This is a genomic window from Flaviflexus salsibiostraticola (assembly GCF_003952265.1).
GTDB classification, from domain to species: Bacteria; Actinomycetota; Actinomycetes; order Actinomycetales; family Actinomycetaceae; genus Flaviflexus; species Flaviflexus salsibiostraticola.
Window position 1 is genome coordinate 1145388 of sequence record NZ_CP034438.1, and the last position, 57671, is coordinate 1203058.

40 protein-coding genes, 2 tRNA genes, 3 rRNA genes and 1 pseudogene are annotated in these 57671 nt (G+C 64.9%); 15 read left to right on the forward strand and 31 right to left on the reverse strand.

All coding sequences use genetic code 11. The features are described from left to right. Window positions 1-15 precede the first annotated feature (15 nt). Window positions 16-519, reverse strand: a complete 504-nt coding sequence (locus tag EJO69_RS05360) for a MarR family winged helix-turn-helix transcriptional regulator (protein ID WP_126039993.1) — start codon at window positions 517-519, stop codon at window positions 16-18. A gap of 90 nt (window positions 520-609) precedes the next feature. On the opposite strand from EJO69_RS05360, the gene EJO69_RS05365 reads away from it, so the two are divergent. The 11 genes from EJO69_RS05365 to EJO69_RS05415 all read left to right on the forward strand — a co-directional run bounded on the left by EJO69_RS05365 (window position 610) and on the right by EJO69_RS05415 (window position 12154). Next, window positions 610-1182, forward strand: a complete 573-nt coding sequence (locus EJO69_RS05365; RefSeq protein ID WP_126039995.1) for an NADPH-dependent F420 reductase — start codon at window positions 610-612, stop codon at window positions 1180-1182. A 78-nt stretch (window positions 1183-1260) separates the two neighbouring features. Beyond that, window positions 1261-1704: a DoxX family protein gene (locus tag EJO69_RS05370; protein ID WP_211331512.1), complete on the forward strand. Its 444-nt coding sequence runs from the start codon at window positions 1261-1263 to the stop codon at window positions 1702-1704. A gap of 306 nt (window positions 1705-2010) precedes the next feature. Next, complete coding sequence (locus EJO69_RS05375; protein WP_126039997.1) at window positions 2011-2532, forward strand: dihydrofolate reductase family protein; 522 nt, start codon at window positions 2011-2013, stop codon at window positions 2530-2532. A gap of 54 nt (window positions 2533-2586) precedes the next feature. Next, window positions 2587-3477 (forward strand): ABC transporter ATP-binding protein, encoded by an 891-nt coding sequence (locus tag EJO69_RS05380; protein ID WP_126039999.1) that lies wholly within the window; start codon window positions 2587-2589, stop codon window positions 3475-3477. After that, the gene (locus tag EJO69_RS05385; protein ID WP_126040001.1) at window positions 3474-5063 is read left to right on the forward strand and encodes an ABC transporter permease; all 1590 of its coding nucleotides are present in this window, start codon (window positions 3474-3476) and stop codon (window positions 5061-5063) included. The genes EJO69_RS05380 and EJO69_RS05385 overlap by 4 nt, the downstream gene beginning before the upstream one ends. 293 nt (window positions 5064-5356) lie before the next feature. After that, window positions 5357-6622 (forward strand): phosphopyruvate hydratase, encoded by a 1266-nt coding sequence (eno, locus tag EJO69_RS05390; protein ID WP_126040003.1) that lies wholly within the window; start codon window positions 5357-5359, stop codon window positions 6620-6622. Between the two features lie 244 nt (window positions 6623-6866). Further along, entirely contained in the window at window positions 6867-8960 is a 2094-nt protein-coding gene (locus EJO69_RS05395; protein ID WP_126040005.1) for an MMPL family transporter, read from the forward strand. Further along, window positions 8926-10182, forward strand: coding sequence for a sensor histidine kinase (locus tag EJO69_RS05400; RefSeq protein ID WP_126040007.1), 1257 nt, complete (start codon window positions 8926-8928; stop codon window positions 10180-10182). Before EJO69_RS05395 ends, EJO69_RS05400 begins: the two co-directional genes overlap by 35 nt. After that, window positions 10179-10799: a response regulator gene (locus EJO69_RS05405; protein WP_126040009.1), complete on the forward strand. Its 621-nt coding sequence runs from the start codon at window positions 10179-10181 to the stop codon at window positions 10797-10799. The genes EJO69_RS05400 and EJO69_RS05405 overlap by 4 nt, the downstream gene beginning before the upstream one ends. Before the next feature lie 38 nt (window positions 10800-10837). Continuing rightward, window positions 10838-11305 (forward strand): DUF2871 domain-containing protein, encoded by a 468-nt coding sequence (locus EJO69_RS05410; RefSeq protein WP_126040011.1) that lies wholly within the window; start codon window positions 10838-10840, stop codon window positions 11303-11305. Window positions 11306-11659: 354 nt separating this feature from the next. After that, window positions 11660-12154: a cupin domain-containing protein gene (locus tag EJO69_RS05415; protein ID WP_211331514.1), complete on the forward strand. Its 495-nt coding sequence runs from the start codon at window positions 11660-11662 to the stop codon at window positions 12152-12154. A 74-nt stretch (window positions 12155-12228) separates the two neighbouring features. Here EJO69_RS05415 and EJO69_RS05420 read toward each other — a convergent pair whose 3' ends face one another. The 9 genes and pseudogenes from EJO69_RS05420 to EJO69_RS05455 form a co-directional block, all read right to left on the reverse strand. Beyond that, window positions 12229-13554 (reverse strand): glycoside hydrolase family 15 protein, encoded by a 1326-nt coding sequence (locus EJO69_RS05420; protein ID WP_281272851.1) that lies wholly within the window; start codon window positions 13552-13554, stop codon window positions 12229-12231. Beyond that, window positions 13537-14055, reverse strand: a pseudogene (locus EJO69_RS12675) (trehalase-like domain-containing protein); the annotation flags it as partial. The gene EJO69_RS05420 and the pseudogene EJO69_RS12675, both read right to left, overlap by 18 nt. Window positions 14056-14167: 112 nt before the next feature. Beyond that, the gene (locus EJO69_RS05425; RefSeq protein ID WP_126040015.1) at window positions 14168-14941 is read right to left on the reverse strand and encodes an NYN domain-containing protein; all 774 of its coding nucleotides are present in this window, start codon (window positions 14939-14941) and stop codon (window positions 14168-14170) included. Window positions 14942-15160: 219 nt separating this feature from the next. Beyond that, a tRNA-His gene (locus EJO69_RS05430) sits at window positions 15161-15233 on the reverse strand. Between the two features lie 71 nt (window positions 15234-15304). Then, window positions 15305-15637 carry a hypothetical protein gene (locus tag EJO69_RS05435; RefSeq protein WP_126040017.1) on the reverse strand — a complete coding sequence of 111 codons (333 nt, stop codon included), beginning with the start codon at window positions 15635-15637 and terminating at the stop codon, window positions 15305-15307. Beyond that, window positions 15634-16557, reverse strand: coding sequence for an ATP-grasp domain-containing protein (locus EJO69_RS05440; protein WP_126040019.1), 924 nt, complete (start codon window positions 16555-16557; stop codon window positions 15634-15636). The genes EJO69_RS05435 and EJO69_RS05440 overlap by 4 nt, the downstream gene beginning before the upstream one ends. 110 nt (window positions 16558-16667) lie before the next feature. Next, a complete protein-coding gene (locus EJO69_RS05445) occupies window positions 16668-18341 on the reverse strand; it encodes a glycerol-3-phosphate dehydrogenase/oxidase (RefSeq protein WP_211331536.1) in 1674 nt (557 codons plus the stop codon). A gap of 317 nt (window positions 18342-18658) precedes the next feature. Next, window positions 18659-20890, reverse strand: coding sequence for a heavy metal translocating P-type ATPase (locus tag EJO69_RS05450; protein ID WP_126040023.1), 2232 nt, complete (start codon window positions 20888-20890; stop codon window positions 18659-18661). A 299-nt stretch (window positions 20891-21189) separates the two neighbouring features. Then, a tRNA-Lys gene (locus EJO69_RS05455) sits at window positions 21190-21261 on the reverse strand. A 126-nt stretch (window positions 21262-21387) separates the two neighbouring features. Here EJO69_RS05455 and EJO69_RS05460 point away from each other — a divergent pair. Together EJO69_RS05460 and EJO69_RS05465 are read left to right on the forward strand one after the other, a co-directional pair. Next, window positions 21388-24054 carry a DEAD/DEAH box helicase gene (locus tag EJO69_RS05460; RefSeq protein WP_211331515.1) on the forward strand — a complete coding sequence of 889 codons (2667 nt, stop codon included), beginning with the start codon at window positions 21388-21390 and terminating at the stop codon, window positions 24052-24054. A 10-nt stretch (window positions 24055-24064) separates the two neighbouring features. Next, a complete protein-coding gene (locus EJO69_RS05465) occupies window positions 24065-24736 on the forward strand; it encodes a YggS family pyridoxal phosphate-dependent enzyme (protein WP_126040025.1) in 672 nt (223 codons plus the stop codon). 159 nt (window positions 24737-24895) lie between these two features. Here EJO69_RS05465 and cimA read toward each other — a convergent pair whose 3' ends face one another. The 9 genes from cimA to ilvD form a co-directional block, all read right to left on the reverse strand. Beyond that, entirely contained in the window at window positions 24896-26494 is a 1599-nt protein-coding gene (gene cimA, locus EJO69_RS05470; protein ID WP_126040027.1) for a citramalate synthase, read from the reverse strand. Beyond that, a complete protein-coding gene (locus tag EJO69_RS05475; protein WP_211331516.1) occupies window positions 26491-27627 on the reverse strand; it encodes a branched-chain amino acid aminotransferase in 1137 nt (378 codons plus the stop codon). The genes cimA and EJO69_RS05475 overlap by 4 nt, the downstream gene beginning before the upstream one ends. Before the next feature lie 11 nt (window positions 27628-27638). Then, a complete protein-coding gene (locus EJO69_RS05480; protein ID WP_126040029.1) occupies window positions 27639-28694 on the reverse strand; it encodes a 3-isopropylmalate dehydrogenase in 1056 nt (351 codons plus the stop codon). A gap of 114 nt (window positions 28695-28808) precedes the next feature. Further along, window positions 28809-29834: a ketol-acid reductoisomerase gene (gene ilvC, locus EJO69_RS05485; RefSeq protein ID WP_126040031.1), complete on the reverse strand. Its 1026-nt coding sequence runs from the start codon at window positions 29832-29834 to the stop codon at window positions 28809-28811. A 14-nt stretch (window positions 29835-29848) separates the two neighbouring features. Further along, the gene (gene ilvN / locus EJO69_RS05490; RefSeq protein ID WP_126040033.1) at window positions 29849-30379 is read right to left on the reverse strand and encodes an acetolactate synthase small subunit; all 531 of its coding nucleotides are present in this window, start codon (window positions 30377-30379) and stop codon (window positions 29849-29851) included. An 8-nt stretch (window positions 30380-30387) separates the two neighbouring features. Further along, window positions 30388-32160, reverse strand: coding sequence for an acetolactate synthase large subunit (locus EJO69_RS05495; protein WP_211331538.1), 1773 nt, complete (start codon window positions 32158-32160; stop codon window positions 30388-30390). 66 nt (window positions 32161-32226) lie between these two features. After that, window positions 32227-33369 (reverse strand): IS1249 family transposase, encoded by a 1143-nt coding sequence (locus EJO69_RS05500; protein ID WP_281272833.1) that lies wholly within the window; start codon window positions 33367-33369, stop codon window positions 32227-32229. Window positions 33370-33960: 591 nt separating this feature from the next. Next, on the reverse strand, window positions 33961-35562 hold the full coding sequence (locus tag EJO69_RS05505) for an aspartate:alanine exchanger family transporter (protein WP_126040039.1): 1602 nt from the start codon (window positions 35560-35562) through the stop codon (window positions 33961-33963). Window positions 35563-35725: 163 nt separating this feature from the next. Continuing rightward, on the reverse strand, window positions 35726-37567 hold the full coding sequence (ilvD, locus tag EJO69_RS05510) for a dihydroxy-acid dehydratase (protein ID WP_126040041.1): 1842 nt from the start codon (window positions 37565-37567) through the stop codon (window positions 35726-35728). Between the two features lie 199 nt (window positions 37568-37766). Here ilvD and EJO69_RS05515 point away from each other — a divergent pair, with 199 nt between their 5' ends. Continuing rightward, window positions 37767-40187: a phosphoketolase family protein gene (locus tag EJO69_RS05515; protein ID WP_126040043.1), complete on the forward strand. Its 2421-nt coding sequence runs from the start codon at window positions 37767-37769 to the stop codon at window positions 40185-40187. A 113-nt stretch (window positions 40188-40300) separates the two neighbouring features. Here the strand turns inward: EJO69_RS05515 and EJO69_RS05520 are convergent, their stop codons facing one another. The 4 genes from EJO69_RS05520 to EJO69_RS05535 form a co-directional block, all read right to left on the reverse strand. After that, a complete protein-coding gene (locus EJO69_RS05520; protein ID WP_126040045.1) occupies window positions 40301-41071 on the reverse strand; it encodes a heme ABC transporter ATP-binding protein in 771 nt (256 codons plus the stop codon). Further along, entirely contained in the window at window positions 41068-42162 is a 1095-nt protein-coding gene (locus EJO69_RS05525; RefSeq protein WP_126040047.1) for a FecCD family ABC transporter permease, read from the reverse strand. The genes EJO69_RS05520 and EJO69_RS05525 overlap by 4 nt, the downstream gene beginning before the upstream one ends. Beyond that, window positions 42159-43259, reverse strand: a complete 1101-nt coding sequence (locus EJO69_RS05530; RefSeq protein ID WP_126040049.1) for a heme/hemin ABC transporter substrate-binding protein — start codon at window positions 43257-43259, stop codon at window positions 42159-42161. Before EJO69_RS05530 ends, EJO69_RS05525 begins: the two co-directional genes overlap by 4 nt. 61 nt (window positions 43260-43320) lie before the next feature. Then, window positions 43321-45960 carry an HtaA domain-containing protein gene (locus tag EJO69_RS05535; protein ID WP_126040051.1) on the reverse strand — a complete coding sequence of 880 codons (2640 nt, stop codon included), beginning with the start codon at window positions 45958-45960 and terminating at the stop codon, window positions 43321-43323. Between the two features lie 346 nt (window positions 45961-46306). Here EJO69_RS05535 and EJO69_RS05540 point away from each other — a divergent pair, with 346 nt between their 5' ends. Further along, entirely contained in the window at window positions 46307-46951 is a 645-nt protein-coding gene (locus tag EJO69_RS05540) for an FMN-binding negative transcriptional regulator (RefSeq protein WP_126040053.1), read from the forward strand. 109 nt (window positions 46952-47060) lie between these two features. On the opposite strand, the gene rrf is transcribed toward EJO69_RS05540, so the two are convergent. From rrf to istA, 8 genes are all read right to left on the reverse strand, one after another. Next, window positions 47061-47177 (reverse strand): 5S ribosomal RNA (gene rrf, locus EJO69_RS05545). Beyond that, the gene (locus EJO69_RS05550) at window positions 47164-48150 is read right to left on the reverse strand and encodes an IS481 family transposase (RefSeq protein WP_126039484.1); all 987 of its coding nucleotides are present in this window, start codon (window positions 48148-48150) and stop codon (window positions 47164-47166) included. Before EJO69_RS05550 ends, rrf begins: the two co-directional genes overlap by 14 nt. A 267-nt stretch (window positions 48151-48417) precedes the next feature. Beyond that, a 23S ribosomal RNA gene (locus tag EJO69_RS05555) occupies window positions 48418-51504 on the reverse strand. 305 nt (window positions 51505-51809) lie between these two features. Next, a 16S ribosomal RNA gene (locus EJO69_RS05560) occupies window positions 51810-53342 on the reverse strand. The 16S, 23S and 5S rRNA genes sit together here, the layout of an rRNA operon. A gap of 1006 nt (window positions 53343-54348) precedes the next feature. Then, a complete protein-coding gene (locus EJO69_RS12305) occupies window positions 54349-54495 on the reverse strand; it encodes a hypothetical protein (RefSeq protein WP_164519880.1) in 147 nt (48 codons plus the stop codon). 252 nt (window positions 54496-54747) lie between these two features. Then, window positions 54748-55614, reverse strand: a complete 867-nt coding sequence (locus EJO69_RS05565; RefSeq protein ID WP_126040054.1) for an IS3 family transposase — start codon at window positions 55612-55614, stop codon at window positions 54748-54750. Between the two features lie 16 nt (window positions 55615-55630). Beyond that, complete coding sequence (gene istB, locus EJO69_RS05570; protein ID WP_126038216.1) at window positions 55631-56380, reverse strand: IS21-like element helper ATPase IstB; 750 nt, start codon at window positions 56378-56380, stop codon at window positions 55631-55633. Then, entirely contained in the window at window positions 56381-57586 is a 1206-nt protein-coding gene (gene istA, locus EJO69_RS05575) for an IS21 family transposase (protein WP_126038218.1), read from the reverse strand. Between the last annotated feature and the right edge of the window lie 85 nt (window positions 57587-57671).

A 57671-nucleotide genomic window follows, 5' to 3' on the forward strand; every position in this document is an offset into this window, starting at 1 on the left:
CGGCAGCGCGCTGATTCAGGCGTCGGCCGTCAGCCCGCGCTGCTTCCCGAGTGCGGCAAACATCCGATTATCCGGGTCCAGTTTCTCCAGGAGTCTCGTCGTAATCTCGGACAGCTCGCGCACCTGCTGCTCTGTGAGCTGGTCGAAGATCATGCTGCGGACATAGTCGACGTGGCCGGGGGCGGCTCCGACCAGTTTGGACCAGCCGGCCTCCGTCAGGGTGACATTCTTGGCGCGCCGGTCCTCCGGGCATTCGCTCCGCTCGACCAGACCCTTCTTCTCGAGCCCGGTGAGGACGCGGGAGAGGCGCGGCAGCGTCGCGTTCGTCTGTGAGGCGAGGGCGGTGATCCGCATCGTCCGGTCCGGCGCCTCGGAGAGGGAGGCGAGCGCGAAGTACTCGAAGTGCGTGAGATCCTCATCGCGACCGAGCTGGCCGTCAAGGGCCGATGGAAGCAGCTCCAGCACCGCCGCCATCCGCTTCCACACGTCCTGCTCGTACTCGCTCAGCCATTTCGTCATACATCCATCTTACCAGATACTTGCACTTACAACCATCCCCTGCTAGCGTATTGGTTGTACCAACAAGTAATTTCTGTAGAGGAGCTCGATATGACGTCATTCACCATCTTCGGCACGGGCAACATGGGCAGCGCGATCGCAGGGGTCGTCGCAGCCGGCGGCGCCTCGGTTGAGCACATCGACTCATCCGCTACCAAGGCCGTCAACGGCGACATCGTCGTCCTCGCGGTCCCCTACCCCGCCCTCTCGGACATTGCCGCCACGTACGGTGACCAGCTCGCGGGGAAGATCGTCGTCGACATCACCAACCCGCTCAACTTCGAGACCTTCGATTCCCTCGTCGTCGCCCCCGACAGCTCCGCTGCCGCCGAGCTGGCAGCCGCGCTTCCGAACTCGACGGTCCTCAAGGCCTTCAACACCACCTTCGCCGCGACCCTCGCATCCACGACCGTCGGACAGAACCAGACCACGGTCCTCATCGCGGGCGATGATGCGGAGGCGAAGAGCACCCTCGCCAACGCCATCAAGGCCGGCGGCGTCGACGCCGTCGACGCAGGCTCCCTCGCCCGCGCACGCGAGCTCGAGGCCCTCGGCTTCCTCCAGCTGACCCTCGCCGCTGGCGAGAAGATCCAGTGGACCGGCGGCTTCGCCCTCGTCCGCTGACGCACTGACCACGGTGTCCCTCTGGCACCGGAGCACACGGGCCGCGCCCACTGCACGGCCGAACCACACACCCAAGAAATGGACACAATGAACAACCCCGCACTGAACACCGCTGCCCGCACGATCCTTCGCGTCGTCGTTGGATTCCTCTTCGTCGCACACGGGTGGCAGAAGTTCAACGAATGGACGATCGCCGGCACCACGGCTGCCTTCGGTGACATGGGCGTTCCGCTCGCCGACGTCACCGCACCCGTTGTCGCAGGGCTTGAGCTCGTCGGCGGCATTGCCCTCATCCTCGGCTTCCTCACCCGCCCCGTCGCACTCCTGCTGACCCTCAACATGCTCGGTGCGATGTTCCTCGTGCACCTATCCGCCGGCGTGTTCGTCGCCAACAACGGCTACGAGCTCGTCCTCCTGCTCGGCGCTGCCGCGCTGGCACTCGCACTCGTCGGCCCCGGCCGCGTCTCGCTCGACCACGCGCTCTTCGCCAACCGGGACTCCCGCGTCACCGTCCTCGCGTAAGCACCCGCGCAGAGGGAGGTGAACCGATACGGTTCACCTCCCTCTCGTCGTTCACGGGATCCCACCTGGTCGAGTCGACGTGGTTCTGGCTTTCAGCTCGGTTGCTCAGTCTCGGCTCTCGCTTCCGGGCCTCGGTTCCGGACCGCGCTTCCGACCGTCGACCGCCACCCTCGACCGCCACCCTCGACCGGCGCCCTCGACCGGCGCCCTCGACGGAGGCTCTCTCCCCCATTCAATCCACCGACAGCTCTCGGCAGTCCCAGCGCGACCCTTGGCTGGGTGCCCGCAGGTTCGTAGACTCTCGCCATGGCCACGCACTTCTACACCGCCGCCTCCCTCGACGGATTCATCGCCACAGCTGATCACTTGCTCGACTGGCTGTTCGCACAGGACTTCGATATGGCAGGGCCGATGGCGTATCCCGCCTTCATCGAGCGCATCAGCGCCCTCGTCATGGGGGCGTCGACGTACGCGTGGCTGCTCCGCCACCAGGACGCGTGGGAGTACAGCCAGCCCGCCTGGGTGTTCACCCACCGCAAGTTCAGCGTGCCCGAGGGTGCCGACGTGCGGTTCGTCCAGGGCAGCCCGAGTGAACACATCGACCTCATCAATGCCTCGGCCGAGGGGAAGGATGTGTGGGTCATGGGCGGAGGCGATCTCGCCTCCCAATTCGCTCGCGACGGACTGCTCGACGAGCTGTGGATCCAGATCGCACCCGTCACCCTCGGTTCAGGCCAGCCGCTCTTTACGCGAGCGCTTCAGCTCGACCTGCTCGAGGTGGCTCGCACTAGGGATTTCGTCTGCACGCGGTATCGAGTACCCAGGTAGGGGTCCCGGCCACGGGGTTATGCTGGCCGCAGGATTCTGCGGAAGGGCAAGACAATGTCAGACGCGGTCATCGATGTTCAGGGGCTGACGAAGTCGTTCGGCAGGTTTCGGGCGCTCGACGGTCTCGACCTCACGGTCGAGCGGGGGCAGGTGCACGGCTTCGTCGGGCCGAACGGGTCAGGCAAGTCCACGACGATCCGCATCCTCCTCGGCCTGCTCAAGGCGGACGGTGGAACCGCGACGGTTCTCGGCCGTGACCCCTGGCGGGACGTCGTCGACCTGCACCGCCGGCTCGCGTACGTCCCGGGCGAGGTCTCGCTGTGGCCGCGGATGTCGGGCGGCGAGGCCATCGACCTACTCGGGACACTGCGGGGCGGACTCGATGAGCGCCGGCGCGCCGAGCTGATCGAGCGATTCGAGCTCGACCCGACGAAGCGCGGCCGGCAATACTCGAAGGGCAACCGGCAGAAGGTCGCGATCATCGCCGCCCTCTCCTCGAACGTCGAGCTGCTCATCCTCGATGAGCCCACGAACGGGCTGGATCCACTGATGGAGCAGGTGTTCCAGGAGGTCGTCGGCGAGGCCAAGGGCCGCGGCACCTCTGTCCTCCTGTCGAGCCACATCCTCGCCGAGGTCGAGAGCCTCGCGGACCGGCTCTCGATCATCCGCGACGGGACGATCGTCGAGACGGGGACTCTGGCCGAGCTGCAGAGCCATGCACGCACGTGGATCCACGCGACACTCGAGCGCGTCCCGGACGCGGCCGCACTGTCGATGCTCCACGACGTTCACGTCGACGGGAACCGGTTGACGGCCTCGGCTGATGCCGACCGGATCGGTGAGGCGATGACGGCGCTCGTCCCCTATGGGTTGGCCGCCCTGACTGTCGATCCCCCGTCGCTCGAGTCGCTCTTCCTCCGACTCTACGAAACTGATGCCTCGTGAGCGCGCTGACGGGGGCGGGCCCCCTCCTCCACACCTCGCTCAGGCACGAACGCCGATCCTTCGCGCCCTGGATCGCGCTCGCCACCCTGCTCTCAACCTCCTCCGTGCTCTTCTACCCGGTGATCTTCCCCAACCTCGTTGACCGCCTGGCCCTCGCCGTCGCCGTCGGATCGAACCCTGCGCTCGGACTGCTCTTCGGACCCGCCTTCGATCTGTCGACCGCTGACGGCTTCAATGCTTGGCGCTCACTGGCACTCGCGGGCTTCCTCACAGCGATCGGCGCGATCTTCACGGTCGTTCGAACGACCCGCGGCCAAGAGGACTCCGGCCAGGCGGAGCTCCTCGCCTCTGGCGTCATGGGCCGCGGGACACGCCTCGCCACCGGCGTTGGCCTCGGCCTCCTCGGTGCACTCGCCGTCGGCCTCATCGCCGGCATTGCGACAGGCCTGTGCGGCGGTGGGTGGGAGTCATCGATGCTGCTCGCTGCGACCTTCACGGCGACCGGATGGATGTTCACCGGCATCGCCGCCATCACCGCCCAACTCGGCGCCGACTCCCGCACGGCGAGCTCCCTCGCCGTCGGGACCCTCGCTGTCCTTTTCCTCCTGCGCGGCTTCGCATACTCGCACAGCGCCCCGTCGTGGACGATCTGGGCTAATCCGCTCGGCTGGATGACGGAGACTCGGCCAGCGAGCGGCGATCACTGGTGGCCGCTGCTCCTGGCCCTCGCTCTCACGGTCGTCACGCTCACCATCGCCTTCGCACTGCAGGCGCGCCGCGACTTCGGGCAGGGCGCGATCCCGTCCCGGCCCGGGCCCGCCCGCGGCCGGGTGCGATCGACATGGCGGCTCGCACTCCGCATCAACACCGGCCCTCTTCTCACGTGGACGATCGCGTTCATCGCCCTCGGCACCGTTTTCGGCTACTTCACGACCTCCATCCACGACATCCTTCGTGAGGACAGTGCCGTCGCCCGGGTCCTTGCGGCCGGAGCGACGACGCCCGAGGAGCTCACGGCCGCTTTCATCGTCACGATCCTCAGCCTCGTCGGCATCCTCGCCGCCATCCCCGGCGTGCAGACCATGCTGCGAGTCCGCACGGAGGAGATCGAGGACCGGGTCGAGCCGCTCCTCGCGGGCGCCATCAGCCGCCCGCGCTATTACGCCGGCAATGTCCTCATCGCCCTCATCGCACCCACGGCCTACACCCTCATTGCCGGCACGGCGATCGCGTGGCTCGCCTCGGGCGCCGATATCGGCGTCGGTTTCGCCGACACCCTGCTGCAGGCTGTCGTCACCGTGCCGGCCGTGTGGACGGTCGTCGCCATCTCGATCGCCGTCATCGGCGCCCACCCATCAGCCCCGATCGCGGCGTGGGCGGGCGTGCTGCTGTCCTACGTCCTCACCATTCTCGGGCCGACCTTCAAGCTGTGGGACTCGATCCTCGCCATCAGCCCTTTCTGGCACGTCCCCCGCGTCACTGAGACGGACCCCGCGTGGTGGGGGCTGGTGTGGATCAGCATTCCCACATTTCTCTTCATCACGATCGGATTCGTGGGGTTCCGTCGTCGCGACCTGGCACGCTGACGAGAATCCGTTCTGGGGGTGAAGGGCTCCCCGTCGGGCACTCCTGAGTGTCGTTGTTGTCGACAGCCGTGCTCCGAAAGTCCCGTACCGCAATAATCGGGTGCATTAGAGTATCGGTAGGCGGAGGGGCTCGCCTTTACACAAACTGTCGCTTCGGCGACCAACGGTCCCTACCTCACGCGCAGTCCGACTGGCGGGGGTGGGACTCTCTCACTCCTGACAAATTTCCCAGCCGGATTGGGCAGATCCCGGGTTCCAAAGAGGAATCCGGGCGACCGGAAGGACTGAGAGCGATGAATTTCGAAATCAAGGACATCCAGGCAATCGAGATCTTGGATTCCCGCGGGCGTCCCACGCTGAGCGTCGCCGTTGAACTGACGGACGGAACTCGTCAAGAGGCGGGAGTTCCGTCGGGTGCATCCACCGGCACTCGCGAGGCGGTCGAGCTGCGCGACGGTGACTCCTCCCGGTTCGGCGGTGCCGGAGTGCTCACTGCCGTCGCCAACGTCAACGGTGAACTCCGCGAGACTCTCGCCGGACGGACATGGAGCAGCCTCGACGAAGTCGATGAGGCGATGCGCGACCTGGATGCCACCGAGAACAAGTCGCGATTGGGCGCCAATGCGCTCATCGGCACCTCCATGGCGCTGGCTCGAGCTCTGGCCGCCGCGCAGGGCAAGCCGCTGTACGAGTGGCTGACCGGCTTCGGAGAACCAGCCCGAATGCCGGTTCCCTGCTTCAACGTCCTCAACGGGGGCGCGCACGCGCCGAACGATCTGGATTTTCAGGAGTTCATGGTCTGCCCGCTCGGCGCGCCGAGCATGGCTGAGGCTGTCAGGGCCGGAGCCGAGGTGTACCAAGCTCTCCGCAAACGGCTCGTCGCCGGCAGCCATGCGACCGGACTGGGGGACGAGGGCGGCTTCGCACCGAACCTGGCAGAACCCGAGGAGGTTCTCGACCTGATCGTCGCGGCGATCTCCGATGCGGGCTACCCGCTCGGCTCCGACGGGGTGGGGATCGCTCTCGACCCCGCGGCCTCCGAGTTCTATTCAGACGGCGGATACGTGGTGAACGGTTCCCACCTCTCCAGCTCGGACATGATCGATCGCTACGCGGCAATGCTGGACAGGTTCCCGATCTGGAGCATCGAGGATGGGCTCGGCGAGCAGGACCCGTCCGGGTGGAAGCGGATGACTGAGACAATCGGAGAGCGCGTGCAGCTGGTCGGGGATGACAACTTCTGCACCAACCCGGCGATCATCGCAGCCGCCATCGACGACGGGATCGCTAACGCAGCGCTGATTAAGGTGAACCAGATTGGCACCGTCACAGAAACTCTCACGGCGATGCGGATCTGCCACGAGGCAGGATATGGACAGATGGTCTCCCACCGCTCCGGCGAAACGCCAGATACCTTCATTGCCGACCTGGCCGTCGCAACCGGCTGCGGGCAGTTGAAGACTGGAGCACCCGCCCGCGGCGAGAGGGTAGCCAAGTACAACCGACTCATCCAGATCGCCACCGAGCGCCCCGACCTGCCCTACGGTCTCGGCAGATAGGCCTCACCCCTCCACTGCTACCCAACCCGGTGCGATGAGCAGCTTCGGTCAAAGGGATCAGTGGCGCCTGCGCTGGCGATTCGGTCATGGACCTCCGGGTCCATGACCGTCGCAGGGGCGCTCGCGCCCGAAGCGTCGATCATGGGGACCCCCTACGCCGTCGGGGACCTCCACCTTTCGATTGACCCGAAGTTCAGCCACTTCCACGATGTTGGGAGCCCACCCGCCTGGTGGAGTAGATGGCATGGACCATTCCTCTCTCCGCTATCGCATTTCCCACCGGCTGACCTCCCCTCGGGGAGCATGGGTCACCCTCGGCGGGGCCGCCCTCGTCATCCTCATGATGTTCCTTGTCGTCGGCGGAGCCACTGCCCCCGCCCGAGTCGGGCAGGCGCCCGCTGGAGCAGAGTCGACTCAGGTGGAGGAGCTGATGGAGAGGCTCCCCGGCGCGGACCAGCAGGCAGTCCTCATCGTGGCCTCCCGTGAGGATGGCGCCGAGCTGTCCGATGCGGAGGTCGACGCGATCTCGCAGCTGGCTCCCAGCCTGTCGGACCACGTGACCGGCGAGCCGACTGGTCCGATTGTCAGCGAAGATCTCCGCGCGGCGCTCGTCAGCGCTCCCATCACCGTCGGCGCGGATAACACCGAGACGGCGACGATCATCGACGACCTCCGCTCGGATATCGCGGACCTCGCTCCGACGGGCCTCACACTCCAGGTCACCGGCGGCCCGGCGTTCGGCGCGGATATCGCCAATGCCTTCGAGGGCGCGGACGTCACTCTTCTACTCGTGACGATCCTCGTCGTGGCCGTGCTCCTCATCATCACGTACCGGTCACCGGTGCTCTGGCTGATCCCCCTGCTCGTCATCGCACTCGCCGACGGCCTCGCCGGTCGGGTCGCCGCGGCAGCCGGGTCACTCTGGGGACTCGAATTCGATGCCGGCATCGTCAGCGTCCTCGTGTTCGGGGCAGGCACCAACTACGCGCTCCTGCTGATCTCCCGGTACCGCGAGGAGCTGCAACGCACGGAGGATGACCGGGCGGCGCTCGGCGCAGCATGGCGCGGGACCGTGGACGCGATCCTCGCCTCGAACATCACCGTCGTGTTGAGCCTGTCCGTTCTCCTGTTCGCAACCATGCCGATGACGCGCGGGCTGGGCGTGCCGGCCGCACTCGGGCTGCTCATCGTCCTCGCCGCCGTCCTCATCGTCCTGCCCCCGGTTCTCGCCATCTGCGGACGGAAGGTGTTCTGGCCGTTCATCCCCCGCCCGCAGCACGCGCCGACGCAGGGTCGGAGGTGGCGGGCCATTGCCGCCCACGTCTCGGCCAGGCCGATCCGCAGCCTGCTGGCCGGGTTCACGCTCCTCGCCGTCATGGCGGCCGGACTGCTCGGCACCTCTGTCGGCCTCGGTCAGCTCGAGAAGTTCCGTGTGGAATCGGAATCGGCAACCGGATTCGAGACCCTTGCGGCGCACTTCCCGCCCGGCGAGGCGCAGCCCATCTGGATCGTGGCCGACGCTGACTCGGCACGGAACGTCGTCTCCGCCGTCGTCCAGGTCGACGGCATCACCCGGGCCCACCCCGCCGGGCAGGCCGGTGGTCTGACGAGAATCATGGCAGTCAGCAAGCACTCCCCGGGCTCGGAGCAGAGCCTCGATCAGATCACCACGCTGCGGGAGACGGTGGGCAGCATGGAGGGCGCGAATGCTCAGGTCGGCGGGGCGGTCGCCATCGACCTCGACGCACGGGCGGCGAGCGCCGCCGACCTGCTCCTCGTCGGCCCGCTCGTCCTCGCCGTGAGCTTCATCGTCCTCCTCATTCTTCTGCGCTCGATCGTCGCGCCTGTACTCCTGCTCGTTGTCAACGTCGCGAGCGCGGCTGCCGCCATCGGCGCCGGGGCCTGGCTGAGCCGCGTCGTCTTCGACCAGCAGGCACTCGATGTTCAGGTGCCGATCCTCGCGTTCCTCTTCCTCATCGCGCTCGGCATCGACTACACGATCTTCCTCGTTCACCGGGCACGCGCGGAGGCCGCTCTGCTCGGCACGAGAGCTGGCATGGTCGAAGCGGTCGCCCATACCGGAGGGGTCATCACGAGTGCCGGGATTGTGCTCGCCGCTGTGTTCGCGGCGCTCGGCGTGCTGCCGCTCGTCACTCTCGGCCAGCTCGGCCTCATCGTCGGCATCGGCGTCCTCGTCGACACGCTCGTCGTTCGCACCGTCATCGTTCCCGCCATCTTCAGCCTCGTCGGCGACCGGATCTGGTGGAGCGGAAAGCCGAATGCCCATCAGGGAGAATCGACCCATGAGTCTCATCGACATGCCGCTCACGCACACTGACACCTCCGCCGTCGCGCGGCGGACGGTGGGGGCGATGGCATGGGGCCAGCACCTCATGGCCATCGCCCTCACCCTCATCGGCTCCATCCGCGCCGTCGGCGACGGAGCGTCGCTGCCGGCCGTCACCGTCGCCGCCTCCGCCATTCTCGTCTGGCACACGGCAGGGACACTGCTTCCTGCGATGACGACGCGCCGCCGAGCAATCTGGTGGATCATCGCCCTGACGGCGATCTGGATCGGCTCGGTCGCGGTCTCTGCCGAATTCGTCTGGCTGGCCTTCCTGCTCTGGCTTCTCGCCGGTCACCTGCTGCCGCTCGGATGGGGAGTGCTCTACTCGGGTCTCGTGTTCGCCATAGTCGTCATCGCACCGATCCTCCACCAGGGCGCGACAAGCTACGCCAACGTGCTCGGCCCCCTCATCGGCGGGATCTTCGCCTTCGGCATCTCCCAGGGGTACCTCCAACTGCTGCGCGATGCGACGGAGCGGGATCGGCTCGTCTCCTCCCTCACCCGCGCACAGACGGAGATGGCGGAGCTTCAGGACGAGCTCGCGCTCGCACAGCGGCACTCGGGTGCCATCGCCGAGCGGACCCGCCTCGCCCGCGATATCCATGACACGGTAGCCCAGGCCCTGTCCTCGATCCGGCTCCTCGCCTACGCCGGTCGGACTGGGGATGCGGATGAGGGCCGGACGCTCGCACAGGTGGAAGCACTGGCCGGTGAGAGTCTCGCCGACGTGCGCCGCATCGTCGCCGCCCTTGCTCCCACAGAGCTGGAGGATGATGCCCTCGCCAGTGCCTTGCAGCGGATGCTTGATCGCGTCCACGACGAAGCCGGACTCCAGGTCGACCTGCACGTCGACGACTCGCTCCCGCTCCTGCCCACCGAGGTGGAAGTCGCGCTGCTGCGAACCGCGCAGTCGGCCCTGGCGAACGTGCGTCTGCATGCCGATGCCGAGCGAGTCGTCGTCAGCCTCATTGACGCGGAGGATTCCGTCCGCCTCGACATCATCGATGACGGGAGCGGCTTCGACGTCGACGCCTGGGAGCAGGACCCTGCGGCGTCGAGCTACGGACTGCGCTTCATGCGCGCCCGCCTGCGGGAGCTCGGCGGCGGTCTCGATATCGAGAGCGCTCCGGGCGAGGGCACGGCGATCTCGGTGCACCTCCCCCTCCGCGTCGACCCCACCTCTGCCCGCGCCACTGCCAAGGAGAAGCCATGACCACCACCGTCCTCATCATCGACGATCACCCGGTTGTCAGGAGCGGCCTGCGGGCGGTGCTCGACGCGTCCGACTCCGTGACCGTCATCGGGGAAGCCGCCACCGGCGAGGAGGGATTGTCAATGGCAGCCCTGCTCGAACCCGACGTCGTCCTGTGCGACCTGCGGCTCGGCAGCGGCATCGACGGCATCCAGACCACTTCGGCCCTGCGCGCCCTCGATTCTCCCCCGGCGGTCCTCATCCTTACGACCTTTGACCGCGACGCGGAGATCCTCGGCGCGATCGAAGCCGGAGCATCGGGCTACCTCCTCAAGGAGGCCGACCCGGAGGCGATCGTCGATGGGATCCGGCGCGCCGCACGCGGTGAGACAGTTCTCGCCCCCGATCTGGCCACGCGGGTCCTGCGGGCCATGCGCAACCCACTGCCCTCCCTGACGAAGCGTGAGCTCGACGTCCTGCGACTTGTTGCGACAGGGCTGACGAACAGGGAGATCGCTCGGGAACTCTTCGTCACCGAGGCAACTGTCAAGAGCCACCTCGTCCACATCTTCACCAAGCTGGGCGTCGACAGCCGGTCCCGCGCAATCCATGTCGCGCAGGAGACCGGCCTCGTCTGAGGTCCTTACACAACCATTCGAAAGGAAACTGTCCGTTGATGAAGAACCTCCTCTATGCCTCATTCACCTACATGGTCGCTGGCGTCGCCTCCGGCCTCTTCTACCGCGAGTTCACCAAGCTCAATGACTTCCCCGCGGGTGAGTTCACACAGCTGGGCCTTGCCCACACGCACCTGCTGGCGCTCGGCTTCACCGTGCTCCTCGTCGTTCTCGCCCTTGAGAAGACCTTCACGATCTCGCAGAGCCGGAGACTGTTCGCCTGGTTCCTCTGGCTCTACAACGCTGGCGTCATCCTCACCTCCGCCATGCTCATCTGGCACGGGAGCCTCACCGTGCTGGGTCAGGAATCAACGAAGATGATCGCCGGGATTGCCGGTCTCGGTCACATGCTCATCACCGCCGGCATGGTCGTCTTCTTCGTCGCGCTCCGCCGGGCCGTGCTCACGCCCGCAACGGGCGCGCACCATGCGTTGACCGCCGATCACGCCGGGACGCCGTCGGCCTGAAGGCCGTCCGCACCACGCAGCGTCCGTGCCTCCTTCAGTGCCAGCCTCTGGTTCTGCATTGACGTCGAGGCTGGCCCGGCGGCCACGGTCCTGCACGCAGGTCACTGCACGCTCCTGACAGATGAAGAGAGTGTCTCTCGCGGGCGCTCTGTTCGGCCTGCGAGGCGCTCGTTGTCAGCGGTCAGGGATTGCTTCGCCGGATGCGGGCACGGGTGTCACTGCCACCCACTCGCCTTTGGGATACAGCGTCAGCGACCGAACCGCAAGACCGCGACGCATTGTGGCGTCACCACCGTTGATCGGGGGGGAAAGCTCCCCTTTTTTTGGGCGAAGCCACCTCGGTAGCATCTGCCAATGAGCGCGACAAGCCCAGGACCCCGCGTCCTGCGGGCTGGCGACGGTGACGTCACCGGCAACGCAGGCAATCTGGATCGCTACCTGCTCGAAAGCGGAGCATCTGGCGGGCACATCGCATTGGTCGAACACATTCTCGAACCGAAGGTCCTTGCGGCACCAATCCATCGGCACAGCCGCGAGGATGAGTACAGTTTCGTCCTCACTGGCACTCTCGGTGTGATTGAGGACGGCGTCGAAATAACAGCATCCAGCGGAGACCTCGTATCCAAGCCGCGCGGACGCTGGCACACGTTCTGGAACGCAGGAGACGACCAGCTCCGCGTGCTGGAGATCGTCAGCCCGGGCGGCATCGAAGACCTCTTCCGAAGGCTCGCTGACCCCGGCGGCGAGTATTCGCCGGCGACTCTTCCGGCCCTCGCCGCCCAGTACGGTGCTGAGGTGGACTTCGACGCCACCATGCCACTCGTCGACAAGCACGGCCTACGGTTCTGAACCATCGCGGCACGTGGTTCCTGCTGAACAGCACCTGGCTCCCAGCGGAGGTCTTGACGTCTCAAGAGTCAGAGTCAGCTCTGGCGAGGATCGACATACACGCCAGTTGCGGGCGGCAGCACCGGAGTAACCGAAGCCCGCGCCGTGCTGAGATGGCGGGCACTGTTGACGAGTCCGACATGGCTGAAGGCCTGGGGCATGTTTCCGAGGTGCCGGCCACTCGACGGATCGACCTCCTCCGAGAGAAGGCCAAGGTCGTTGCGAAGGGCGAGCAGTCGCTCGAAGTGCTGACGCCCCTCCGCGACACGTCCGATGCCGACGAGGGCGTCGACCAGCCAGAAGCTGCAGGGAAGGAATGCGCCTTCCCTGCCGGGGAGGCCATCCACGCCATGCTCGGTGCGGTAGCGGAGCACATATCCGTCCTCCACGAGCTCCCGCTGCACTGCCTCGACCGAGCCGATGACACGCTCGTCGTCCCAGGGTAGGAAGCCGACCTGCGGGATGAGGAGCAGCGCCGCATCGAGACCCGGCGATCCGTAGTACTGCGTGAAGGTCCTGCGGGTGGCGTCGAATCCCTTCGAGCACACCTCGCGATGGATCTCGGCCCGCACCGTCCTCCACCGGTTCACCGGGCCCTCGAGGCCGAATCGCTCGACCGCCCGGACCGCGCTGTCCATGCCGGCCCACGCCATCACCTTGGAGTGCACGAACTGTTGGTCGGGGCCGCGGATCTCCCACAGCGACTTGTCGGATCGCCGCCAATTGCCCTCGAGGAAGTCGAGCAGCTCGAGCTGGAGGCTCCATGCGTCCGGGGCGCCGGGCAGGCCCGACTCCCGGTCGACATGGAGCATGGTGAGGACCTCGCCCCACACATCCAACTGGAACTGGCCCGCGGCTGCGTTGCCCTCGCGGACGGGGCGCGACCCCTCGTAGCCGGCGAGCCACTCCAGTTCACGCTCGGGCAGTCGCCGCCGGCCGTCGATGCCGTACATGATCTGCAGGTCAGCTGGGTCACCCGCTACAGCCCGCAGCAGCCAATCGCGCCAGGCGAGCGCCTCCTCCTCGAAGCCGACGCGGAGGAGTGACTGCAGCGTGAACGTGGCGTCCCGGAGCCAGCAGTATCGGTAATCCCAGTTCCGTACGCCGCCGAAGTTCTCCGGCAGGGAGGTGGTCGCCGCGGCGACGATCCCGCCTGATGGGGCATAGGTCAGGGCCTTGAGTGTGAGCAGCGAGCGGTGGACCGCCTCTTTCCACTCACCCTCGTACTCGCTGTGCGAGATCCACTCGGTCCAGAAGCTCTCGCACCGCGCCAAGAGCCGCTCTGCTGCTCGGAGGGCTGGCCTCCGATGGTGACTGGGGTGGTGGGTGAGAATGAAGGGGACCCGGTCACCGGGACCCACCTCGAACTCGGCCGTCACCATCTGCTCCTCGACCCGAACCTCAACCGGCGTGTCCAGCCAGACGACGTCAGGGCCGCCGATGGCGGAGAACTGACCACCGTGTTGCCTCACCCACGGAGTGATGTGCCCATAGTCGAAGCGCAGCTGAAGTTCACTGCGGATGGGAACACGGCCGGACAGCCCCTCAACGATCCGCACAACATCAGCCGCATCATCGCGCACCGGCATGAAGTCAATGACGCGCACCGCCCCCTCCGGGGTCTCCCATTCCGTCTCCAGGATGAGGGTGTCCCCGCGGTAACGTCGTCGAGTGCACCGGTCAGAGCCAGAGGGAGCCAGCCGCCAGAAGCCGTTATCGTCGGCGCCGACGAGCCTGGCGAAACAGGCGCCGGAGTCGAAGCGGGGCAGACACAGCCAGTCAATCGACCCGTTGCTGCCCACGAGCGCCATCGTGTGCAGGTCGCCGATCACCCCATAATCTTCGATCGCGAGAGCCACGGCTCCTCCGTCCCACCACCCCGAGGGTGGTCACTCTCTTCTACGCGCTGGCCGAAGAGTCCGCAAGAGTTGGGTCCGTTGAAGGCAGGAGGTGGCAAGCCGGATTCTGGCGTCGTTACTTCTTCGGTGGCATCCGCACCTGAAGGTTGGTCCCGCCCGCACCGGCGACCCTCTTGAGTTCAAATAGACCGATCGCTTCAAGCAGTTCACCGAGCTTCGAGTACCCCCAGTTGCGGGAATCAAAGTCAGGAGATTGTTTACGCACTGTCGAGCCGACTTCGCTCAGATTGGCCCAACCGTCATCATCGGCGCCGGCAGAAATTCCTGCGCGCAGGAGATTCACCAGCTTTGTATCCCCACGCAGCTGCTTCTTCGTTCGCGATGCCGCGGTCTCTTTGGCGACCGCGGGCCCTGCCTTCGGACGACCCTCTGTTTCGGACTGGCCTTCAGCCACCCGAAGAACATCGAAATACGTGAAGGTGTCGCAGGCTTTGACGAATGGCTGCGGGGTCTTTCGTTCACCGAAGCCGAAGACCTGCGCCCCTGATTCTCGAAGCCTCGCTGCGAGTCGAGTGAAGTCGCTGTCGGAGGAGACGATGGCAAAGGCATCTAGGTTGTTCTGGTGCAACAGATCCATCGCGTCGATGATGAGGGCACTGTCAGTTGAATTCTTGCCAGTGGTGTACGAGAACTGTTGGATCGGTTGGATGGCATGCTCATTTGCGGCGTCTTTCCAACCGCGCAAAAGGTCTGAGGTCCAGTCGCCGTACATACGCCGAACTGACGTCGTGCCATACTTCGCCAACTCTGCGAGAACGTTGGAGACATGTGCCGCGCTGACATTGTCAGAATCAATGAGAACTGCAATGCGTGAAGACGTCTGGGCCATAATGCAATCTTGCACCATAGGCAGTAAACGGCTCTCATGGGGTACCAATGTCACACTTTGGAGTACTAGTCGATCGACTCGAGGTTTAACCTATCGAGGACTATGTCAACGTCTTATGGGATGAGGAATCCATTTGAGGTCGTACTCCCCACGCCCTGCGGAATGCATAAAGCGGTGAGGTCCAAACCTTCACAAGAAGACTTGAACCTCACCGATCTGGGTGGCTAACGGGGCTTGAACCCGCGACCTCCTGGACCACAACCAGGCGCTCTACCGACTGAGCTATAGCCACCATGGCGTTATCCGCCGATTCACAACTATACCCAACCCCGGCTCAGTTCACGGAATCGGCCGAGTGTGGTGTCAGTTGCACTTCGCCGTGACGTCCGCATAAACGCGGTCGAAAACATCGCGTGCGCCTGCATCCTCGAGATTCTCAGCGACATTGCCGGCAGCGTCTGCGAGGTCACGGATCGACACGGCAAGATCATGATCGGTGGCGAGGACGGATGCCTCCGCCAGCCGAAACTCCCACTGGCGTGCCGCGTTCGCCTGCTCATCTGACAGCGGCTCCGCGAACTCCTCGACCTCACGAGCGACGGTGTCGGCCTCGCGGCACGCCTCGTCGTTGCTGCCCGTCTCAGCGCCGCAGGCGGCGAGGCCGAATGCGAGAAGCAGGACGGTCGCGCGTGTCACCAGAATGCACGCACCGCGATCGCATCGGCGAACTTGCTGAGGTTGTCCTCGTCTGCGCTGAGGTAGAGCGAGCCGTCGATGAGGGAGATCTCCATGACGTAGAACTCCTCCTCGTCGTTGGGACCGCCGCGGACGATGTCGACGCGGTTGAAGAGCAGGAGCTCGTCGCGCCCGCTCTGCTCTTTGATGTAGGAGTGGAGAGACTGGCGGATCCGCTCGCCCCAGCGCCACTCCTGCTCCGTCGCATCGGACGAGCGCGCGATCTCCTCGTGGACGGTGTCGCCGCCTTCGAAGCGAGGATGGAGCATGGGCTCCTTCTCCACCTTGTAGGAGGGCAGTCCGTTGAGGTAGATGAGGGAGACTTCGCCCGAGCGGTCGACCTCTTCGTGGTAGCGCTGGACCATGACGGAGCGGCCGCGCTCGAGGTGGTGCATGGCGTCGGTGATGGCCCTCATGCGGGAGAGCGCATCCGTCGACGTGTAGCGGCCGGTGCCGCGGCCACCCGACGAGATCGCCGGCTTGACGACGAAGTCGCCCATGGCCGGGAACCGGGTGTGCACCTGGTTGCGGCCGAAGCTCTTCGAGGGCTCGAGCCAGGTGGTGGCAATGGTCGGCATGCCGCGCTTGGCGAGCTCCTGAAGGTAGTGCTTATCCGTGTTCCACTTCATGACGCTCGCGGAGTTGAGCAGCCGGGGAACGGACTCGGCCCACTCGAGGAAGCCCTTCCGGTCCGTCGCGTAGTCACGGACCGACCGCACGACGACGGTGCCGGCCTGGCTCCAGTCGACCGAGGGGTCGTTCCAGATGGCGATGCGGGGCTCCAGACCTCGATCTCGAAGCGCGTCGGGCAGACCTGCCTCATCCGCATCGAGCTGAGGAAAGTCCTGCGAGGTTACGAGAGTCACTATCGGATCAGACACGCTCCCAACGGTACCCGAAAAATGGGACCTTTGGCCGCACGGTCCTTCGATTGGACCCGCGTCACATCGAACGGGCGCCGGCCATATGGCCGGCGCCCGCTCAGTCCGTCTCAGACGATGTTGAGATGCTCGACGGGGACGATCTCCTCGGCCTTCGTGCGCAGCTGCGAGGCCTCGGAATCGGAGCGCGTCTCCTGGGCCGCGAGGATCGCGTCGGCCTGGGCAACCCAGTTGGCCACCTCAGCCTGGCGCGTCTCGTCATCCCAGCCGAGCAGTCCGCCCATGATCTCGGCGATCTCGGGGGCTGCCGCGCTGCCGCGGTCCGGCTGCTCGAAGTCGAGCCGGATCCGGTGCAGGAGCACGTCCTCGAGGTGGAGGGCGCCCTCGTGGGTGACCGCGAAGACCGCCTCGGCGCGGAGGTAATCCGGCGCATGCTCGATCGGTCGGCCGAGCGACGGATCGGCGTCGATGAGGGCGAGCACGTCCGGGGTCTCGGTGCCGTAGCGGGAGAACAGGTGCTTGATGACAGTCTCGCTCAGCCTGTACTGCTGCGAGAGCACCGGCAGACGGCGCCGGCCCGCCTCGTATCCGACCGCGCCGACGAGCGGGATCGAGGCCGTGACCGACGGATTGGACTTCGCCGCACTGCCGAGGACGTGGTCGACCGCGTCCTCCGCCATCTGCCTGTACGTCGTCAGCTTCCCGCCGGCGATGACGGTGAGGCCGGGCTGCGGGGAGGTGACCGTGTGCTCGCGCGAAACCTTCGTCGACTCGTCCTCGCTCTTCGTGCCCGGCTGCAGCAGCGGCCGCAGCCCCGCGAAGGTGCCGATGATGTCGTCGCGCGTCAGCTTGTCGGCGAGCACGGAGTTGGCCTGCTCGAGGACGTAGTCGATGTCCTCCGAGGTCGCGACGGGGGCGTCGCGCTGTTCGTGCCAGGCGGTGTCCGTTGTGCCGATCACCCAGTACCGCTCCCACGGGATGATGAAGAGGACCGACTTCTCGGTCCGGAGGAAGACACCGGTCTTACCCTCGATCCGGTCCTTCGGGACGACGATGTGGATGCCCTTCGAGGCCAGCACCTCGAGCCCGCCCTCGGAATCGCCGAGCTGCTGGGTCTCCTCGGTCCACACTCCGGTCGCGCCGATGACGTGCTTGGCGCGGACCGTGATCTCCTCACCGGTCTCGAGGTCCTTGAGGATGGCGCCGACGACGGCGTCGCCCTCGGTGATGAACGAGGTGGCCTGGGTCCTCGGGGCCGCGAGCGCCCCGTAGCCCTGGGCGGTGCGGACGAGGTCGATGACGAGCCTGGAGTCATCGACACGAGCATCATAGAAGCGGATTCCGCCGATGAGGGACTCAGGGTCGAGGCTCGGCACGAGCTCGAGGGCGCCCTTGTGGCCGTAGTGCTTCTGGACGGGCACGCGGCCGCCGCCGATCTTGGCGAGCGCGTCGTACATGCCGACGCCGACCGCCGAGTAGGCGCGCTCGATGACGCGCTGCTTGAGCGGCCAGAGGAACGGCTGCGCGGAGACGAGATGCGGCGCTGTCGTCGTCAGCAGCGTGCCCCGCTCGCGCAGGGCCTCGGCGACGAGGGCGAAGTCGAGCTGGTAGAGGTAGCGCAGTCCGCCGTGGACCAGCTTCGAGGACCACTGGGAGGTGCCGGCCGACCAGTCCCTCATCTCAACGATCCCGGTCTTGAGGCCGCGTGTTGCCGCGTCGAGGGCGATCCCGGCGCCTGTCACACCCCCTCCGACGACGAGGATGTCCAACTCTTCTTCTGCCATCCGCGCGAGCGCGGATTGGCGGCTGTCACGGGTGAGTGCGGTGGTCGACACTGGAACCTCCCAAGAGAAAATGCGTCCTGAAAACGCCGTTTTGTCCAGAATGCCGGATGTGAACGATTGCGTCAATACACAGGCACACTCGTGCAGGTAGCGTCCAGGAAAGCGCATCCACGTGCCGTGACCTGGCCATTCACCGGCGGACCGGTCCGAGCACGCCGGTACAGACTCGTGAAAACCCCGCCGAGCGGATGCCCGAACGGGTCCGAGCCAGGGGATGCGCCGCTCTCCCGGCCCATCGAGAAGCGCCTCCCCGGGGCCTACACCCGTAGGGCCTCACGCTCGGCGTCCTCCAGGGGCGCGGTGCGCGCCGGGCTGAGATCGACCGACCGCAGCTGCTGGGCGTTGAGGGCGACGATGACAGTCGAGAGCGACATGAGGATCGCACCTACGCTCATTGGCATGATGAAGCCCCACGGTGCGAGGACTCCGGCGGCGAGCGGGACAGCCGCGAGGTTGTACCCGGCCGCCCACCACAGGTTCTGCTTCATCTTCCGATACGACGCGGTCGAGAGCTCGACGACGGACAGGACGGAGCGGGGGTCGTCGGAGGCGAGAATGACGCCAGCCGAGGCGATCGCGACATCCGTGCCTGCGCCGATGGCGATCCCGACATCCGCCTGGGCGAGCGCCGGGGCATCGTTGACGCCATCACCCACCATGGCGACCTGGCGGCCCTCCCCCTGGAGGCGCTTCACGTGCCCCGCCTTGTCCTCGGGACGCACGCCGGCGAAGTAACCGTCGATGCCTATCTCCTCCGCCACCGAGGCGGCCACCGCCTCGGCATCACCGGTGATCATGATGACGTCGATGCCGCGCCGGTGGAGCGCCGTCACCGCAGCCGTCGACTCGGGCCGGATCTCGTCGGCGACCCGCAGCGCACCCGCAACCCGGCCATCGACAATGACGTGAAGGACCGTGGCGCCGCTGCGGCTCCACTCCTCGGCGATCGGCGCCGCCCCCTCCTGCTCGAGCATGAACGGGCCTCCCACGAGCACCGTGCGAGATCCTGAGTCAGTCTGAACGTCCGCACGCACACCGACCGCAGGCGATGACGAGAAGTTGTCCGATGCCGGGATCGTCAGGTTTCTGCCCTCGGCTTCGGACACAATCGCTCGCGCGAGCGGGTGCTCCGAAGAGGACTCGGCGGCCGCCGCGAGCGCCAGCACCTCATCATCGGCGAACCCGTCGACGGAGCGGATGCCATCGACCGTCGGTGAGCCCTTCGTCAGGGTCCCGGTCTTATCGAAGATGACAGTGTCGACGGTCCTCATCGATTCGAGCGCGAGCCGGTCGGCGATGAGGACGCCGCCCCGCGCCGCCTTCTCCGTCGCGATCGAGACAACGAGCGGGATCGCGAGACCGAGTGCGTGGGGGCAGGCGATGACGAGGACGGTGATCGTACGCGCGACCGCGTCCTGTGGATCGCCGATGATGAGCCAGACTGCGATGGTGAGGGCGGCCGCCGCGAGCGCGTACCAGAAGAGCAGAGCCGCCGCCCGGTCCGCGAGCCGCTGGGCCCGAGTCGATGATGACTGAGCATCGGCGACGAGGCGCTGGATACCCGCGAGCGCGGTGTCATCCCCGACGGCGGAGATCTCGATACGGATACCGGAGTCTGTCGCGACGGTGCCGGCCACGACCTGCTCGCCCACGGTCCGCGGCACCGCCGCGGATTCGCCGGTGATCATCGATTCGTCCATCGAGGCCGCCCCATCGATGATCGTCCCGTCCGCGGGCACGCGCCCACCCGGGCGGACGATGACGACATCGCCGACCTCAAGGTCCGCCGGCGAGACCGTCGTGATCTCGTCGCCGACGACCTTCTCGGCCTCATCGGGCAGGAGGGCCGCCAGCGAGTCGAGTGCCGATGACGTCTGGGCAAGAGACTTCATCTCGAGCCAATGGCCGAGCAGCATGATGACGATGAGGAGCGCCATCTCCCACCAGAACTCGAGGTCGTGATGGAGCAGGCCAAGCGTGGCCGCGGCCGAGGCGAGGAAGGCGACTGTGATCGCCAGCCCGACGAGCAGCATCATGCCTGGATGGCGCGCACGGATCTCGTCGATCGCGCCGACGAGGAAGGGCCTGCCGCCCCACACATACATGACAGTGCCGAGAACGGGGGCGATCCACGTCAGCCCCTCGGGCACCTCGTAGCCGACGAGGGACGCGAACATCGGTGACGCGAGGACGACGGGGACACCGAGGGCGAGCATGATCCAGAACAGGCGCCGGTACTGATCCGCGTGAGAGCTGTGGTCATGGCCGCCATGCCCACTGTGGTCCTCGTGTTCCTCGTGGCCGTCGTGGCCGTCGTGGTCCTCGTGGTCCTCGTGTTCCTCGTGGCCGTCGTGGCCCTCGTGATCGCCACCAGATGCGGCAGGGCCGTGCGATCCGCCGTGGGCGTCGGGGTGAGTGTCTCCGTGGCCGTGCTCAGCGTCGTGGGCGACCTCGGTCGGCTCCTCGGGCTCATGCTGGTGTCGGTTCATTGCGGTCAACCTCCTGGCCCCACCATGCACCGGACCCGCCGCAGGCGCAAGAGATGATGGCACGGGAGCCACGAGTTCCCCTGACCGCGGAAAGGCTGCAGCCGTGGGCGGGCCAAAGTCCGTCGCCGTCTTTTATGCTTCTGCGTGTGCGTCGCGATGAGGGAAGGACGTGAGTGCCGCCGGGTGGCATCCGCCATCGACAGGTCGGCAGTAACCACGGCGCTGAAAGATCGGAGGGCGAGATCCCCGAGGCTCTGAAGAAAACAAAGATCCCGGCCAGAGGCCGGGATCTTCATCTGTACACCGCCAGGGACTCGAACCCTGAACCCGCTGATTAAGAGTCAGCTGCTCTACCATTGAGCTAGCGGTGCGCGCAAGAAATAACGATACGCGGTCTTCTTTCGACAGACAAACCAAGACCCCTTCTTTGGGCTGTGAACTCCTGCACAGCGACCTTTGCCGCCCGGCGATCGGCGGCTTTGTGGCAGTCTGGAGAGGTGACTTCCTCCCCTCTGAATGATGCCCTCGATATCCTCGCCGATCGTTTCGGGGAGGAGCCGCCCGCTGACGATGTCTACGACGCGTTCCACGCCTGGGTCGAGTCGACGGGCAAGGGGCTCTATCCGCACCAGGATGAGGCGCTGCTCGCCGCGCTGGACGGCGACCATCTCATCGTCTCGACCCCGACCGGCTCCGGCAAGTCGATGATTGCGATGGCGGCGCTGTTCGTCGCCCTCTCGCAGGGCCGCAGCGGCTACTACACGGCTCCCCTCAAGGCACTCGTCTCGGAGAAGTTCTTCGACCTCATCGGACTCTTCGGTGCCGCGAACGTCGGCATGGTGACGGGTGATTCGACGATCAATGCGGATGCGCCGATCATCTGCTGCACGGCCGAGATCCTCGCCAACGTCGCCCTCCGCGAGGGCCGGGATGCAGATGCGGGGGTTGTCATCTCCGATGAGTTCCACTTCTTCTCCGAGCCGGATCGCGGCTGGGCCTGGCAGGTGCCCCTGCTCGAGCTCACCGACTCCCAGCACATCCTCCTCTCCGCCACCCTCGGCGACACCTCGGCCTTCGTCACCGACCTCGAGCGGCGTACGGACCGGCGCGTGTCGATCATCGACAACGCCGAGCGCCCCGTCCCGCTCAGCTACACGTATTCACTCGAGTCCGTCTCCGAGACGGTCAAGGAGCTCGTGTCGACCCACCGCTCCCCCGTCTACATCGTCCACTTCTCCCAGGCGGCCGCCGTGTCCGCCGCGACGGAGCTCCAGTCGGTCGCCCTGTCCTCGAAGGAGCAGAAGGCGGCGATCGCAGACGCGATCGGCGACTTCCGGTTCGGGCCGGGCTTCGGCGCGGTGCTGTCCCGCCTCTTGAGGGCCGGCATCGGAGTCCACCACGCCGGCATGCTCCCCCGCTACCGCAGGCTCGTCGAGAGACTCGCCCAGCAGGGCCTCCTGCGCGTCATCTGCGGCACCGACACCCTCGGCGTCGGCATCAACGTTCCGATCCGCACCGTCCTGCTCACGTCGCTCGCGAAGTTCGACGGGGAGAAGCAGCGGCAGCTGTCGGCGCGAGAGTTCCATCAGATCGCAGGCCGTGCGGGGCGCGCCGGCTTCGACACGACCGGCGAGGTCGTCGTCCAGGCCCCCGAGCACGAGATCGAGAATGCCAAGGCCGAGGCCAAGGCGGCCGAGAGGAAGAAGAAGGCGCAGAAGAAGAAGCCGCCCGAGGGCCAGGTCAATTGGACCCGCTCGACGTTCGAGCGCCTCATCGCCGCCCAGCCCGAGACCCTCGAGTCGCGGATGAGGATCTCCCACGCGATGATGCTGCAGATCCTTGCACGGCCGGGTGACCCGGTCATGAACGTCTACCGTCTGCTCACAGACAACTACGAGCCGAAGCGGGCCTCGAATCCCCTCCTGCGCACCGCGGTCGAGATCTACGTGTCCCTGCGCGCAGCCGGGGTCATCATTCACCGGGATCGGGACTGGCGGGATGCGCACCCGGGGAAACCCGCCATCGAGCTCGCCCGTGAGGTGCCCGACGACTTCGCGCTCAACGCACCCCTCTCACCCTTCGCGCTCGCGTCGCTCGACCTGCTCGACATGGAGTCGCCGGACTACGCGCTCGATGTCGTGTCCGTCATCGAGGCCGTCCAAGAGGATCCTCGCCCGATCCTCATGGCGCAGCGGAAGGAGGAGCGGGGCATCGCCATCGGCGCGATGAAGGCCGAGGGCATGGACTACAACGAGCGGATGGCGCGCGTGGATGAGATCACGTGGCCGACCCCGCTCGCCGAGCTCCTCAACCCGGCCCTCGAGATCTACCGGCAGACCAATCCGTGGATCGCCGAGTACGAGCTGTCGCCCAAGTCCGTCGTCCGCCACATGGTCGAGCACTCGATGACGTTCTCCGACCTCATCTCTCGCTACGATGCCGCCCGCAGCGAGGGCGTCGTCCTCCGCTACCTCACCGACACGTACAAGGCACTGCGGCAGATCGTGCCGGCCGATGCTCTGACGGACGAGCTGAGCGACATCATCACGTGGCTCGGCGAGCTCGTCCGCTCGGTCGACTCCTCCCTCATCGCCGAATGGGAGGCCCTCGCCGATGGCGTCATCGACGATGACGAGATCATGGAGCACACGCGGATCCCGCAGGGCGGGGTGGAGCGGGCCTTCGGCGCACGCGAGGACGGGACCGTCCCCATCACCGCTAATCTCCACGCGTTCCGCACGCGGGTGAAGAACTGGCTGTGGCGCTTCGTCGAGGCCGCCGCCGACGAGAACGTCGAGCGGCTCGCCGCCATGTCCACACCCTCGTTCCTCGAGCAGCCGCAGCGCCTCGACGCCGACCGCTGGAATGACTTCCTCGACGGCTACTTCGAGGACCACGAGTGGCTCGGCGCGGACACGAATTCCCGGTCGGCCTCGTTCGTCACCTTCAACGAGGCCCCGCAGGCGGCCGACTTCGTCGCCGTCGGGCTGTCGGACGACGCGGCGCAGGACGCCGCCTCGAAGAATTATTGGCTCGTCCACCAGATCATCGACGACGGCGAGGAATCCCGCGACACCGAGTTCGTCGCCGTCATCGACGTCCGGCAGAGCGGGGCCACAGATGAGCTGGTCGCCCAGCTGTTTAGGATAGGAGACGTTGTCTAGAAGGAGTGTCATGATCGGTGAGCTTTTCCAGCGGCTGAAGGCCGAGGTCGACGAGGCGTCAGGAGGACGCACGAGAATCCTCCTCGCCGCCAAGCATCAATCCCCGGAGGCCGTCCTCGAGGCCCTCACTGCCGGCGCAACCCTCATCGGGCACAACATCATCCAGCAGCTCACCGCATCGGAGGAGGCGCTGAGGGAGATGGGCGCACCCGAGCACGAGACCCATGTCATCGGCCACGTCCAGTCGAACAAGGCTCGGCCCGCCCTCATCGACGCCGGCACCATCGAGACCGTCGACTCACTGAAGACAGCGCGCCGCCTCAACACTGTCGCAGGGGACCTGGGCCTTACCCGCATCATCTACCTCCAGATCAACTCCTCCAATGCTCCGTCGCAGTTCGGCGTCGCACCCGAGGACACCCTCGAACTCGCGGAGCAGATCTTCGCCCTCCCCCACCTCACTCTCACCGGGCTCATGTCCATCGGCGCCAACACACCGGACGAGCAGGCCGTCCGTGAGTCCTTCGCGACGACGAGGAAGCTCGCGGAGCAGCTCCGCGCCGAGGGGCATGTGGGATGCCGGGAGCTGTCGATGGGGATGAGCGGCGACTGGCGCATCGCCATCGACGAGGGTTCCACGATCATCCGCGTCGGCCGTCAGGTGTTCGGCGAGCGCGACTGAGGAAGCACTGTCCGGGTGGCAGGGCCGCGCTGATGGTCGGCGCCATCGTCGAAAGCGATTCCTGTGCCGTCTGACGAGCCGATAGACAGAGCGATGTGGCCAGGTCCCGTGCCGGGACCTGGCCACATCACATCAACCCAAAGGGGTGAGGACCTGCCCTCACCTGACGGGGACGCCAGCCTTGAAGAGGCCGTAGATGTACCCGTCGGTCAGGGCCTCCCACGAGGCCTCGATGATGTCGCGGCCGAGGCCCACGGTCGCCCAGATGCCGGCCGGTGAGGACATCGAGATGATGACGCGGGTCGTCGCGCGGGTGGCCGCCGAGGGGTCGAGGATGCGGACCTTGAAGTCGATGAGCTCGCAGTCTTCGAGCTCCGGATAGACCGAGCACAGTCCGCCGCGCAGCGCCTGATCGAGGGCGTCAACCGGGCCGACACCCTCGCCGACGGTAACCGAGCGACCGGCCCCGGTCGAGAGCTTGACGACGGCCTCAGCCCCGTGCGATCCCTCTGAGCTGCCCGACAGGTGAGTCGTCCACGACTCGATGTCGAAGTAGGACAGCCGCTCGCCGAAGGCGACCTCGCGGATGAGGAGCTCGACCGACGCATCCGTCGCGTCATACGTGTACCCGAGCGCCTCGGCCTCCTTGATCCGCCTCGTCACCTCGGAGAGGACGTCGGGGCGGTCGGACAGGTCGAGGCCCAGCTCGCGAGCCTTGAGCTCGATCGAGGCCCGCCCCGCCATGTCGGACACGATCATCCGCATATCGTTGCCGACTCGGGCCGGGTCGATGTGCTGGTAGAGGTCGGCGTCGACCCGGATCGCGGAGGCGTGGAGGCCCGCCTTGTGGGCGAAGGCTGAGACCCCGGTGTACGGCTGGCGCCGGTACGGGGCGATGTTGACGATCTCCGCAACTGCGTGCGACACGCGGGACAGGTCCGCCAGCTGATCGTCGGTCACGACCTTGCGGCCCATCTTCAGATGAAGGTTGGCGATCGCGGTGAGGATGTTGGCGTTGCCGGTCCGCTCGCCGTAGCCGTTGACCGTGCCCTGGATGTGGGCGGCGCCGGCCGTGACCGCCGCGAGGGTGTTCGCCACCGCCATCTCCCCATCGTTGTGGGCGTGGATGCCGATCGTGGCGGTGAGGCCCTCCTCGTCGAGGAGGGCAGACAGCTCACCCACCCGGGCGAGGATCCCGTCGGGCAGCGCGCCACCGTTCGTGTCGCAGGCGATGACCGTGCTGGCTCCAGCGCGGACCGCCTCGACTGCGACGGCGAAGGTGTAGTCCCGGTCGTAGTCGGCCCCATCGAAGAAGTGCTCAAGGTCGACCATGACCTCGCGGCCCTGCTCGACGAGGTAGGCGACCGTGTCGCGGACCATGCGGAGGTTCTCCTCCTCAGTCGTGCGCAGGGCCTTCGCCACGTGCCGAGCATCGGACTTCGCGACGAGGGTGATGATCGGGGCCTCGGAGGCGAGCAGCGCGGCGACCTGCTGGTCGTCCTCGACGTCGACACCGGCCTTGCGGGTGGCGCCGAAGGCGGCGAGGCGTGCCCGCGTCAGCGGCTGCGTCGCCGCGATCTCCCGGAAGAACTCGGTGTCGCGCGGAATCGCGCCCGGCCATCCGCCCTCGATGATGTCGGCACCGTAGGCCTCGAGCATGGGCAGGAGGGTGAGCTTGTCGGCGACCGACAGGTTCATGCCCTCCTGCTGGGCGCCGTCGCGCAGCGTCGTGTCGTAGACGAGGACGTCGCCGCTCATGCCGACACCCGGTAGGTCCAGCCGTAGGGGTCCGGCTCGTGGCCGAGCTGGATGGCCGTGACCTGGTCGTAGATCGACTTCGTCACGTCCCCGCCCCCGATCGACACGTCGAAGCCCTCGCCGGCGATGCGGCCGATGGGGGTGACGACCGCGGCCGTGCCGCACGCGAACACCTCGGCCGCGCGCCCGGACTCGATGTCCGCGACGAGGCTCGTCAGGGGGATCGTCTCCTCGCGGACCGTGACCCCGCGGTCGCGCAGGATCTGGAGGATGACGCCGCGGGTGCCGCCCTCGAGGATGTTGCCGGTCAGCGCCGGAGTCGACACCGAACCGTCCTCGTAGACGACGAAGACATTCATGCCCCCGAGCTCATCGATGTTCGTGTTCGTCGCCGCGTCGAGGAAGCAGACCTCGTCGAAGCCCTCACCGTGTGCTTCGAGCTTCGGGACGAGGGAGGAGGCGTAGTTGCCGCCGCACTTCGCGGCGCCCGTGCCGCCGGGGCCCGCGCGATGGTAGTCCGGGGAGACCCAGATCGAGATCGGCTGGAAGCCGTTGACGAAGTAGGGCCCGGACGGGGAGGCGATGCAGAGGTAGTCGAGCCTGCGGGCCGCACGCACGCCGAGGAACGGCTCGGTCGCGACGATGAAGGGGCGCAGGTAGAGCGACGATCCGGGGATCGAGGGCACCCACTCCTCATCGGCCCGCACGAGGCCGACGATCGAGGCGAGGAAGTCCTCGACGGGCAGTTCGGGGATCGCGAGGCGGCGGGCCGAGGCATTGAGCCGGTGGGCGTTGTAGCCCGGCCTGAACGTCCAGATCGACCCATCATCATGACGATAGGCCTTGAGGCCCTCGAAGATCTCCTGGCCGTAGTGGAAGACCGCCGCGGCCGGGTCGAGGGTCAGCGGGCCGTAGGGCTCGATTGTCTTCGACTGCCAGCCGCTTCCCTCCTCGTACACGGCGTGCGCCATGTGATCCGTGAAGTCGACGCCGAAGCTGAGGCTTCCGAAGATCTCCTCGCGCTGCTCGGGCGAGGCGGGGGCGGGGTTCGGCCTGTGCTCCCACAGCCCCGCCACCTCGTCGGCGGTCGGCAGCGGCAGCGCGGCGGCCTGTTCAAGTGCAGACAGTGTCATGGTCTCTTCTTTCAGATCCGCGCCCCGACGGCGTCGCCGACCTCGGCGGTCGAGCGGATGAGCGGCATACCCGCTTCAGCGGCGTCGGCCCGCTCCTCCATGTCCGCGTCGACGGCAGCGGCGATGCGCTTCGCCTCGTCGGCGAGCCCGAGATGGTCGAGCAGGAGGGCGACAGAGGAGATCGTCGCGATCGGATCCGCCTTCTGCTGGCCGGCGATGTCGGGGGCGGAGCCGTGTACGGGTTCGAACATCGACGGGTATGCCCCCGTCGGGTTGATGTTGCCCGAGGCGGCGAGGCCGATGCCGCCGGTGATGGCGCCCGCCTCGTCCGTGAGGATGTCGCCGAACAGGTTGTCGGTGACGATGACGTCGAAGCGCGCCGGGTCCGTGACGAGGAAGATCGTCGCCGCATCGACATGGAGGTAGTCGGTCGTCACTCCCGGGTACTCGGCCCCGACACGCTCGACGGTCCGCCGCCAGAGATGACCGGCGTTGACGAGCACGTTGTGCTTGTGGACGAGGGTGAGGCGGTTATCGCGCTGGGTTGCGAGCTCGAATGCGTAGCGGACGACCCGCTCGACGCCGTACGCCGTGTTGATCGACACCTCGGTCGCGATCTCGTGCGGGGTGTCGACGCGCACCGCGCCGCCATTACCAGCGTAGAGACCCTCGGTGCCCTCGCGGATCACGACGAAGTCGATGTCACCGGGATCTGCCAGCGGTGTCGGCACGCCCCGGTAGTGCTTCGAGGGACGGAGGTTGATGTAGTGGTCGAGGTCGAACCGCAGCTTGAGCAGGAGACCGCGCTCGAGGACACCGGACGGCATCGACGGATCGCCGACGGCGCCGAGGAGGATCGCATCGTGGGACTTGATCTGCTCGAGCTCGGCATCGGGCAGCACCTCGCCCGTGCGGTGCCAGCGGGCGGCGCCGAGGTCGAAGTGGGTTTCGTCGAGCGTGACGTCCGAGTCGCGGAGCGCCGCACGGAGGACCTTGATCCCTTCAGCGACGACTTCCGGTCCGATTCCGTCACCGGGGATCACTGCAAGCCTGATGGTTCGATTCATGTCGTCAATCCTAGCGTTCTGTCCACATGTTGAAATCGCCGTTCCGGGATTCGGAAGGCGTGTGGTGCGGCATGAGAGAGGTGCCCCGGCCGCGGCCGGGGCACCTCTGCGCACTCACCTGGCCGCGTGGCCGTCCGAGTAATCCTCGTCGACGGACTTCCACGAGAACATCTTGCGGAGATCCGCACCGACCTTCTCGATCTCGTGGCCCTCACCGCGCCTGCGCAGCTCCTGGAACTCGGGGCCGCCCTTGTCCTGGTCGGAGATGAAGCGCTCGGCGAACGCACCGGTCTGGATGTCGCTGAGGACCTCCTTCATGTTCTCCTTGACGACCGGGGAGATGACCCGCGGGCCGGAGACGTAGTCGCCGTACTCAGCCGTGTCGGAGATCGACCAGCGCTGCTTCGTCAGGCCACCCTCGTTGATGAGATCGACGATGAGCTTGAGCTCGTGGAGCACCTCGAAGTAGGCGATCTCCGGCTGGTAGCCGGCCTCAACAAGCGTCTCGAAGCCGTACTGGATGAGCTGGGACACGCCGCCGCACAGGACAGCCTGCTCGCCGAAGAGATCCGTCTCGGTCTCCTCCGTGAAGGTCGTCTTGATGACGCCGGCGCGGGTGCCGCCGATCGCCTTCGCGTACGAGAGGGCGAGCTGCCAGGCCTGGCCCGACGCGTCCTGCTCGATGGCGACGATGTCCGGGACACCGCGGCCCTCGACGTACTGGCGGCGAACCGTGTGGCCGGGGCCCTTCGGCGCGACCATGCAGACGTCGTGATCCGGGGACGGCTTGATGTAGCCGAAGCGGATGTTGAAGCCGTGTGCGAAGAAGAGCGCAGCGCCCTTCTTCATGTTCGGCTCGATCTGCTCCGAGTAGATCGTCCGCTGATGCTGGTCGGGGGCGAGGATCATGATGACATCGGCGTCCTTGACGGCCTCCTCGACGGGGGCGGTCGCCAGACCCTGCTCCTGCGCCTTCGCGATGGAGGACGATCCCTCGCGCAGGCCGACGACGACCTCGACACCGGAATCCCGCAGGTTCAGCGCGTGTGCGTGGCCCTGGGAGCCGTAGCCGATGACAGCGACCTTCTTGGACTGGATGATCGAGAGGTCGGCGTCGTCGTCATAGTAAATTTCTGCCACAGTTGTTCTCCTTGTCAGGCGCGGCGGAGAGCGCGTTCTGCGCTCACTCGTTCGGATAGGGAGCGCGGGCCGCGGGATATCGCGACAGCGCCCGATTGGACAATCTCCTTGACCCCGTACGGGGCGAGGGCGGTCAACAGTGCGTCGACCTTACCCGCTGAACCCGTCGCCTCGATCGTCAGCGCATCCGGGCACACGTCGACGACGTGGGCGCGGAACAGCTCGACGAGCTGAAGAACCGACGCCCGGTTCGAGTCATCGGCGGCCACCTTGATGAGGAGCAGCTCGCGCTGGACCGAGGTGGCGGGCTCGAGGGCGACGATCTTGATGACGTTGACGAGCTTGTTCAGCTGCTTCGTCACCTGCTCCAGCGGAGCATCCGCCGCGTCGACGACGAGCGTGATCCGGGAGATCTCGGGGTCCTCGGTCGGCCCCACGGCCACCGAGTGGATGTTGAAGGCCCGCCGCGCGAAGAGCGCGGTGACGCGGGTCAGCACACCGGGTTTGTTCTCGACGAGAACCGAAAGCGTATGTCGAGTGTTCATGTTTCCTTCTATTCTTCGTCGTCCCAGTCGGGAGCGAGATCCCGCGCGTACTGAATTTCGTCGTTGGAGACGCCCGCCGCAACCATCGGCCACACCATGGCGTCGGCCGAGACCTGGAAGTCGACGACGACCGGACGGTCGTTGATCTCCATCGCCTGGCGGATCGTGTCGGCAACATCCTCCGGGCGCTCACAGCGGAGGGCGGCGCACCCGTAGGCCTCGGCGAGCTTGACGAAGTCGGGGACGCGGCGTGTGCCGTGGCCCGTGTCGAGGTCGGTATTCGAGTAGCGGCCGCTGTAGAACAGCGTCTGCCACTGGCGCACCATGCCGAGCGAGGAGTTGTTGATGATGGCGACCTTGATCGGGATGTCGTTGATGACGCAGGTGGCGAGCTCCTGGTTCGTCATCTGGAAGCAGCCATCGCCGTCGATCGCCCACACAACCTTGTCCGGCTGGGCAACCTTCGCGCCCATCGCCGCCGGAACCGACACACCCATCGTGCCCGCGCCGCCGGAGTTGATCCACGTCCGCGGGTCGCGGAACTTGAGGAACTGCGAGGACCACATCTGGTGCTGGCCGACGCCGGAGACGTAGATGGCGTCCGGGCCGACGATCTCGCTCAGCTGCTCGATGACGTACTGGGGCGCCATGTAGCCGTCCTCGGTCGGCGTCCAGCCGAGCGGGTAGGTCTCCCGCATCCTATTGAGGCGGGTCCACCACTCGGAGATGTCGCGCTTGTCGTACTGACGGTACGCGGCCGGCATCTCCGCCATGAGGTCGAGGATCGTCTCCTTGACGTCGCCGACGATCGGGACATCCGCGTGGCGGTTCTTACCGATCTCGGCCGGGTCGATATCGGCGTGGATGATCTTCGCGTCCGGCGCGAACGAGTCGAGGCGGCCCGTCACACGGTCGTCGAAGCGCGCACCGAGGGTGATGAGAAGGTCGGAGCGCTGCATCGCGTCAACCGCCGCCACCGTGCCGTGCATGCCGGGCATGCCGAGGTTGTGCGGATCGTCGGTCGGCAGCGAGCCGATCGCATTGAGGGTGGTGACGGCAGGGATGCCGGTCATCTTCACCAGCTCGCGCAGCTCATCGGCCGCACCCGAGCGGATGACGCCGCCGCCCACGTAGAAGACGGGGCGCTTCGCGGTCGCGATAAGACGTGCCGCCTCACGCACCTGGCGGGCGTTCGGCTTCGTCACGGGCCGGTATCCCGGCAGGTCCCGCACGGGCGGCCACACGAAGTCGCAGTCGGCGTTCTGGGCGGACTTGGCCACGTCGACGATGACGGGGCCGGGGCGTCCGGACTGAGCGAGCTCGTAGGCCTCGGCGATGCGGGCGGGGATGTCCTTCGGATCGGTGACGAGGAAGGAATGCTTCGTGATCGGCATCGTGATCCCGACGATGTCGGCCTCCTGGAAGGCGTCCGTGCCGATGAGGCTCGCGCCGACCTGGCCGGTGATGCACAGCATCGGGACCGAGTCCATGTAGGCGTCGAGAATCGCCGTCGTCAGGTTCGTCGCGCCGGGACCGGAGGTGGCGATGCAGACGCCGACCCGTCCGGTGGCGTGCGCGTAACCCTCCGCCGCGTGGCCCGCACCCTGCTCGTGGCGCACGAGGATGTGGCGGACCGAGCTCGAATCCATGAGCGGGTCATAGGTCGGCAGGATGGCGCCGCCGGGGATGCCGAATACCGTATCTACACCCAGCTCTTCCAGTGACCGGATAATCGACCGGGCTCCGGTCGACTTCTCTCGGATGGCACCCTGTGCCCTGATGGCACCGGTCTCAGCCAGTGCGGCTTATAGGACAAAATGTGTTGGTTTTGTTTGATCGGAGGGGTGTCAGTCCCAGGTTGTGATGTAGCTGGTCGAGTGGTGCAGCTCGTTCCAGACGGCTGCGGTGCCGATGCCCGGCAGGCCGATGTCCCGGGCGTGTTCGCCGCGGCTGGCCGCAGCTCGGTAGTAGGCCTGGATCTGGGTGTCGGTGGGCATGGTCCTGAGGATGCGTGCGGGACTGGCAGGGTATTCAGTGTGCATGTAGCACCACCACATGATCGCTTTGATCCGCCTGTCCAGGCTCATCCCGCGGTGATCGCGTAGCAGGGCCCGCAGTTGAGTGTTGATCCCACCCTCGATCCGGTTATTCGTCGCTGGCAGTGGCATGTGCAGGTAGGCGTCGACCGGGAAGTTGGCGGGATCGACGTAGGTGAACAAGGTCTTGGTCCGGATCAGCGTATCGAGGGCTGAGCGGGCCGTGACCAGACGCTGGTGAGTGAGTACGACCTGCCCCGTGGCGAGTCGAGTGCGCTCAGCCAGGAAGGCCTCCCATGTGGCGCGCCATTGGGTGTAAGCGGCCAGCCATGCCGCGGCCCCGGTGTTATCGCGGACGTGGAGCAGCGCTTTAGCCAGGCCGTAGAGTTCCACTCCGGCCTGAGTGCGGGGCCGGGTCGTGGTCTGGCGACGCACCTGGCTGAAAGCATGGAACGTACAGCGCTGGACCTTCGTGGTGGGCCAGTGCGCCCGGCGGGCTTTGGCAAAGCCTGATCCACCATCGGTGACCACTACCTGTGGCGGTGCGATCCGGGCCAGCAGCGCACCCCAGGCCTGGCTGTGTTCACTGCGTGCGAGGTACCAGCCCACGACATGGGTGTCGGTGGAGGCGATCAGGATCACGGCGCTGCGTCCGAGGTGGATCCCATCGACGTAGATCACCCGGTGGACCTCGTCGACCACCTCGGGGGTGGGCCACAGCTGCCAGAACCGTGCGGTGCGCCGACGGAAGGTCCGTCCCGCCCCGGGCAGGTCTCGCTGGCGCTGGCGGGAAAACAGAAAGGACAAGAACAGGGCGAAGTCTTTCGCGGAGGTGTCGATCGCCGCTACGCGACTCGTCCTGCACCCGGCACAGCGGTAGCGCTGACGTCCCGTACTGGTCTTTCCATAGCGTGTCATCGCCTGCTCGCACGGGCGGCAATAAGGAGTGTTCACCCTCCCTATCAGGCAACTTGGACCCGGCCTTTTCGGTGAGAACGCGCCGAAAAGTCGGGATCAAACCAACACGAAATGTCCTATAAGCCGGCCCCGTGAAACCAACTTCAACCCCCACTTTTCCGCGTCAAAGCAACCAAAGGTCGGGGTCAAGCCAACACGAAATGTCCACCCATCAAGTTCAGCCGCACGAACTTCAACACCGGCCTAATGGCGGCACAGCAACAAAAGATCAGGGTCAAACCAACACGAAATGTCCTATAAGCCGCCAGTGCAGCCGGGGATGAAGGTTTCCCCATGGTTCCTCCTTGAATCGGTATGGCAATGAAAAGCCCCCTGCTTCTGACAGGGGGCGCGCAACACAGCCTCAGCAGGCCAGTGCGGCGCGCCGTGGTACTACAAGAATCATTGCCATGTGCACAAGAGTAACCGCAGGCCCTTCTCCAGAGCAAGCCAAAAGTCCCGAATCTCAGATGGTGGCGTGCCGTCCTAGCTGATGAGATGACAAAAAGGGTGGGGCGAGAGACGGAAAAGAGCGCCGATACAACGAAAAAGGGAGCCACGCGGCTCCCTTTTCGCTTGGATGAATCGCTACATCCCGCCGAGGAAATGGGCGACGAGAATCTTCGTGATCATCGCGACCGGATAGACGAGAGCGTACCCGAGCGCCACGCGCGGGTCGGCTCCCGTACGTCCGTTGGCGAAGGCGAGCACCGCGGGCTGGGTCTGAGCACCGCCGAGGAGGCCGGACAGTCTCGTCCCGCCCATCTTGAAGATGCTGCGCATGGCCGCATACAGTCCGACTGCCATGATCGACGTGACGAGGATGCCGAGGAGGAGGATCTTCCACCACTCATCACCGCTGAACGCCTGGCCGATCTGCCCGCCCGCGTTCGTGCCGGCCTGGGCGAGGAAGAGCAGAAGACCGAGCTCCGACATGACGGCGTTCGCCGACTTCGGCAGGGCCGTGACGACACTCCCGATCCTGCCGAGCCTGCCCATGATGAGACCGACGATGAGGACGCCGGCCGCGGCACCGAGTGAGAAGCTGCCGCCGCCCGGCATCGGCACCTCGATCGCGCCGAGGAGCATGCCGGCGCTGAGACCGAGGCCGAGGGCGACGGGGTTGATGTCGGTCAGGCCCTTGGACGAGTCGCCCAGCCAGCGGGAGATCTCCTTGAGCTTCATCGTCGGCCCGACGACGCGGACCCTGTCCCCCATCTCCACCATCATGGACGGGATGGCGAGCATATCCTGATCGGACCTGCGCACGCGGGAGATCTTCGCGCCCCAGCGCTCGGCGAGCACCTCGTCGAGCTCGGCGACGGTCTTACCGACGAGCCCGGGCTCGGAGACGGTGACGCGGCGGAAGTCGAGGAGGCGCCGGTCGGACCGGAGGGAATGGATGGATCGGTGCCCGAGCGCGGCCACGGCCTGCTCGACGGCGGCATCCTCACCGACGATCGTCACGAGGTCGCCCTCGTGGAGCTGCTCGCTCGAGGACGGGATCCAGATCGGGCCCTCCTCGCCGCGGCGGATGCGGGAAAACTCGATCTCCGCCCCGAGCCGCGCCATGATCTCCCCAACCGTCGGCCTATCGTCGCGGTCGACGCGGACGTTCTGGTGGGTGACCGGTGAGGGAGTGTCGGTGTCGAGATGCGCCTTCCGGAGTGCCGCGTTCGCCGCGATGATCATGCCGATGACGCCGAAGAGGTAGGCGACGGCATAGCCGACGGTGGCCGTGCCCGGGTCACCGGAGGATTCACCGGCGGCCGCGAGCGCCGGCGTGTTCGTCACAGCTCCGGCGAACGTTCCGGCGATGAGGGCGATATCCATGTCGAACACGTAGGTGCCGACGAAGTAGGCCGCGACCGCGGCGAGGATGAAGAGGGCGACCATCGTCACGATGGGGCCGGTCGCCTGTTTGAGGGACTTGAAGAATGTGCCGCCGGCGTTGTTGCCGATGGCGAAGGCGAAGATGACAAGTCCGAGTGTTCCGACGATGTGCGGGATCGCGATCTCGTAGCCCTCGGCTGTTGCCCAGGCCGTGACCGCGATGGCGAGGAAGAGGACAGCGGCGGCCCCCAGGCCGACACCCTTGATCTTGATCTGCCCCAGCGCCATGCCGGCCCCGACCAGGAGAAAGGCCAGGAGGACCGGCTGCTCGGCCAAGAGCGTGAATATACCGTTCATAAGACACCCCTTGATGGAGAACGATGCTGTCACCAAGTATGGCCCGCGAAATGTCCGAATTGATGGGGCTGGGGTCCCGTGATGCTGTGCTGGGAGGTGAAGCTCTCACCTCCCAGCACACGTCCTATCAGACGGCGACCGGCCCGTCGACCGGCCCTACGTCCTAGTCGTCGTCGAGGCTGCGCACCCCGCCGTACGTCGCCGAGCGGGCGAGCATGGCGTAGGCCTTGAGGGCCTTCGAGACCTTCCTCGGGCGCTCCTTCGCCGGCTTCCACGGGGCCGCACCCTTGGCGGCGCGGCGAGCCGCCAGCGTCTCATCATCGACGAGCAGCTCGAGGCGGCGGGTGGCGACGTCGAGGACGATGCGATCGCCCTCCTCGATGAGGCCGATGGCGCCTCCGGCCGCGGCCTCGGGCGAGACGTGGCCGATGGAGATGCCGGAGGTCCCCCCGGAGAAGCGCCCATCCGTGATGAGTGCACAGGTCTTGCCGAGGCCGAGCCCCTTGAGGAAGGACGTCGGGTAGAGCATCTCCTGCATGCCCGGCCCGCCCTTCGGACCCTCGTAGCGGATGACGACGATATCGCCGGGCACGACCGACTTCGACAGGATGAGCTCGATCGCGTCCTCCTGGGAGTCGACGACTCTGGCCCTTCCCTCGAAGTGGAACAGGTCCTCGTCGATGCCGGCGGTCTTGATGACGGCGCCCTCTTCGGCGATGTTGCCGGACAGGACGGCGAGACCGCCGTCGGCCGTGTAGGCGTTCTCGACGGATCGGATGCAGCCGCCTGCGGCGTCCGTGTCGAGCTCCTGCCACTCGTTCGCCTGCGAGAAGGCCTGGGTCGTCCGCACGCCGCCGGGGGCGGCCTTGAAGAGCTCGATCGCCTCGGGCGCAGGATTCTCGGCGCGGATGTCCCAGCGGCCCAGCCAGTCGTCGATCGAATCGGAGTGGACCGTGTGGACGTTCGTGCGCAGCAGCCCGCCCCTGTGGAGCTCACCGAGGATGGCGGGGATGCCGCCCGCACGATGGACGTCCTCCATGTGGTAGTTCGGGTGATTTGGGGCCACCTTCGAGAGGCAGGGGACCTGCCGCGACAACGCGTCGATGTCCTCGAGGGTGAAGTCGACCTCCCCCTCGATCGCGGTGGCGAGGATGTGGAGGATCGTGTTCGTCGATCCCCCCATCGCCACGTCGAGGCTCATGGCGTTGAAGAACGCGTCCCGCGTCGCAATGTTGCGGGGCAGGACCGACTCGTCGTCCTCGTGGTAGTACCGCTTCGCCAGGTCAACGATCCTTCGTCCGGCCTCAAGGAAGAGCTCCCTGCGCGCGACGTGGGTGGCGAGAGTCGAGCCGTTGCCGGGAAGCGACAGGCCGAGCGCCTCGGTCAGGCAGTTCATCGAGTTCGCGGTGAACATGCCCGAGCAGGACCCGCACGTCGGGCAGGCGGCGGATTCGATCTGGGCGAGCTGCTCGTCCGTGATCGACTCGTCGGCCGCGCCGGACATAGCGTCGACAAGGTTGACAGGGTGGTCGATGACTCCCTCGATCGGCTTGCCGGCCTCCATGGGGCCGCCGGAGACGAAGATGACGGGGATGTTGAGCCGCATGGCGGCCATGAGCATCCCGGGCGTGATCTTGTCGCAGTTGGAGATGCAGACGAGCGCGTCAGCCGTGTGGGCATTGACCATGTATTCGACCGAGTCGGCGATGATCTCGCGGGAGGGAAGGGAGTAGAGCATCCCGTCGTGCCCCATGGCGATGCCGTCATCGACCGCGATCGTGTTGAACTCCTTGCCGACCCCGCCGGCCTCTTCGATCGCCGAGATGACGAGCTGTCCCATGTCCTTGAGGTGGACATGGCCGGGGACGAACTGGGTGAACGAATTCGCGACCGCGATGATCGGCTTGCCGAAGTCATCGTCGCCCATTCCCGTCGCCCTCCAGAGGGCTCGGGCGCCGGCGAAATTGCGACCCTGAGTTGAGGTGGCTGAACGCAGTTGTGGCATCAAAGCTCCTTCAGATAAGCCTCCCGACACTCTACGACCGTCGCCCATCGACACGGCGGAGGCGGTCAGGGTGCGAGACAGCAGGCCAGGGGGCCGGGCGAACGTCAAAGAAGCCTGGATGTCATCTCCGGCGCCATTGAGGCACGGGGCGCGCGGGGATAGGTTCGATGTGCGGCACACCACATGGAAGGACCCCATTATGCCGACCGTTTCTCAGGACATCATCGATTCGATCAGGAACCCGTCCGAGCAGGAGGTCGCGCATGTCGACGCCTGGTGGCGGGCCAACAACTACCTGACCGTCGGGCAGATCTACCTCAAGTCGAATCCGCTGCTGCGGCGACCGCTCGAGCCCGACGACATCAAGCCCCGCCTTCTCGGCCACTGGGGCACCTCACCGGGACTGTCACTCATCTACGCGCACGCCTCCCGCCTCATTCAGAAAACCGGCCAGGAGATGATCTACATCACCGGTCCCGGTCATGGCGGTCCGGCAATCGTCGCCGCGACCTACCTCGAGGACACCTACACCGAGTGCTTCCCCGACATCACCCAGGACGAGGAGGGCCTGCGCAGGCTGTTCCGGCAGTTCTCCGCACCCGGCGGGATCCCCTCCCACGCCTCGGTCACGACCCCGGGGTCGATCAATGAGGGCGGCGAGCTCGGTTACGCCCTCGTCCACGGGTTCGGCGCCGTCTTCGACAATCCCAACCTCATTGCCCTCACCGTCGTCGGCGACGGCGAGGCCGAGACAGCGCCCCTCGAGGGCTCGTGGAAGTCGATCTCCTTCCTCAATCCTGCCCGCGACGGCGCCGTCCTTCCCGTCCTCCATCTCAACGGCGCGAAGATCGCCTCACCCACCGTTCAGGGGCGGAAGGACCCCGACGAGGTGCGCAGGATCTACGAGGGCCACGGGTATGACGTCATCGAGGTCGAGGGCAGCGACCTGCCCGGCATGCACTACCGCTTCGCCGACGCGCTGGGCGAGGCGTATTCGAAGATCCAGTCGATCCAGCACACCGCCCGGACGGAGGGCGTCATCCAGGGCCGACGGCCCCGTTGGCCGATGATCATCCTCCGCAGCCCCAAGGGGTGGACGGGCCCCACCACGGTCGACGGCGTTCAGATCGAGGGCACGTGGCGCTCCCATCAGGTGCCGCTCTCGGGCGTGAGGGACAACCCCGATCACCTGCGCCAGCTCGAGGAGTGGATGCGCTCCTACCGGCCAGAGGAGCTCTTCGACGACGCCGGAAGGCCGACGGATGCTGTCCGCGCCATCAACCCGAGCGGTGAGTGGCGGATGTCCGCCCATCCCGCCGGCAATGGTGGCGGGCAGTACAGTCCGCTCGAGCTGCCCGACTGGCGCAGCCTCGCGATCGACTTCGACCCCGCGGAGCGGGGACGGTTCCGTGACGAATCGACGGCCTACCTCGGCAGGCTCCTCGAGCAGATCTACCGGCTCAACCCGACGACGTTCAGGCTCTTCTGCCCCGACGAGACGAACTCGAACAGGCTCGGCGCCGTCTTCAACGCCTCTGATCGGACCTTCATGGAATCGACCACCGAGGAGGATGTGAAGCTGTCCGCGGACGGCAGGGTTATGGAGGTTCTGTCCGAGCACCTGACCCACGGCTGGCTCGAGGGCTACTGCCTGACAGGCCGGCATGGGATGTTCGCGAGCTACGAGGCGTTCGGCATGGTGAGCGTCTCCCAGACCGTCCAACACACCAAGTGGCTCAAAGAGGCGATCGACATCGACTGGCGGGAGTCCGTCCCCTCCCTCAACATCCTTCTGTCGTCGACCGCGTGGCGCAATGACCACAACGGCTTCTCCCACCAGGGACCGGGCGTCCTGTCGACGATCGTCAACATGCAGGGCAGAATTGTCCGCACCTACCTGCCGCCGGACGCGAACTGTCTCCTCGAGGTGTCGGACTATATCTTCAGGACGAAGGACCGCGTCAACGTCATCGTCCAGGACAAGCAGCCCCAGTTCCAGTGGCTGACTCCCGACGAGGCCCACGCCCACTGCCGCAAGGGCTTCGGGATCTGGGACTGGGCGGGGAACGAGGATCTCGGCTCGGGCGCGGACCCCGATATCGTCATCGCCTGCGCCGGTGACGTCGTGACGATGGAGGCCGTCGCCGCGGCACAGATCATCCGGCAGCGGCTCCCCCACATGAAGGTGAGGGTCGTCAACGTCGTGCGCCTCCAGACACTGTCCCGACCGAAGGACCACCCGACGGGGATGAGCGACCAGGACTTCGCCGAGGCCTTCACCGACACGACCGACGTCCTCTTCTGCTTCCACGGGTACGCGGGCGTCATCCACCAGCTCGTGCACGGCCGTCCCGATGTCGACCGATTCCATGTGCGCGGCTTCCAGGAGGAGGGAACGACGACGACACCATTCGACATGGTCGTCCGCAACAAGACGGACCGCTACAGCCTCGTCATCGACGCCATCAACAACACGAGGCGGACGATTCGCGGCGGAGCCGATCTCAAGCGCTGGTGCGAGACTCAGCTCGAGCGCCACGAAGAATACAAGGTCGAGCATCTCGAGGACATGCCGGAGATCCTCGACTGGGCATTCGAGCCGAACCCCGCCTACTCCTAGGACACTTCCGGACCGGGATCGGCACGGCGCCGGCCTTCCCTACCGTCAGCGGTCGACGGCTGACATGCGGGGCGGCTGGCGCCAACGCGCTCCAGTTCGACCGCCGGCGTCCTCTACCGCGTTGAGTGCCTGCGTGAGGGGACGACCGCGAGCTCGCCGTCATCGAGTGTCAGCACCCTGATCGGCCATTCGTAGATCTCGCTCAGACTCTCCGAGGTGAGCACCTCATGGGGAGGCCCGACCCGATCAATTCTACCGCGGTGCATGAGGGCGATGACGTCACAGTGGGCCGCGGCGAGCTGGATGTCGTGCATGACAGCGACGACGGTCCTTCCCGCGGCGGCGAGCTCGGAGCAGATCGACATCGTCCGCTCCTGGTGGGAGACATCGAGCGCGGCGGTCGGCTCATCGAGGAAAACGATGTCGGCATCCTGGGCGAGGACTCTGGCGAGGGTCACCCTGGCCGCCTCGCCACCCGACAGGCTCGTGATGTCTCGATCCTCCATACTCGTCATCGATGTGCGCGCGAGCGCTTCATCGACGATGCGGTCGTTCTCCTCGTCACCCGTGTCCCAGCTCGCCCTGCCCATGGCGACGATGTCCCGCACGAGGTAGGCGAACGGGAAGTCGCTGCTCTGCGGCATGACGGCCCGGGCCCGCGCCAGTTCCCTCCGGGACAGGGACGGCAGTTCCCGCCCATTCAGCTCGACTGTTCCCTCAGCAGGCCTGAGATCGCCCGTGAGGACGCCGAGGAGCGTGGACTTGCCGGTCCCATTCGGCCCGAGCAGGCCCATGACCCTCCCCGGCTCAACGTCGAGGCTGACGTCGGAGAGGATCTGCTTCGTCCCGTACGAGAAGCTGATCCCGTCGGCGCGGACGCTCATGACCTTCTCCTGCCGCCGTGGAGGTTTCTGCGGAGCAGGACGAAGAAGACGGGGCCGCCGACCAGCGCGGTGAAGATCCCGATCGGCAGATCCTGGAAGTTGACGATCGTCCGGGCGACCAGGTCGGAGCCGGTGATGAGGACGGCGCCGCCGAGCAGCGACGCCGGGATGAGGTACCGATTGAGGGGGCCGAGGGCGAGGCGCATGATGTGGGGGACGATGAGTCCGACGAAGGCGATGACCCCGGCATAGGACACGGCGGCCGCGGTGAGCAGGGCCGCGAGGACGATGGCGGAGCCGCGCAGCATCTGGACGCTGATCCCGACATGCCCGGCGGCCTTCTCCCCCAGTGCGAGGATGTCGAGCCGGCGGGCGATGAGGAGAGCCCAGGTGAGGGCGACCACGACGACGATTCCGACGATTCCCACCTGATTCCATGACGCCGCGTTGAGCGACCCCATCTGCCAGAACACGATCTGATCGCGCGCCGTGCTCGGGGCGATGTACGTCGCGATCGACGTCATCGCCGTGCACACGGCGGTGACGGCGATGCCGGTGAGGACGAGGGTGAGCGGCTCCGTCTTTCCGTCGTGGAGCGAGAGCGCATAGACGACAACCGCCGCAGTCAGTCCGGTGGCGAAGGCGGCGGCCGGGACGGCGAAGCCACCGAGGGCGAATGGGAAGAAGACGATGGCGGTCGAGGCGCCGACCGCTGCGCCCGAGGAGACGCCGATGATGCCGGGCTCCGCAAGCGGGTTCGAGAACACCGCCTGCATGACCGCCCCGGCGACCGCGAGCGCCGCCCCGACGAGAACGCCGAGGGCAATGCGTGGCAGGCGGATGTTCCACAGGGTCGCCGTGTCGAGCGGGTCCTCGAGCGGTTCGGCGAGGCCGAAGCGCGCGAGGATCCCCTGCACGACGTCACCGGGTGCGATCGAGTACTGGCCGATTGCGCTCGACAGAACGATGAGCGCAAGCAGCGCCACCGTCACCGTGGCGAAGGTGATGACGCGGCGCCGCCGGCGCCGCTCGATCCCGGCGGGCACTGCAGGGACCAGCGGCTGCGCCGGGTTCTCGGCCCGGACTGTCACTCCGACACCCCATAGAGGGCTTCTGCCACGGCGAGGAGCACGTCGCCCGTCTGGGGCCCGAAGGAGAGCGACATGCCATCGGGGATGGCGATGATGCGCTGCTTCTGCCCAGCCGTCGTGTCCGAGACCCCCGGGCGGGCGAGAAGCCCCTCGACGCCGTCGGTCGACTCGAGTCCGTCGGTCATCGTGAAGATGACGTCGGGGTTGAGGAGCAGGAGCGACTCGGCGTTCGCCGGGACCGTCCCAATGATCCCGTTCTCGGACGCGATATCACGTGCTCCCACATTCTCGATGAGTGCCGACGTCCCGTTGTCGGAGCCGAAAATGAAGAAGACGCCAGCCGTTCCTCGCACGTAGAGGAACGCGACGGACAGCGGCTCCTCGGGAACCCAGGCGGAGATCTCATCGATGGCCGCCGTTATCTCGGCCTCCGTCCGCTCAACGAGGGCCGCGCCCGCCTCCGGGACGCCGAGAATCTCGGCGACCGCCTGGATGCGATCCGAATTCGACTCCATCGTGTGCTTGGGGTCGGTGAGCACGACCGGGATACCGGAGGCCGTCAGCTGATCGAGCACCTCGGGCGGGCCGATCGTGCGATCCGCGATGACGAGGGTTGGACGGAGGCTGAGAATCGCCTCGGCGTTGAGCGAATGGCCCTCGGAGGTCACGACGGGAACGTCGGCGAGCTGTTCTTCCGTCGACGAGATGGATCGACCGACAATCGCATCGCCGTGGCCGAGGGCGATGACCGTGCGAGAGAGCGATCCTGACAGGTCGAGGGCGAGGATGCGCGACGTGTCGGTGATCGTCACCTGGTTGTCTTCATGATCGGTCACCGTAACAGGGAGCGTCTGCGGGAAGTCGCCGTCGATCGGCTCAGGATCGGCCAACTCCGACACCTCGGAGACCCCCGTCAGGGTGCGAGGATCCGGCAGGGTCGGCGCGTCGCCGGTCGACGGATCCTCAGCAGTCGTGGCGGCGGGCGTTCCCACCGAGGTCGTCTCTGCGGTGGGGGTTGGCGACTCGGCCGCGACACCACTGCCGCAGCCTCCCAGCATGAGCGCGGCGATGACAGCCGCCGCTGCGCGCTTCTTCATGTCAGCTTTCCGTCCGAGGGCGGTCCGCCGGGCTGTGCCCGGCGGACCGCCACGTGAGTGGTCAGGCCGCGGCTCTGCGCAGTCGCAGGGCAGCCGCCCCCGCCAGGACCAGCATGAGCCCGCCGAGGGCGAGACCATAGCTGGATGCGCCAGTGTAGGCGAGGTTGCCGTATGCGTCGTACGTCTTCAGCTCGCCGGTGGCGGCGTCGTACACCGTCGCCGGCGTCAGGTTGACGGACACGGTGAGCGGTGCGAGCTCGGTTCCTGCCTCGTAGAATCCCGCGAAGGCGTCGGCTCCGGCCGGCGTCAGCACGGCCGAGGAGGTCGTGAAGCTCAGCGCCTGATTCGAGGACCGGACGTTCGATAGGGAGAGGTTCGCGAAATGGACGCGGCCATGATCCTTCGTCACGCCCTCCATGGAAGTCGAGCGCACGGTGAGGTAGAGCGAGGCACGGTTGCCGTTGACGACGATCGACGGGTTCGACATCGTCAGCTGCAGGACATCATCGTGGCCCGAGAAGGAGATTGTGCCGCCATAGTGCAGCTCGCCGGTGCGGGCCGCCGTGTCATAGAGGCCGCCCCGAGCCGGGAAGACGAAGGTCGAGCCGTTCCATGACACTCCCCCGGATGTCGTCCATCCGCCGCCCGCAACCGCGGAGCGGATGTAGGTCGTGAAGGACTGACGGACGCCCCACTGGAGCGTGCCGCTCGTGACCCGAGTCTTCGTCGGATCGATGTCGGCCGACCGGTCGATGATCTGTGGCTGCGCGACGACCGGGGCGGGGTTCTGCACGATCGGCAGCGGGGAGGAACCGCCTCCCGGGCGATCCGTCGAACCGCCGGGAGCGGTGCCGCCTGTTGCCGGCGGCAGCGTCGATCCCGACGCCGCGAGGCTGACGGTGATCGGGGCAAGCTCGGATCCGGCTGTGTAGAAGTTGGCGAAGGCGACCGCCCCATCTGCTGTGAGCCTGACCGTGCCGAAGCTCAGTGTCGTCGCACCGCCGGACGCGGTGGTGACCTTCGGCGCCGACAGGTCGGCGAGGACGACCGTCCGCGCAGGAGGCAGGACTCCGGGAGCATCGGTCGACTGCAGGCTTCGCGAGGCGACTGATGCCGTCAGCTGCCATGCACCGCCGGACTTCCGAATTGTCGGGTTGGAGAGCACGATGCGGAGAGCACCTTCGTGCCCGGAGAAGTCGACCGTGCCACCGAACCGGATGGCCTGAAGGTCCTCGGGATCGAGGTCCTGCCCCGAGGCGAGCGGGAAGCGGAACGTGCCCGTCACGCCTCCGGAGGTCGTCCAGCCGCCCTTGGCGCCCGGCCCGCTCAGGTAGCCCAGGAAGGAATCCTTAACCCTCCAGTCCATGGCGCCAGCGCCGATGGGGGCCGGCTCCGCGGGCGGAGTGGTCGGTGTTGTCGGCTCCGAGGGGGCCGGTTCGGTCGGTTCAGGCTCGGTCGGAGCCGGGTCCGTGGGCTCGGGCTCAGTGGGAACCACGACAGAGGCCTCATTGACCGTGATGTTGAGCGGCGCGAGCGGCGTCCCGGGCTGGTAGGAACCGAGAACGAACGTGGCGCCCGCTCCTGCCGTCACGGTGGCCGACGAGATCGAGACTGTGCCGTCGTCATTCTGGACGATGTCGACGTCCCCCAGGCGCGCGAAATCCTCGACCTGGACGGGCGTCTCAGACCAGCCGCCGGCGGCCCCGCGATGGGAGCCGGACGAGGTCAGCGACAGGACGGCAGTGGCCGGGTCCGTGAACGTGAGCACGGGGTTGGTGAAGTCGATGTCGAGCACACCGTCGTGCGCGTAGAGATTGATGTTGCCAACGAAATTCAGCGTGCCGGGGGCATCGGGGTCGAACTCGGTCCCATCCGCCAGCCTGTAGTTGAGCTCGGTGGTGGCCCACGCGCCGTCGCAGCCGCTCATTGTGCCGCCACCGCGCGGGCTCAGCAGGTAACCAAGGAAGTTAGAATTCAGTCCCCAGCTCATGTGCCCGGGAAGCGCAGACAAGTCTGCTGGGGCGGCATCGGGTCCGCACGTCGGCTCAGCAGGGGGCTCTGCAGGGATTTCGACCGTCTCGGTCACGAGGCTGACACTGATGGGGTCAATCTCGTCGCCCGCATTGTAGAAGCCCCCGAAGGCCGCGGCGCCCGCCTCGGTGAGCGAGCCGGGACCGAAGGCGACGTCGACTGAATCATCACCGGTCGTGATGGTCGCGGCAGGCAGCGTCGCAAACTCGATTCGCCCGTAATCGATGAGCTCGCCCTGCGTCGTCGTGTCGACGAACTCTCTGCCGACAGCCTTGACCATGAGGACAGGCGTCGCACCCGAGAAGGAGATGACGGGATCCGAGAACGACACGTCGAGGACGTCGTTATGTCCCGTGAAGTGGACCGTTCCCTCGAAGGCGAGCTCTGAAAGGCTGCCCGCATCGATCTCGCCGCCCGTCACGGCGGGCCAGGCGAAGGAACCTGCGGAGTCGGTGACTCCCCCTGTCAGCTCGGTCGATCCGCCGGCGAACGGATTCTTGAGGTAGTTCCGGAAGCTCTCCCTCACTCCCCAATTCATGGTCCCCGAGGTGACGGTCGTCGTGGACGACGGTTCGTCCGAGGATGCGGCCGGGGCCAGGAATAGCCCGCTGGCGATAAGCGCGACGGCAGACAGCCCTGACGTGATCCTCCGCGCAGTAGATGGTGACATGGATGTCCTTTCGCAGAACACATCGAATAGCGAGTAAGGGTGGCCTCACCTTCAGACACGTTATGCCAAGGCGGCACATTTATGCAAAACAGACGTGACGTAATTATTAGACAAAGTGTCGGGAAAGTCGGACATAAGTTTGGCGCGCTACCAGCGCTTTTACGCACTGAACACAATATGCCGCTCGGCGACTGCCCGAAACGTTCATACATATTCCATACATCCACACACAGATTTTCTGCATAGTCAATCGGAATGTCGACGCCGACGCCTCAGCGCCTCCTGGTCCGAGGGCTCCCCCGAGGCCTAAGCTTGGAGGGAGCAGAAGAACCTAGGAGGCTGGTCCGTGATCCCCCATTATTTTGCACTTGAAGAAGACGAGAAGATCGACTTCATCGTCCATCAGGGGGCCGGCACGCTTGTCACCGCACGTGCCGACGGCACGATCGATGCGACGCTGCTTCCCATCGCTCTCAAGAACGATCACCTGCTGCTCCACATGGCGCGGTTCAACGATCACTGGCGGAACATCAGCGCTGCCCAGCCGGCGGCGATGATCTTCACCGGCGCCCATGACTTCGTCAGCTCGAGGGCCTACGACGTGCACGACGGATCGGCCGTCGCATCCACATGGGACTATACGCAGGTCACCATCCACGGGCACGTCACGGTTCATGATGACGCCACGTGGGTGCGCCAAGCCGTCATCGAGCTGACAGAGACGTGGGACCCCGCTCAGGCCGAGGAGATGAGCGAGGGCTACCTGGCACGTGCGACCAAGGCGATCGTCGGCCTGTCGATGACGATCGAGCGGATCGACGGCAAGGCCAAACTGTCGCAGAACAAGCTCCCGTCCGAGAGGGAACGCATATCTGAGGACCTGCGTAAGAGAGACACGGAGCGTTCTCGTGCATTGGCGGACGATGTGGACGCAGCCCCCTCGAAAGCTCGCCGTGTGCCTTTTCTGGGGGGTCTCAAAGCCAAGCAGTAATACCCACCGCAGAGCCGCTCCATAGGAGATATACAAGAGGCCGGCGGGCGTCGTGGCGGTATGCGAAAGGGCCCGGGACTGGTGTCCTGGGCCCTTTCCGGGGGTGTTATGGCGGCGGTGTCCTACTCTCCCACACCCTCCCGAGTGCAGTACCATCGGCGCTGGTGGGCTTAGCTTCCGGGTTCGGAATGGGACCGGGCGTTTCCCCACCGCTAGATGTACTGTCCGGGGAGGTTGGTTAAGCGGGTGATTGGGGCGAGCCTGTCGCAGGCTGTGTGGGGTCGGTGATGATTATAGTGATGCAGCCATCCTGGTAGGGCGTCTCGTCGCTCGGTTTCTGAGGTGTAGCAGCGGGCGTAGCCCCACCCGTCTGCAAGGGTGCGGTGGAAGCGCTCGATCTTCCCGTTGGTCTGGGGTCGGTACGGGCGGGTCCGTTTTGCTGTGATCTTCAGCCTGGCGCAGGTTTCGCGCCATAATATCGAGCGGTAGGCCGGACCGTTGTCGGAGAGCACTCTTTCGACGGTGACGCCTCGGGTGTTGAACCAGGCTGTGGCCCGCTCCAACACCCCGACGGCAGTGAGAGCGGTTTCATCATTGTGGACTTCGGCGTAGGCGACGCGAGAGTAGTCATCGATTACGGTGTGGACGAAGGCGTGGCCCATCTTCGGGTTGTGGTGGTGGTTGCGGGCCTTGTCCGGCGTTGCTATGCGGTTGCGGCCTCCCTGTTGGCGACCGACGAAGCGCCAGCCGCCGCCGTCGGGGATGTTGCCGAGCTTTTTCACATCGACGTGAATCATCGAGCCGGGGTGGGGGTGTTCATAGCGGCGCACCGGCTCCCCGGTGGCGCGGTCTACGTGAGCGAGTCTGTTCAGTCGGCAGTGGCGCAGGATCTGATGAACGGTCGAGGGTGCCAGCCCGACCCGGACGGCCAGCTGGACCGGTCCTTCCCGTAGCCGCAGCCGCAGGCTCACGATTCGTCTTCTGATCTTCAACGGGGTCTGGTGGGGCGAGGTCTTCGGGCGAGAGGAACGGTCCTGCATGGACTCACCAGACCTGTAGCGGTCGGCCCAGCGTTTGACCGTCGGCCAGGAGCATTGGAACCGAGCCGCGACCTCGGCAATCGGCACCTGCTGGTCGACGACGAGCCGGGCGACGGTCAAACGGGCGCGAGGGGTCAGGGCTGCATTAGCGTGGGACATACGGAGGGCCTTCCTCGGAGTGCTGGTTTCGCAACTCCCACTCAATCGCGGAAGGCCCTCTCTTCACGTCACAAGTCAGCGCGTGTCATCGCACTGCCTCAACCAACCTGTCCGGTCAGTACAGCTAGAGCCACCGCCAAAATCTTGGGGTCACGTCAAACGTGTGGTTATTCAGTTATGGACTGGTCACGGGTGGGTTGGGTGGTGACCGTACAGTGGACGCGGAGCATCGGAGCTCGTATGGAACAGTGTGTTCCCTTTTTGTGTGTTGTGAATTCTTTGGCCATTAGTACCAGTCAGCTTCACACCTTGCGGTGCTTCCACGTCTGGCCTATCAACCCCGTGGTCTTCAGGGGGCCTTCACCAACAATGTTGGATGGAAACCTCATCTTGAAGCAGGCTTCCCGCTTAGATGCTTTCAGCGGTTATCCCTTCCGAACGTAGCCAACCAGCCATGCACCTGGCGGTACAACTGGCACACCAGAGGTTCGTCCGTCCCGGTCCTCTCGTACTAGGGACAGCCCTTCTCAAGTTTCCAACGCGCGCAGCGGATAGGGACCGAACTGTCTCACGACGTTCTGAACCCAGCTCGCGTACCGCTTTAATGGGCGAACAGCCCAACCCTTGGGACCTACTCCAGCCCCAGGATGCGACGAGCCGACATCGAGGTGCCAAACCATGCCGTCGATATGAACTCTTGGGCAGGATCAGCCTGTTATCCCCGGGGTACCTTTTATCCGTTGAGCGACGGCGCTTCCACAAGCCACCGCCGGATCACTAGTTCCTGCTTTCGCACCTGCTCGACCTGTCAGTCTCACAGTCAAGCTCCCTTGTACACTTGCACTCGCCACCTGATTACCAACCAGGCTGAGGGAACCTTTGAGCGCCTCCGTTACATTTTGGGAGGCAACCGCCCCAGTTAAACTACCCACCAGGCACTGTCCCTGAACCAGATCATGGTCCGAGGTTAGATGTGCAATACGACCAGAGTGGTATTTCAACAATGACTCCACACCCACTAGCGTGAATGCTTCACAGTCTCCCACCTATCCTACACAAGCCGTACCGAACACCAATACCAAGCTATAGTAAAGGTCCCGGGGTCTTTCCGTCCTGCTGCGCGTAACGAGCATCTTTACTCGTCGTGCAATTTCGCCGAGTTCGTGGTTGAGACAGCGGAGAAGTCGTTACGCCATTCGTGCAGGTCGGAACTTACCCGACAAGGAATTTCGCTACCTTAGGATGGTTATAGTTACCACCGCCGTTTACTGGGGCTTAAATTCCCAGCTTCGCCCACCACAAGGGTGAGCTGACCAGTCCTCTTAACCTTCCAGCACCGGGCAGGCGTCAGTCCGTATACATCGTCTTACGACTTCGCACGGACCTGTGTTTTTGATAAACAGTCGCTTCTCCCTGGTCTCTGCGACCCTCGCCCCTAACCCGCATGGGGTTTCAAGGCTCGGGTCCCCCTTCTTCCAAAGTTACGGGGGCATTTTGCCGAGTTCCTTAACCACGATTCTCTCGATCGCCTTAGTATTCTCTACCTGACTACCTGTGTCGGTTTCGGGTACGGGCGGCTGGTACCTCGCGTCGAGGCTTTTCTAGACAGTACAGGATCACCCTACTTCCCCCATACGGGGTCATCATCAGACCTCACCCTCATGTCTCCCGGATTTGCCTGGGAGACGGGCTGCGTCCTTAAACGTGCCAAGCCATAAGACACGCGGTGGCTACCTCTCTGCGTCACCCCTGTTAATACGCTTGCCTACCGTAAGATCAGGTCCCACGCGCACCACCACACCATCCCGAAGGACGCTGCGGCGGCTTGGGTGGTTAGTATCCCTCACCTCAGCATTGGACGGTACTTCGCCGGTCACCAGAATATCAACTGGTTGTCCATCGACTACGCCTGTCGGCCTCGCCTTAGGTCCCGACTAACCCAGGGCGGATTAACCTGGCCCTGGAACCCTTAGTCATTCGGCGGACGGGTTTCTCACCCGTCTTTCGCTACTCATGCCTGCATTCTCACTCGTCACCATTCCACCGACGCTCACGCCCCGGCTTCACCACGATGACGACGCTCCCCTACCCAGCAACACGACTGTGCTGCTGCCATGGTTTCGGCGGTGTACTTAAGCCCCGCTACATTGTCGGCGCACAATCACTTGACCAGTGAGCTATTACGCACTCTTTCAAGGGTGGCTGCTTCTAAGCCAACCTCCTGGTTGTCACTGCAACTGCACATCCTTTCCCACTTAGCACACGCTTAGGGGCCTTAACCGATGGTCTGGGCTGTTTCCCTCTCGACTACGAAGCTTATCCCCCGCAGTCTCACTGCCACGCAAACGTAACCGGCATTCGGAGTTTGGCTGACGTCAGTAACCCGGTGGGGCCCATCAGCCATCCAGTAGCTCTACCTCCGGCACGCTACACGCAACGCTGCACCTAAATGCATTTCGGGGAGAACCAGCTATCACGGAGTTTGATTGGCCTTTCACCCCTACCCACAGGTCATCCCCTCCATTTTCAACTGAAGTGGGTTCGGGCCTCCACACGCTCTTACACGTGCTTCACCCTGCCCATGGGTAGATCACCCCGCTTCGGGTCTAGAGCATGCGACTCAAACGCCCTATTCAGACTCGCTTTCGCTACGGCTACCCCACACGGGTTAACCTTGCCACACACCACTAACTCGCAGGCTCATTCTTCAAAAGGCACGCCATCACCCCAACAAAGGAGGCTCTGACGGATTGTAGGCGCCCGGTTTCAGGTACTATTTCACTCCCCTCCCGGGGTACTTTTCACCATTCCCTCACGGTACTTATCCACTATCGGTCACTAGGGAGTATTCAGGCTTACAAAGTGGTCTTTGCAGATTCACACGAGATTCCACGAGCCCCGTGCTACTTGGGATACGCATAAGACAACATGCTGCAGTTTCATCTACCGGGCTCTCACCGTCTACGGCCCTGTTTCCCACCAGGCTCGACTACCACAACACATCCATCCCGGCCCCTTTACGGAGGACCGACAACACGCTCCCACAACACCGCATGCGCAACGCCCGTAAGCTCTCACACACACACGGTTTAGCCATCATCCGCGTTCGCTCACCACTACTGACGGAATATCTCTTCCTGCGGGTACTGAGATGTTTCACTTCCCCGCGTTCCCCCCACACACCCTATACATTCAGGTGCGGGTAACCCACCATAACGTGGGCCAGGTTTCCCCATTCGGACACCCTCGGATCACAGCTCGTTTGCCAACTCCCCGAGGCTTATCGCAGGCTACAACGTCCTTCTTCGGCTCCCAGTGCCAAGGCATCCACCGAACGCCCCTACAAAATTCACAACAAAAAGAACTCTTCGATTCACACAAACCAAAGATGCTCGCGTCCACTATACAGTTACCAAACAACCCACCCACACCACACACACCAACCACAGGCCGGCGCACACAGCGGAGCAGCCAGGGCTGCTGACCCCAAACCCCAACAGCATGCCGTTTCTCATTCAAAAACATCGTGTCCCGAGTGCACACTCAAGCAGCACACCACTCGCTACCCCATCGGCAGGAACATCGCCACCACACCACCAGCACAGACAAAAAGCCTGTGAACACTGACCATGTGGATTTCGGGAAAAAATTCTCCCTAGAAAGGAGGTGATCCAGCCGCACCTTCCGGTACGGCTACCTTGTTACGACTTCGTCCCAATCGCCAACCCCACCTTCGACCGCTCCCCCCACAAGGGTTAGGCCACGGGCTTCGGGTGTTGCCAACTTTCGTGACGTGACGGGCGGTGTGTACAAGGCCCGGGAACGTATTCACCGCAGCGTTGCTGATCTGCGATTACTAGCGACTCCGACTTCATGGGGTCGAGTTGCAGACCCCAATCCGAACTGAGACCGGCTTTAAGGGATTCGCTCAGCCTTACGACATCGCAACCCTCTGTACCGGCCATTGTAGCATGCGTGAAGCCCAAGACATAAGGGGCATGATGATTTGACGTCATCCCCACCTTCCTCCGAGTTAACCCCGGCAGTCTCTCGTGAGTCCCCACCATCATGTGCTGGCAACACGAGACAAGGGTTGCGCTCGTTGCGGGACTTAACCCAACATCTCACGACACGAGCTGACGACAACCATGCACCACCTGTACACCACCCCGAAGGCTGCCCCATCTCTGGAACATCGCAGTGTATGTCAAGCCTTGGTAAGGTTCTTCGCGTTGCATCGAATTAATCCGCATGCTCCGCCGCTTGTGCGGGCCCCCGTCAATTCCTTTGAGTTTTAGCCTTGCGGCCGTACTCCCCAGGCGGGGCACTTAATGCGTTAGCTACGGCGCAGAAGTCAAAGACCCCCACACCTAGTGCCCAACGTTTACGGCATGGACTACCAGGGTATCTAATCCTGTTCGCTCCCCATGCTTTCGCTCCTCAGCGTCAGTTATAGCCCAGAGACCTGCCTTCGCCATCGGTGTTCCTCCTGATATCTGCGCATTCCACCGCTACACCAGGAATTCCAGTCTCCCCTACTACACTCAAGCCTGCCCGTACCCACTGCAAGCGCGGAGTTAAGCCCCGCGTTTTCACAGCAGACGCGACAAGCCGCCTACGAGCTCTTTACGCCCAATAATTCCGGACAACGCTCGCGCCCTACGTATTACCGCGGCTGCTGGCACGTAGTTAGCCGGCGCTTCTTATGCAGGTACCCTCAACCAGGCCAAAACCTGGACTTGTTCCCTGCCGAAAGAGGTTTACAACCCGAAAGCCGTCATCCCTCACGCGGCGTCGCTGCATCAAGCTTTCGCTCATTGTGCAATATTCCCCACTGCTGCCTCCCGTAGGAGTCTGGGCCGTATCTCAGTCCCAGTGTGGCCGGTCACCCTCTCAGGCCGGCTACCCGTCGACGCCTTGGTAGGCCATCACCCCACCAACAAGCTGATAGGCCGCGAGCCCATCCCCTCCCAATAAATCTTTCCAACAACCACCATGCGGCAGCCGCTGAATATCCGGTATTAGACCCAGTTTCCCAAGCTTATCCCGAAGAAAGGGGCAGGTTACTCACGTGTTACTCACCCGTTCGCCACTAATCCACCCCCAGCAAGCTGGAGACTTCATCGTTCGACTTGCATGTGTTAAGCACGCCGCCAGCGTTCGTCCTGAGCCAGGATCAAACTCTCCGTAAAAACCTTACAGAAAAGCTGAAACAGCTCCATAAAAATACAGAACAAAAAAATCATCAAACAAAAAACGACACACTATTGAGATTCAAAACAAGCAACCCACAACGAAACGAACTTCCAAACCAGAAGCACTCCCGCGGAGCAACCTCTCCATCTTAGCGAACCAGACCCAGACCGACAAACCCGAACCAAGTGATCCGCGCCATCCCGTCCCGCCCGACCCGAAGATCCAGAGGCGTCCCTCCCGAACCAGCCGGAAGCAACTCGATAAACTTAAGCCGCCACCCCAACCCCGGTCAAATAAAACCACCGTGACCCTCCCCACCAACCCACATCACACCCACACTGCTGAGCGCCGGCGTCTCTGTGACCTGGGAAAACACTGGTGATGCGTCCAATTTACCGGCGTCGACAGGCGCCCCCAAGTGCCGATTCTGTTCGCCGGGTCCTTCGATTCCGTAGCTGCTCGAGCAGGCTCACGAGAATTGACGGAGCGCCTCTCTGGCCGGAATGTTGCGCAGCGCACGGCAGCCGTTCGACGTTCTCGGGCCACGCACCGCCTCCTGCCCTGGCACGGTAACCCTGCATTGGTCTGACGGTGTCAGCAACGACGCCAAGCGGGATACATAGTTTCCCACCGGGGATACGTGCCAGACGTCGTCCAGGACCCCGGCTCCGGCCCAACGTCGAAGATGGCCAGTGCACAGGATCGTCCGCCGGAGCCGCCGCACGTCGGTTCCGGCCTTAGAGCCACAGCAAGACGCTGGTTCCTGGAACGTTCTCGCTCTATGTACAGAAGCCTTGATCAAACCCGTCTCCCTCAGCTCGCTCCGAATGGGCACCGCCGCCCATCCAGCGATAGCTAAGGCTCGCGCAGCGACGCGGGCCCAGCAGAACATCGTGGACATAGACGGAACAGGCGTGGTCACCGCTCGCAGAGCTCATCGACCGCGACGAGCCGGCAAGGTATAACGGCGATGCCACGACCTCGACCCGAGCTGCCGATACTTCAGACAGCGGGATCGATCATGCGCTCTGCCGGCACGACGATGGCGGGCACCCTGAGATTGCGGATTCCCATTGTGCCGCGAAGCAGTCGCACCACTCTTAGTCGGTGAATGGTCCCGAAGTCCTCGGACGGTTCTGCCCCCGCCATGGCCTCGAGGGTGATAGTTCCAAGCCGCAGTGCACAATCGCGTCAATGGCGAGTCGACGCGAACACTGGATCGGTCGACGGGGTGCGCCGGCAACATGCTGGTGACGGCGAAGAGCCCCTGGCCGATCGGTCGTGGACTCGCGTCCCGCAGGTATCAACTGCTGCCGCACAGAACGTTCGGACCTTTGGAACTTTCCGAGTAGTCGGCGGGGCCTAGACGCTCACTGAACCGTCTTCGGTTTCTTGCCGGTGTTATACGGGTGCCAGCTCCGTGTGGGCGGGCGTTTCTAGGTTAGCGTAGTAGAGGTATTCATATTCATCGGGTGTGAGGTCGTCGATGCGTGAGTGCAGGCGCGTGGTGTTGTACCAATCAATCCACTGCGCCGTGACCCACTCAACGTCCTCGAGCTGTTTGAGCGGGCCGCTGCGGAACGGTGAATCATCTCGGATCGCCTCGGTTTTGTACAGACCGATTGTGGACTCAGCGAGCGAATTGTCGTAGGCATCGCCGATCGATCCGATCGAGGCAGCGATGCCTTCCATGGCCAACGTCTCGGCGAAGCTCACGGATGTAAATTGAGCTCCGGCATCGCTGTGGTGTATTAAACCTGCGTTTGCAGGGTGTCCGGCCTGGTCACGGCGCCACAATCCCATCCGTAGCGCGTTGGTCACCAGGGGTGTGGTCATTGACGCCGAGGCATGCCAGCCCACGATCGCGCGGGAGAAGCAATCAATGACAAAGGCGACGTAGACGAAGCCGGCCCAGGTGCGCACGTAGGTGAAATCAGCAACCCACCGCTCATTCGGTATGGGCGCGGTGAAGTCACGTTCGACCAGGTCAGGGGCTCGGGCGGCACTCCGGTCGGGGATCGTGGTGCGTACTCCTTGGCCGCGGACCCGGCCATTCATCTCGAGATCACGCATCAGCCGGTCAACCCGCCGGGCTGAGACAACCAGTCCGTGGCGGCGTAGGTAGGCCACCATTTTCCGTCTGCCATACATCCCTTCCGGTGTGCCGACCGTGGCCAGGAGGGCGTCGATGATGATTGCATCATCAAGGTCGCGGTGGCTGGGGGTGGCGGTGTCGGCGGCAGTTGAATTTGGTGCATTTCCGGCGATCGAAAACTGAGCGGTTTTAGTTTACAGTTCCTTGTTCTTGTCGGTGTCTGATCCGGTAGGAGGTTCCTTTCGTGGTCAGGACTTGGGCGTGGTGGACGAGCCGGTCGATGATGGCTGTCGCAATCGTCTCGTCGTGGAAGATCGTGGACCAGGACCCGAAAGCGAGGTTTGAGGTGATCAGGATGGATGATTGCTCGTATCGGTCCGAGATGAGCTGGAAGAACAGGTTCGCGGCTTCTGGCTCGATGGGGAGGTAGCCGAGCTCGTCGATGATGATGAGCTTGTAGCGGCGAATACGCCGCAGCTCTTTCGTCAGGTCTCCCTTGTTGTGAGCGGCAGTGAGCGACTGGATCCAGCCGGCTGCGGTGTCGAACAGGACCGGGATTCCGGCCCTGGTCGCGGCAATGCCGAGCCCGATCGATATGTGAGTCTTCCCGGTGCCTGGTGGGCCGAGAAGGATCATGTTCTCCGCGTTGTGGATCCAGGTCGAGCGTGATGCTGCTTGAACGTCTGAGCGCAGGTGGGGCTGGTGATCGAAGGTGAAGTCCTCAATCGTCTTCATGGACGGGAAGTGTGCTCGTTTCCGTCGTATCTCGGCCCCAGATGCTTCCCGGGCGGTGACCTCGGCTTCCAAAACCGCGGCTAAGTACTCCTCGAACGTCCAGCCCTGTGCCCGCCCAGTGTCAGCCAGGCGAGCGAAAGAAGCTTGAATACGTGGTGCTTTCAACGCACTCGTGTAGTACGTGACGTCTTTGATCGCCTCCATTTAGGCCACCTCGATGTCAAAGATCTGGTCATATACTGCCAGGTCCCCGCCCTGGACCGTCACTCCGTAGCCGGGCAGGCCCTGGCGCTGCTGAAAGGTCGCACGCAGCTTCCGAGCGGTCTCCACGTGGTCAGGGTCGGTCACCTGACCGCCGCTGCCCCAAAGACGCTCATGAGTCGTGATGACCTTCCCGCCCGTACTGACTTGGACCGTCGACAGGTCCATGGTGACGTCGATGCGGTGCCCGATCCACCTGGGGTCAACACTGTAGGCGTTCGCGCCGATCTCGATGTAGTAGTCACGTCCCAACCGCGTCTGCACAGTCCACCTCGCTGCGGGATCAACCGGCGGCAACGCACCCATATGCTCGAGCTCGACGGTCAGGCCCTGGCCCCGAGTTTGGTCTTTCCCTCGTGGTTTCTTCCCTCGGATCACCTCGAGCCAGCCGGCGAGTTGAGCATTGAAATCCTTGGGACTGGCGAACGTCCGCCCGGGCAGGAACGAGGTTTCCAGGTAGGAGTTGAACCGTTCGACCACGCCCTTGGTCTCCGGGTCATAGGGTTTGGCTTGGACGAGCTTCACTCCGAGGGTTCCACAGAACTCCGCGACTTCCTGCCCGAGCTTGCCGTATCGTCCGATTCCGGCCTCGTTGTCCCACAATAGGCGTCGAGGAACCCTGCCAAAGGTGCTGATCCCGTCCCACATGCCCAACAGCAGGTCCGGGCGTTGCCGGCTCGGGATCATCAAGGCAACGGGATACTTTGACCAGGCCAGGATCATCGTCAGCACAGGGAAGCGTGCCGTCTTGCCGTTCCCGATCGGGATATCAACATTGGGGAACCACAGGTCACACTGAGCCACATCCCCGATCTCCCACTCCAACCGGTCCGCAGGATCGAGACGTCGTGGCGCATACTCAGGACGGATCCGTGCCACATTCTGCCGCAAGGCCCTCTCCGAGTAAGGCCAGCCCACCCGCTCGCCGATCACCGAGGCCGGCATCGTCGGACACTCCTCCAGCAGCCACCGTATCCGGGCCTCATACTCCCCAAACTTCGTCGGTGTCCTCGTGCGGACATAACGCGGCGGCTGATCAGACTTCACCGCCCGATCCACCGTATTGCGTGAGATACCCAGCTCAGCAGCAATACGAGCCTTCGGTACACCCTCGCGGGCAAGCACCCGGATCTTTTCCCAATCGTGCATTGAAATCACACTCCACATCGTTAATCGAAGTGCTCACTTTTCAAATGCCGAAACTGCTCACTTTTCAACTGCCGCCGACAGGCGG

What these genes read in the sequence shown, in the direction of transcription:
- EJO69_RS05360 (WP_126039993.1), bottom strand. Translation starts at nt 519, where the DNA reads ATGACGAAATGGCTGAGCGAGTACGAGCAGGACGTGTGGAAGCGGATG.
- EJO69_RS05365 (WP_126039995.1), top strand. Translation starts at nt 610, where the DNA reads ATGACGTCATTCACCATCTTCGGCACGGGCAACATGGGCAGCGCGATC.
- EJO69_RS05370 (WP_211331512.1), top strand. Translation starts at nt 1,261, where the DNA reads ATGGACACAATGAACAACCCCGCACTGAACACCGCTGCCCGCACGATC.
- EJO69_RS05375 (WP_126039997.1), top strand. Translation starts at nt 2,011, where the DNA reads ATGGCCACGCACTTCTACACCGCCGCCTCCCTCGACGGATTCATCGCC.
- EJO69_RS05380 (WP_126039999.1), top strand. Translation starts at nt 2,587, where the DNA reads ATGTCAGACGCGGTCATCGATGTTCAGGGGCTGACGAAGTCGTTCGGC.
- eno (WP_126040003.1), top strand. Translation starts at nt 5,357, where the DNA reads ATGAATTTCGAAATCAAGGACATCCAGGCAATCGAGATCTTGGATTCC.
- EJO69_RS05395 (WP_126040005.1), top strand. Translation starts at nt 6,867, where the DNA reads ATGGACCATTCCTCTCTCCGCTATCGCATTTCCCACCGGCTGACCTCC.
- EJO69_RS05400 (WP_126040007.1), top strand. Translation starts at nt 8,926, where the DNA reads ATGAGTCTCATCGACATGCCGCTCACGCACACTGACACCTCCGCCGTC.
- EJO69_RS05405 (WP_126040009.1), top strand. Translation starts at nt 10,179, where the DNA reads ATGACCACCACCGTCCTCATCATCGACGATCACCCGGTTGTCAGGAGC.
- EJO69_RS05410 (WP_126040011.1), top strand. Translation starts at nt 10,838, where the DNA reads ATGAAGAACCTCCTCTATGCCTCATTCACCTACATGGTCGCTGGCGTC.
- EJO69_RS05415 (WP_211331514.1), top strand. Translation starts at nt 11,660, where the DNA reads ATGAGCGCGACAAGCCCAGGACCCCGCGTCCTGCGGGCTGGCGACGGT.
- EJO69_RS05425 (WP_126040015.1), bottom strand. Translation starts at nt 14,941, where the DNA reads ATGGCCCAGACGTCTTCACGCATTGCAGTTCTCATTGATTCTGACAAT.
- EJO69_RS05445 (WP_211331536.1), bottom strand. Translation starts at nt 18,341, where the DNA reads ATGGCAGAAGAAGAGTTGGACATCCTCGTCGTCGGAGGGGGTGTGACA.
- EJO69_RS05450 (WP_126040023.1), bottom strand. Translation starts at nt 20,890, where the DNA reads ATGAACCGACACCAGCATGAGCCCGAGGAGCCGACCGAGGTCGCCCAC.
- EJO69_RS05465 (WP_126040025.1), top strand. Translation starts at nt 24,065, where the DNA reads ATGATCGGTGAGCTTTTCCAGCGGCTGAAGGCCGAGGTCGACGAGGCG.
- cimA (WP_126040027.1), bottom strand. Translation starts at nt 26,494, where the DNA reads ATGAGCGGCGACGTCCTCGTCTACGACACGACGCTGCGCGACGGCGCC.
- EJO69_RS05475 (WP_211331516.1), bottom strand. Translation starts at nt 27,627, where the DNA reads ATGACACTGTCTGCACTTGAACAGGCCGCCGCGCTGCCGCTGCCGACC.
- EJO69_RS05480 (WP_126040029.1), bottom strand. Translation starts at nt 28,694, where the DNA reads ATGAATCGAACCATCAGGCTTGCAGTGATCCCCGGTGACGGAATCGGA.
- ilvN (WP_126040033.1), bottom strand. Translation starts at nt 30,379, where the DNA reads ATGAACACTCGACATACGCTTTCGGTTCTCGTCGAGAACAAACCCGGT.
- EJO69_RS05505 (WP_126040039.1), bottom strand. Translation starts at nt 35,562, where the DNA reads ATGAACGGTATATTCACGCTCTTGGCCGAGCAGCCGGTCCTCCTGGCC.
- ilvD (WP_126040041.1), bottom strand. Translation starts at nt 37,567, where the DNA reads ATGCCACAACTGCGTTCAGCCACCTCAACTCAGGGTCGCAATTTCGCC.
- EJO69_RS05515 (WP_126040043.1), top strand. Translation starts at nt 37,767, where the DNA reads ATGCCGACCGTTTCTCAGGACATCATCGATTCGATCAGGAACCCGTCC.
- EJO69_RS05520 (WP_126040045.1), bottom strand. Translation starts at nt 41,071, where the DNA reads ATGAGCGTCCGCGCCGACGGGATCAGCTTCTCGTACGGGACGAAGCAG.
- EJO69_RS05530 (WP_126040049.1), bottom strand. Translation starts at nt 43,259, where the DNA reads ATGAAGAAGCGCGCAGCGGCGGCTGTCATCGCCGCGCTCATGCTGGGA.
- EJO69_RS05535 (WP_126040051.1), bottom strand. Translation starts at nt 45,960, where the DNA reads ATGTCACCATCTACTGCGCGGAGGATCACGTCAGGGCTGTCTGCCGTC.
- EJO69_RS05550 (WP_126039484.1), bottom strand. Translation starts at nt 48,150, where the DNA reads ATGTCCCACGCTAATGCAGCCCTGACCCCTCGCGCCCGTTTGACCGTC.
- EJO69_RS12305 (WP_164519880.1), bottom strand. Translation starts at nt 54,495, where the DNA reads ATGGCGGGGGCAGAACCGTCCGAGGACTTCGGGACCATTCACCGACTA.
- istB (WP_126038216.1), bottom strand. Translation starts at nt 56,380, where the DNA reads ATGGAGGCGATCAAAGACGTCACGTACTACACGAGTGCGTTGAAAGCA.
- istA (WP_126038218.1), bottom strand. Translation starts at nt 57,586, where the DNA reads ATGCACGATTGGGAAAAGATCCGGGTGCTTGCCCGCGAGGGTGTACCG.